The following is a 55081-nucleotide window of genomic DNA, read 5'->3' as shown; positions in this document are numbered from 1 at the left end:
TAAATGATTTAACAATTGCAATAGAACCGTTAGAAGGGTTAGCAGTTTATGAGCTGGATGGAAAATAATGATGTTGACTATTTAATGCTATCGGGTATTCAGCATTTTCAATTTTGTCAAAGACAATGGGCGTTAATTCATATTGAACAACAGTGGGCAGAAAATGTTTTAACTATTGAGGGGCAACATGTCCATGAGAAAGCAGATCAGCCTTTTTTACGTGAGAAGCGTGGAAATAAATTAATTGTGCGAGCGATGCCTATTCGCTCGCATTCTTTAAAAGCAAATGGCATATGTGATGTGGTGGAATTTCACGAACATCAAGATGGAGTCCCTATCCAAGGTGAGGAAGGCTTCTATTTGCCTATCCCTATTGAATATAAACGCGGTAAACCAAAAAAAGGACAGGAAGATATTGTTCAACTTGTAGCACAAGTTATTTGTTTAGAGGAAATGTTAGTTTGTGAGATTCCATATGCCTATTTATTTTATAATGAAATAAAACGTCGTGTAAAAGTCGAAATTACAAATGAGATGAAAGAAGAAGTTATGACGAAGTTTCAAGACATGCACCGCTATTTCGAAAGAAAATATACACCAAAAGTTAAAACGGGTAAACATTGTATGAATTGTTCTCTTCAGAATCTATGTCTACCAGAGCTAATGACATCAACGACAGTGCGTCGTTATATGGAGAGGTATTTATAATGAGAAAATTATTAAATACGTTATTTATTACGACTCCTGATATTTATTTATCCTTAAAAGGAGAAAATGTAATCATCACACATGAAGAACAGCAGCTAGGAAGATTTCCTTTACACAATTTTGAAGCCATCTGTACATTTGGATACGCAGGTGCAAGTCCAAAACTAATGCATGCGTGTGCAGAAAGGAATATTAATTTAACTTTTTTATCAAGGTCTGGAAAATTTTTAGCTCGAATCGTTGGAGAAAGCAAAGGGAATGTTATCCTACGTAAAACGCAATATCGGTTGTCAGAAAGTGAAATGGAAAGTGCTAAAATTGCCCGAAATTTTATTTTTGCTAAAATATCTAACCAAAAATGGATATTAGAGCGTATGGCGCGTGATTATCCACTTCGATTAGATGTTCCTGTTTTTAAACAGGTTTCTATAGATTTAACTGCTACGATGAAGGATGTGTTGCGGACAGAAGATTTAGAGAGATTACGTGGACTGGAAGGACAAGCCGCGACAGCTTACTTTAAGCTTTTTGATCAAATGATATTACAACAAAAAGAAACATTTGTCTTTAAAAATCGTAACCGACGTCCTCCAACAGACCATGTTAATGCATTATTATCACTAGCCTATACATTACTTACTTCAGATGTAGCTGCAGCTTTAGAAACGGTAGGCTTAGATGCATATGTAGGGTATTTACATCGTGATCGTCCAGGTCGTGCTTCACTTGCCCTTGATGTGATAGAGGAATTACGGGGTGTTATGGCAGATCGCTTTGTACTAAAACTTATCAATAAGAAAATTATACAGCCGATTGATTTTGTGCAAAAAGAAAATGGTGCTGTCTTGTTAACCGATGAAGGTCGCAAAAAATTCATTAAAGCTTGGCAAGAACGAAAGCAAGAAAGTTTAACACATCCCTACCTAAATGAAAAAATAAATTGGGGTCTTGTACCACATGCTCAAGCAATCTTACTTGCTCGATATCTACGAGGTGATTTAGAAGAATATCCACCTTTTTTATGGAAGTGAGGTTTTGATATGCTAGTATTAGTCACGTACGATGTCGTCACGAAAACGGCTGCTGGTCAAAAGCGACTACGAAAAGTAGCAAAAATCTGTGAAAATTATGGGCTACGTGTCCAAAATTCCGTTTTTGAATGTGTTGTCGATGCTACGCAATTTAAACAACTTCAACTTGCTCTTCAAGATAGTATTGATGAAAAAGAGGATAGCTTGAGGTTTTATCAGCTAGGCAACAACTATAAATCCAAAGTCATCCACGTCGGTGCTAAAGAAACATTCAATGTAGAAGATACGATAATTTTATAAACAACATTCGGTGCGGATGCAAAGCACACATAAAATCCCTAAAAGATTCGCACCGATTATTGCCAAGATTTCATTGGGGAAATATAGTTAATTGGGTAAAAAGTAAAGATAAAAATAAATTAATTGGTAAAATTATATTGAAAATGATCTCTATTAGTATAATTTTGCAGTCACTCTCTGTATAGAGAGTGTGGATTGAAATATACGGACGCTGCATACAACAACGTTAAATCAAGTCACTCTCTGTATAGAGAGTGTGGATTGAAATTGACGCAGAATTAGCGGATTGGATATAGACGTCCGTCACTCTCTGTATAGAGAGTGTGGATTGAAATTACGAATCTGAATTAGATGGTATTCAAGTCGACTGTCACTCTCTGTATAGAGAGTGTGGATTGAAATCATGTCGGGTATACACGTACAGCACCAACACCCGCGTCACTCTCTGTATAGAGAGTGTGGATTGAAATGACTTTATCCGGAGTATCTACGCCCATAATACCGTCACTCTCTGTATAGAGAGTGTGGATTGAAATTTTTACAACCGTCTTTGTTGTATCTCAATACCCGTCACTCTCTGTATAGAGAGTGTGGATTGAAATCGATATGATGATGATATATTTACGCTTACGATAGTCACTCTCTGTATAGAGAGTGTGGATTGAAATCGCAAGCTGCAGAATGTAAACGTAAATCTGACGAGAGTCACTCTCTGTATAGAGAGTGTGGATTGAAATCGGAATCTCACCGTTGTATACTAATTCGGCTTGCCGCGCGTCACTCTCTGTATAGAGAGTGTGGATTGAAATGCAAATCCTACGTCGCCTACTACTATTCTGCCTAGTCACTCTCTGTATAGAGAGTGTGGATTGAAATTTTTGTGAATGGAGAAGCTGAAACTGAAAATACGTCACTCTCTGTATAGAGAGTGTGGATTGAAATTAAAACTGTTGAATCTGTAGCAGATTGAGCCATACGGTCACTCTCTGTATAGAGAGTGTGGATTGAAATTATTCTCGATTATCTTTAATGTAGTTGAATACAGTCACTCTCTGTATAGAGAGTGTGGATTGAAATAGTAGTTGAATCTTTTTCATCAGCTGCATAGGTGTCACTCTCTGTATAGAGAGTGTGGATTGAAATAGAAAGGTCACATATGTATTTGACAAATCGAATCGTCACTCTCTGTATAGAGAGTGTGGATTGAAATTTTTTGGTTTGTATCTTTTAGACTCATGGGGTACGGTCACTCTCTGTATAGAGAGTGTGGATTGAAATTGGGGCAATGAATTTAATGAGTTTGTAAAAGCTGGTCACTCTCTGTATAGAGAGTGTGGATTGAAATAAACTGTATTAGACTACGAAATGTTGTTTGGGATGCTGAGTCACTCTCTGTATAGAGAGTGTGGATTGAAATAAACTCTATATTTCGTTGACAGTTACAGACAAGGTCACTCTCTGTATAGAGAGTGTGGATTGAAATAGCGTAATGTTGAAATTAATCACATAGCGATTGTGTCACTCTCTGTATAGAGAGTGTGGATTGAAATTCCCTCACCATCTTCACCATCTTCGCCGGGAACAGGTCACTCTCTGTATAGAGAGTGTGGATTGAAATCTAAAACAAAATATCGTGTTTTTGTACAGCGAAGTCACTCTCTGTATAGAGAGTGTGGATTGAAATATAGCTTCTTGAGCTTTAGCATGACGTGTTGTATGTCACTCTCTGTATAGAGAGTGTGGATTGAAATGTGAACGTGATCGTTTCAAAATAATGAAGCGAGTGTCACTCTCTGTATAGAGAGTGTGGATTGAAATGATCATGTCCATGATATTTTTTCGCTCATAATGCGTCACTCTCTGTATAGAGAGTGTGGATTGAAATACAAGTATCACTATTTTTACAAACTATGTCGGCTGTGGTCACTCTCTGTATAGAGAGTGTGGATTGAAATCGAAACGCAAAAAGAGGAAGGTATCCCCTTCCCGTCACTCTCTGTATAGAGAGTGTGGATTGAAATATTGCCCTGGGATTTTGTTGCTATGGTCAAACTCGTCACTCTCTGTATAGAGAGTGTGGATTGAAATATATCGATTATTGCATTTTAAACATCTGAAACGCGTCACTCTCTGCATAGAGATTATGCTTAAAAAAGGCAGTTCATTAAAATCTAAAACCCCGATACCAACCAAAAAAACGAACAGCGTACCCTTAACCGCTGTTCATTTTTATTGCCTAAAACCATGCCACTTTCATGAAACCGTCAAACATTCCAAATAAACGTCTGCATATTCCAGCAATTTTACACAAAATTGAATAAGCACAAGCATGTTCGGTATATAAATAGGGTACGAACATTTTTTGGTTAGGAGTGTGTAAATGGCTGTACTTGTGGTGAAGAGGAGTATTATGCATCGTTATCAAAGTATTGGGCAGGCGATTGAAGAGGCGGCGCCTGGGGATATGATTGAAATTCGGGATGGGATTTATGAGGAAAGCTTGGATATTGCCAAGAGGCTGACGTTGTATGGGGTTGGCAATGTGACCATCAAGGGTGGCGTTTTTATTCGTTATCAAACACATGTGGCGATGCGTAATTTACGGTTTCGGCAAGGTCAGGGGCTGTATGTGAAAGGTGATTTACAGCTAGAGAATTGTGTCATTGAGGAGCAATTGATTCGAACGCAGATGATGGTGAGCTATGGTAGTTTGCTGATGAAAAATTGTGCAGTGCTTGCGACACCGTTGAATCATTTTGGTTTGCGAGTGGCGAATGGGTCCAGTGTTATTCTAGTCGATACAACATTTGAGCATCATGTGAAGGCGCAGATTATTGCTCAAAACTGTGAGCTGAGCTTGACGAATTGTATGCTGCTGGAAGGGAAGAAGCATGGTGTTTTTGCGATTCGTCATGTCAAGCTGACAATGGAGGACTGTGAAATTCATGGGCATGACAAGGCACAAGTAATAGCTGCGTCAAGTGAGATTGCGATGACCAATTGTTTAGTTCATCAAGGGCAAGGGGTAGGTATTCAATTGTTTGACAGCACGACTTTCAGAATGGATGGCTGTGAAATAAAAGAGCATCTCGATACAAATATGGTGGTTCATCGCAGTGAGCTAATGGTAGCTGATTCTATTTTTTCAGATGGTCAAAGTCATGGGTTGTATCTTGGCGAAAAAACGATAGCCAAGTTCTATGATTGCCAAGTTTCTCGGCATGTCAAGGCACAGGTGTTGATAGAAAATAGCAAGGTGGAGCTTCATACATGTCATGTTCGAAATGGTATGGCCGTAGGGCTTACTATTGTAGATGAAGCAGATGTTTCGGTGAACCAATGTAAAATTCAAAACCACCAGCAATTTCATATTATTGTCGATGCTAGTGGCTTAAAGCTACATCAATCAATTATTCAATTTGGGCAATCAGGTGGTGTTTATGGTAACGACCATGCCAAAATCATGATGCATCAGACAACGATTCGAGAGCTGCAAAGCCATCATGTCTATATCAACAATGCCCGATTATTTACACAGTATTGCACGTTTGAACAAATGGAAGGAAACGGAATTACTTGCATTGATGCGATTTTTGAAGTAGCTAATAGCTATTTTAAAGATGGGCAAGAAAGCTCTTATGCCATGATCTGGTCAGATCAATCAATGGGCCGTATTGAAAATTGTAGGGTGGATGAGGCAGCTAGACCGTTTGTAGCACTGTCCAATAAATCCTTATTGGAAATGCGCCATACGGATATAGCTGCAGTAAAGGCTCCAGCGGTGATACAGGAAAACAGCCAATTATTTGTGCAAGGGCATGTGCAGTCAGCGACATGGCAGAAGGATACAGCATCAAAGGTTTCTCAAATAGAGGACATGCAAATAGAAATAGTGAAACATGATATTAAAAAAATAATATAAAAGCCGATTATACAAATAAGACAAGTAGTTTCAATTTTGAAATTACTTTTTTTATGGATTCGTATATTGAGGTTTTATGCATGTGGAAAATGGGAAAAAGGAAATGTTTGGGCTATAAATTCATTTTAATTTGTATAAAAAAACTCTATAATTCGACAAAATGCAAGAATATTTTTATAATGGTATAGATGTCTTGTTGCAATTACTGAAATATTTTGAAATATTCCACAGGAAAACTTATACAATCTTTGTATAAGTTATAACAATCATAATAAAGTTTTTTCTTAATGTAAAAAAAATATTAAATAAATGTGGATAATAGATTGATTATTTTCCATGTTTTAACCTATAATTAGTAAAAATGGTTCATTAAACACGATAAATATTCGATAATTATGAAATGGGAATAATGATTTTACAATAATAAATAGAGAGAGTATTGGGGTGATATGAGTATGTTTGGGCTGACAAAAGAAGAAATTATGTTAATGCTAGAGGAGATTGAATTAGCAGAGAAGCAAAAGAATTTGATTGCTGATATCATTCATCTAAACAATATGCGAATCGAACAACAACTCGCATTAATGATCCATTTAATCATAGATGAGCGCGAACGAAATATTTCCAACAATACATATCTAAACTAAAAAAATGTTGAAAAATCACAGGTGCTATTGTTTGCAACGCCTGTGATTTTTTTGTTAGCCATTTTTATAATTTTTTTGTGAAGCAAATGATGCGATTGGCTTCTGTAAAACCGAGCTGAAGATGAACCCTTAGACTTTCTTCATTGTCCCATTCACAGTCACTAGCAAACTCTAGACAGCCCCTAAGCTTTGCCCATTGTTCACATTGCTCCACAAGTTGTCTTGCACAGCCCTGCTGGCGATATTCCTCCATCACGAAAAGGCCTTCTAAATAGCCGACTGGACTCGAGTCGGTGCCTTCTACATAATCCGTTCGCAACTGACATTGGGCAAATCCAACTGCTCTGTCATCGTCATAGGCAAGGAAAATAGCTGCGTTTTCTTCCTTTAGCAGCTGTGTCATCTCTTCTGTAAATTCCTCTAGTGTATGATTGGGCCAGAGCAGTAAGGCTAATGAGGCTGCAGCATGAGCATCCTTCTGTGTTGCTTGTTGAATCATAAAATCTTCCTCCTTTGTAAAAAATGAAACAAATCGTTTTGAAGCACGTACAAACTAGTAAGCGTTTTAAGTTTAAAGATCTATTTTCTATTTTAACATTCGTACTTGAAGGGGGGAATCCAATCATGTCACTCTTACAAACATTAATTGAACAAGCGAAAAAGCCAAATGGATGGATTGGCTCAACGATGCTACGGATCATGAATTTCGCCCATCGTGGTATGAATGCATGGTTCATCAGGCAAGGAGCTATCAATGATGGTGATCGTGTGTTAGACATCGGTTGTGGTGGTGGGAAAACGCTCCAAATTTTATCCAAATTGAATCCAAATGGTATAATCTATGGGATAGATTTTTCCGCACAGGCAGTGAAGGAATCGATCAAATTGAATGAAGCAAGTGTTACCAGTGGTAGTGTCATTGTGAAAGAGGCAAGCGTTTCAAATATTCCATACGATGATCAGTTTTTTGATGCAATTACAGCCTTTCAAACGCATTATTTTTGGCCATCCTTGGAGCAAGATGTAGCGGAGGTTTGGCGAGTTCTGAAAAACGGGGGGAAATTTATTATCATAGCAGAGCTCTACAAAATGAACTATCATATGAAAGCCTATCAAACACCTGAGGCGACGAAGCAATTATTGGAACAAATTGGATTTCAAACCGTGTATGTCACGGAAAAGTCAAGTAAAGGTTGGCTTTGCATTACAGCTATTAAGTAAGGGATACATAAAATGGAGGGTTTAGAAATGAAAAGATGTGATTGGGTTAAGCTAGATGAGCCTTTGTATGTGGAATACCATGACAAGGAGTGGGGTGTACCGGTCTATGATGATCAGCATTTATTCGAGATGCTTTGCTTGGAGGGGGCACAGGCTGGCTTGAGCTGGTGGACGATTCTCCAAAAGCGTGAAGGCTATCGTGAGGCATTTGATCAATTCGATGTGGAAAAAATTATCCATTATACAGCGGACAAGCTAGAGGAATTAAAGCAAGACACACGGATTGTACGCAATAAATTAAAAATAGCTAGCGTGGTGACAAATGCTAAAGCATATCTCCAAATACAGGAAAAGCATGGCTCATTCTCACATTATCTTTGGAGCTTTGTAGATCATAAACCACTTATTAATGAGTGGGCTTCCATTAAAGAGGTGCCTGTGACGACGGAAATTAGTGATCGTATGAGCAAGCAATTGAAGAAGGATGGCTTTAAATTTATTGGTAGTACCATTTGCTATTCCTTTATGCAGGCAGTGGGGATGGTAAACGATCATACAACGGATTGCTGCTGTCGCCAGAAGGAGCTAGCAGATGGCAATTGAACAAATACGGGCTCAACTAACTAAGCAGGCCACAATTTTTCAAACAGGTGGTATTCGACCCACACATGATTTATTGGAAAGCTGGATTGGCTATGTCGGCTGGTCCTTACCAGAGGAGCAGCCACCGTCTGGCTATCAGCCGCTCGCTACGTTCTTTCTTCAAGGCCTATCCTATGTACCGATGGCATTACAGCCTTTTCAATTAATCACAGTCTTTGTCGATGAACGTCTATTGGATCACCTCATGGAGGATGATCTTAGTTCTTATTTTGAGATTAGAACGTACACCACTTTGGAAGGCTTAGTAAAGCGTGAATGGCAGCATGAGCAAATGCGCGCGTTTCCACTCATACCCCAGCATATCTCGAATGACTATCCAACATGGGATGGGGGCGGTATTCCAGCTCAATTGGAGGAAGAGATTTTGATGCTGGAGCATGAAGAGCAAATCGAATATTTTGAGGATATCGTTGAAGACCTTTTTCCGCTCCATAAAATCGGTGGCTATCCAAGCTTTTGTCAAAGTGGCGTTGATTTTGGGGACGATGCACCATTTGTCTTCCAAATTGCCTCGGATGCAAAAGCGCGTTTGAACATTGTAGATCATGGCAATTTTTATTTTTTCTACAATCTAACAACACAGACGTGGCACGTTTATTGTGATTTCTACTAAAGGTAGGAGGGCTTGTCTCTATCATCAATTGTTTGAATAATTAAGCGGTAAATCAAATATAAGCCGAGATATGCCCCTGTAATCAGAAATATAGGGTTTAAGAAAACGGCATGAATCGTTGTCATAAAGACCGCATCCTCAAGAATAATGTTCGTTATAGATGTAGCGGCAATCGTGCTAAACAGGATCGCAGCAATGACGCCTAGTATGTTGAAAAGAAGGCGAAAGCTAGCCCATTTGTGCTGAAGATACACCATAAGGCTGGGGATGCCGATCGTGGCAGCCAGCATGAAAACTGTCATAACATCACATCCTTTCTTTCAGATTGCCCTTGTCCGTACATGAATAAACATAGAAAACGATAGGAGGGAAACCTATTGCGATGGCAAGAAGGAGCGTTAAAAAGAACAAGGAAGGTGAAAAAAGTGGAGCATAAAACGGTAGTCAAAAATGGCATTGGTTTTGGATCGGTTTTAGCGATTACGATTTCATGGAGTGTGCATCACTCCATCATTTGGGCAATCATCCATGGCTGTTTTAGCTGGCTGTATGTTATTTACTACGCCATCATGCGCTAAGCTTGTAGGTCAGTCTATCAACTAAGATGTTGTTTGAATAAAAATAACATTGGGTACATAAAAACAAAGCGTTCATAATTTTTAATGAGCAAGCATAAATAACAAAGTGCTCTTTTTTCAAAGTACGAATTGTATGAACGTAGAAGAAAGGTTGATAGAATGACACATCAAGTAACGGCTTTAAGTAATGTAAATGGTAATGCTACAGGAGTGGAAAGTATATTACAAAATGTAGCATTTATTTTATCGACGTTTACGATTCCTTGTCCGCTTCGAGAATATGTGACAAGGTCTGATATTCGTAAACCCTTCCAACGTATGAAGAAAATAAACACAAAACGCCTCATTGAATGTATCCAACGTTTTGAGCCACGAGCTGTCGTAGTGGATGTTGATTATCTTGGCGATGTGAATATAGGGAAATTAGAGCCCATTGTCAAAGTCATTGTCAATGAATAATGGAAAAAATATAAATTCTGCCAGGGATATTCACAAACCTGGCAGAAGATCAAATGTGCTTATAATGGTAGGTTTTATGGTATATGAATTGGTGTCAAATAGGATAGTGGAACATTTACGCCCTTCTAATGGCAATAATTTGCTGGCAATCAATGATAAGTGGTGTTGCTGCTGCATCTACCTCTAAGAATGTAGCACAGCAAGTTTTAGGATCTAAGCTGATGAAGAAAATTCCTGCAAAGCTACCGCCACCTGCTAAAATAACATCTACCAAAGTGCCAGGAGATAAGCATCTTAATAGATGACAAATACAGCCTTTACACTTGTGATCCTTGGAATAATCCATCTCGTAGTGGCACTCTTCCTCCTCTTTTTTGCAAGAGCAAGAATCCTCCTTTTCCCATTTACAATGGTCATCCTTATGCTTGCATTTACATTGCTCATGTTTATGTTCCCATTGACAATGTTCATGCTCATGCTCATGCTTGTGTTTGCATTTGCAACCCTCTTGTTTGTGCTCACATTTTTTTTCTAAATGACAATAGCATTTTACATATTGTTCACAGCACTTTTCTTTTTTATGATTCCAATTCATATATTGACTAAATCTACTATCTTGCATCTTTTAATCTCCCTTTTTGTTAGTTTTTTAGTAATGGTAGCGCTAACCTTTACATTTCTAATCTATGAAGCCACAAACAAAACTTCTTGGTAATTTGCCCTCTGTACAAGAAGAAAATTATTTTTTTAAAATTAAATAGAGAAATAGCCATACATAGCTGTGAGAATAATAACAGTTTCAGGGCAATAGATTGCTAGACTTCCGCCTGTAAATTTCATGGAGAAATGGAGCGAGTGTATGAAAAGCGTCCTGCAATTCTTCTTTTTATTCATGTGCTTACTGGTTGTGATTTCATTGTGGATGGTACAAAGGGAGCCTTCAGCTATAGCCCCGAGCACCGAAAGAGCGACGCCCTATGCAGAGGAGCTTGGCGAAAAATTACAAGCTACGAATTTTACAAAACAAGTGTTACAGGCCATACGGGCGGCAGGCTACTCGCCTGATAGTACAGTCGGTTATCTAATAGACTCTCCAGCGCACCAGGTCATCACTATTCAATTACACGATGGGGAAGAAATTGATGTAAGTACAGAAAGTGAAATTCAATCGATTATCGATGAGCTAGCCGAAAAGAATAATTTGCATTTATTTATGGTCAATGTTCAGCTACTAGAGCATGAATAGTGAAGGAGAGGCACCGTGATCGGTGTCTTTTTTTCATATAAAGGGAATTGTAATATAATGATAAAAGAGGTGAGAGAAATGAAAATATTAATATTAGGCGCAAGTGGACGTGTCGGCAGCCATTTGGTAGAACGAGCAATAAAGGATCAGCATGAGGTCACGCTATTGGTCCGTAATCCTGATAAATTACCGCAACAGCATCAACAGCTGTGTGTAATGAAAGGCGATGTGTTAAACAAGCAAGATGTCGAGCAAGCAATGCATCATGTGGATGTGGTGGTGAGTGCATTAAATACAGATGGAGGCACTACATTATCGGCTAGCTTACCATTGATTCTTGAAGCGATGACAAAGCATCAGGTGACAAGAATCATTACGATTGGAACAGCAGGGATCTTACAAAGTCGTGTAACACCGACTCTTCTTCGCTACCAATCGACTGAATCGAAACGAAAATCGACCTTTGCTGCACAGGAGCACCAACGTGTATTCGAACAATTACAGCAATCTGCTATGGATTGGACGATTGTTTGTCCTACCTATTTACCAGACGGGGCTTGGACAGGAAACTACCGCGTTGAACGCAACTTCTTGCCAGAGGGAGGCAGCCAAATTTCCGTAGCGGATACAGCAGATTTTGCCTACCAACAAATCTTCAGTGAGGAATTTTTGAGAACACGCGTCGGACTTGCCTACTAGAAAAGGGGAGATACGGTGAAATATATTCATGCCATCATCGGGATGGTGATCATTGTCGTAGGATATGCCTTTCTCAGTACAACCATAGAGGAGGCGCCTGTTAGAAATGTGATGCTGAAAGTCTATGGAGGTATCATTGTTTTCATCGGATCATTCTACCTCAAAAAAATTGCGAAATTTGGTAAGCAATAATCACTTTTACACAAGGATAGTCTAAATGGACTTATCGTTTTAACCTTTTTTTACCCTAAATCGTCCAAATGATAGCTATTTTAGTGAAAAAATATACTGTTATTTTCCTTTTTATAGAAGGTTTGCTATACTTTATGTCGAATATATCTATTGAAGAGGTGATTGTATGGACAAGGAGATATCAAATAACTATCAATATCCTAAACACCTAACAAGCCTTGATGGAATCGAAACGACAGAATTATATGTCATCAAGATAACAAAGGAACAAGTGGATAGGTTGATTGAGGATATCGATCAAACATTAAAGACGTCGACATGACGTCTTTTTTCATGCCAAAAAAGGCCATCTTCCAAGGGAAAGTGGCCTCAAAACAGGAGAGCTGTGGAAAGGCTAGCTAACAACACTACTATTTATATGTAAAAGTAGTGTTGTTAGCTAGCCATTTGCCTGAAAGATAGATGAAATTTACTCGATCTTCTAGCATGACATTTACCGCAGGTCACCATCCATATATGTACTACCTCAGTTCTTCTGACATGAAAAGGAGTAATTCAAAGCCAAATAATCGCGTATGATAGTGGGCTGTCCGCCATTTTCGAGACATAGCTTACTGGCAATTTTAATTTCCTTCTGATTATAGTGAGATTGTGCCCCAATCAAAAATATGCCTGACAGTATCAATAATGTCCCGATGCCCAACACATATTTTATAACCCTTTTCACTTGTCTTACCTCCATTTCGATACATCTACCCTATTGTCTAACATATGTTGGAGCATGAAAGCATTATGTTTAATTGACAACTTGTATACGTTTGTATACAATGTATTTAAATTAATGTATACAAACGTATACAAAAGGAGTGTTTTTGAAATGAGAGGATCTGGATTTAGAGAGCATATGAGAGAGGGACACCACCGTGGAGGACGCCACAGAGGCATGGAAGGCGCACCACAGCGAGGAGCGAAAACGTTCCGCCGCGGCAAAGCGATTTCATTTTTAGAGATGCTGCATGTGAAGCGAGCTACCATTAAACAGCAATTAGAACAGCCAGAGTTTCAATCCATTCAGCAAATTTTAGTAGGTGAATTAAAAGCCATCGATATGGTTATTCAAGAATTTAGTCAGTTGTTTGATATTCAAGAAGATGAAACCAACGACAGTCTACAAGAGGAAGATAACGCACATGAAACAAATAAATAACTATATGGATGAGGTATTTTATCAGTATGATGCCACATTAGAGGATGTCCTGTCCTCTATTGCCGAAAATGGTATGCCTGCTATTTCTGTGTCTCGATCATCAGGAAAGCTGTTGACGATGCTTGCGTCGATGACTGGGGCTAAGGCTATTTTAGAAATTGGCGCTCTTGGCGGCTATAGTGGTATTTGTCTGGCGAGAGGAATGGAAAAGAAGGGCACATTGACGTCCCTGGAGTTAGAGGAAAAATATGCACAACTGGCTGCCAACAATCTTGCGAAGGCAGGCTTTGCCGAGCAAGTTACGTATATGACAGGTCCTGCATTGGAAAGCCTTGAAAAGCTTGTAGCAGAAGGACAGCGTTTTGATTTCTTCTTCATTGATGCAGATAAGGATAACTATGAAAATTATTTAGCCTATTGTATTCAGCTAGCAAGCCCTGGTGCATTCATTGTGACAGATAATGTCCTAGCGGGAGGCAGTGTAGCAGACCCCAAGGCAGCACCCAAGCGTTATACAGCCATCATGAAAAAATTCAATGTTACAGTGGCTAATCATCCCCAACTGGAATCGGTTCTTTTACCAATTGGGGATGGCATGACGGTTTCAAAAGTTAAAAAATAATGCATATCAGACAATAACGATTAATGGTAAAATATTGTTAGCAAACGATAAGGGAGAGATGCTTTTGAAGCAAGCACTAGTGATCATTGATGCACAGCAAGAATTAATCGAGGGGAATCAGGATGAACAAGCCGTCTATCGCAAGGATGAATTGCTTAAAACAATCAATGCCGTTATTCAAAAAGCTACTGAGGCAGAGGCACATATTATCTTTGTGCGTGATCGGGATGTAGCTGGTGGAGAAGGGAAAGGCTTTCAGGTACATCAAGCGATCCAAGGACCTACTACCGCTGTTTATTTTGATAAACTGGCTACGAACGCTTTTTATAAGACAGGCTTACTCGATTATTTACAGGCCAATGAGGTAGAGCATTTGGTGATGATGGGCTGCAAAACCGAGCATTGCGTGGATACAGCAGTTAGAGCAGCAACTATTCAGGGCTTTGATGTCACATTGGTGGGAGATGGCCATTCAACAAATGGTTCCCAATACTTATCACCAGAAGATACAGTTGCACACCATAACGACATCCTGCATGGCCATTATAATGTGGATCATTTCTCACTTGTGCGAAACGCCGATGAAGCATTATTTGAACCAACACATCATAGTTATCGCTAATTATAAAATGACCAAGAATCTAGGTTCTTGGTCATTTTTACATATAGAAATGATTGAGCATCCAACCTATAACCGTACTTACGATACCAACTCCTATCAAGACTAGCCCATGGGTTGGTGCTTGATAATCCTTTTTAAGTACGATGCCCATGCAGATCGCCATCAGCCCACAAAATGCTTGGAATAGGAGAAGGGCAGCTACCACATTGACCCAACCGATGATTAAAAGTAATCGCTTACTATTGACCATTTATTTTATTGTCCTCCTTCATCTTTTCTTTGAAAATAAAGTATCATACCTAACACGCCTAGTAGTAGGGTTGAAAAAATAATAGACATTATCGCTTGATAGACAATGGCAGTTATAGCCAAAAACAGTAAAATAATCAGTATGATGAGTCGCAGTAGGAATTTTGTTTTTTTACTAATAGCGAAAAAGTCCTGTAGAATAATGAGTAAAAAGCTCACCCCAAATAGGAGAGCATATTCAAGAATGATGAGAGGATGCACATTCTGTACACCCTCACCTTGTAAGTATTTTAAAATAATTATAGGAAGGAGTATGTATTTTAAATACTTGTACCACTGGAAAAGACGATCCATGTTGCTGCCTCCAGCTCAATAGACTATTTTTACAAATATTGTAACGGAAATTATGATGCGACACAATGATCTTTTATTTTCATAGGGCCACTGTGCGAGCAGTGACCCTAAGTATCAAGTCAGGAGGTGTAAGGCTAAAATTAGCTTTACACTATTATATGTATGTGAAAGTAGCTTCAAAAACTAGTTATCTGCCTGTTCGATAGATTATTTTTTGGAAGGCGACTAAATGGGGCACCAATTGTCGGATGGAGGGCTACTATTCCTGCTAAAGTAAAGATAAGGAAGGTGATAGAAGTGGATTCTTTAACAAGGTTGAATGAGGCGATTGCATATATCGAGGCCAATCTAACGGAGGAAATTGATGTGCAAGAGGCTGCGAGATTAGCTTATTGCTCGGAATATCATTTTAAACGTATGTTTTCCTTTCTAGCAGGCATCCCGCTGTCCGAGTATATTCGTCGCAGGCGTCTGACGCTTGCTGCACTGGAACTATCAGATTCATCTATGAGAATTCTCGATATCGCGATTCGTTATGGCTATCGCTCTGCAGATGCATTTACAAGAGCCTTTCAGCAAATGCATGGCATCACACCATCAGAGGCGAGGCAAAATGGTCAGCACCTAAAAGCTTTTCCACGAATGACCTTCCAACTTACCATACAAGGAGGTTGTGAAATGAATTACCGACTCGAACAAAAAGAAGCGTTTCACATCGTTGGTCTTATGAAAAGAGTACCCATCGTTTTTCAAGGAGAAAATCAAGCGATAACTGAAATGGCACGTTCATTAACAATGGAGGATATTGGGCACCTAAAAAAGCTATCGAATGTAGAACCAACAGGAATCATCCAAGCCTCCACTCACTTTTCCGAGGGCAGAATGGAGGAAAAGGGCGAGCTTGATCATTATATCGGCGTAGCCACAACCGAAACGTCTCCCCATTTTTCACAGCTGGATGTACCCGCTTGTACATGGGCTGTCTTTGAAGCTGTTGGACCATTCCCCCAAACACTGCAGGAAACATGGGCGCGCATTTATGCGGAGTGGTTCCCATCATCTGGCTATGAACAGGTTGCTGGTCCAGAAATTGTGCGCCATTCAAGCACGGATTTTTCCTCACCAACCTTTACAAGTGAAATCTGGATACCGCTTCAGAAAAAGAAGCCTCTTGCGTAATGCGAGAGGCTTTACTGTATTTTCGTTCCATTGGGTAGCTGCTGATCGGGCGTTAACAGAATTACATCGCCCTCCACAGGTACACCCCCAATGACTAGTACCTCTGACTTAAAACCCGCAACGCGACGTGGTGGGAAATTAACAATCGCCACTACTTGCTTCCCAATAATGACTTCGGGTGTATAACGCTTCGTAATTTGTGCGGAAGACTGTTTAATGCCCAGCTCTTCACCAAAATCAATTTTCATTTTAATCGCAGGAACCCGAGCCTTTGGTAGTTCCTCCGCCTCTAGTACCGTGCCGATTCGTATATCAAGTGCTATAAAATCTTCTATTGTCGCCATCACTGTACTCCTTAAGCTTTTATGACAATGTTAGCATTTAATAGAAAAAAATACAAAAAAAGAAGAGCACATTGCGTGCCCTTCTCTTGTTAACGACGATGCTCTACCAGGTCAATCGCGCCTAACACAATGTGCGCTAAGCCAAAGCCAAAAATCGTATTGGCCACCATTTTGTTAGAACCATGTTTTTGCTTCATTGCATAGCCTGCCGCCGTAACAGCTGACCCGAGTATAGTGGGGATTAAACCTTCACGAATTCCATTCATAAATTGATCCCTCCGTCGTATGATTCGGCGTGAGTTTCACACCATACTTACTATGAACGTTTGGCGAGGATACTATACTAGGCATCAACCGTATCAATCATAAAAGCGGTGATCTCTGTTTGATCTGCATTTGTATAGGCCTTACAAAAAAGAACCACAGCACTTTCTTCATCATCAAACCATAAATAGCGAATTTCTGTTATAAAGCAATTTTGGTCATCCATTTCATACACATCAATATCTACGGAAGCTTCATCCAGTGGCCATGTTAAGGTACCTTGCAAGGCGAAAACCTCCTGCAGAAAAATAGCAGTGTCCTCTGTTAATATCTTCTCTTGTTGAAGTTTCTCATATCTATTATGTACCAAATCATCTAAGGTCATTTTCGTTAATGCTCTTATCTTGTCTTTCATTTGCATAGCCTCCCTCCACCTAGTTATTTTACTGGAAAAGGAAAAATTTTGTATAGGTAAATAGGGGTTTATTGAAACGAAAAAGAGCCGTTAGCCGTATAATAAACTAAGGGGGGCTGAAAATGAAGTATATAGGCATTGGCACCATATTGTCCATTCTAGGTGTTATAGGCTCCATTCTCATATGGGGTAAAGAGGAAGCCCATTTGATTTCAGGGCTACTCGGTGGAATTTTCCTCATTTCTGCCATGTTAATGTCAGGAGCCATGGCAAGCGGCGATAGAATGCGCGCCAATTTCGCAACAGAAACAAATGAAGACAGAAACGAACGCAATCTCCTCATGAATAACGCGTTACTATTAGCAATACCAAATATTATTGTAGCAATCTTTGCGTATTATCTATGAAGCTAATAGCAGCCATCAATCAGAATAAGCGATGTATCCGTCAGGTATAGCATTCTATCCATCGATTTGAAAGAGCAATCCAATCTAAGCGTTTCTATCCATCAAAATGAGCGATGTATCCGCCAGATTAGACATTGTATCCGTCAAAATAAGCATTCTATCCATCGATTTGAAAGAGCAATCCGATCTAAGCGTTTCTAACCATCAAAATGAGCGATGTATCCGTCAGATTAGATATTTTATCCGTCAAAATAAGCATTCTATCCATCGATTTGAAAGAGCAATCCAATTTAAGCATTTCTATCCATCAAAAGAAGCGATGTATCCGTCAGATTAGACATTGTATCCGTCAAAATAAGCATTCTATCCATCGATTTGAAAGAGCAATCCGATCTAAGCGGTTCTATCCATCAAAAGAAGCGATGTATCCGTCAGATTAGATATTGTATCCGTCAAAATTAGCATTCTATCCATCGATTTGAAAGAGCAATCCAAGCTAAGCGTTTCTATCCATCAAAATAAGCAATGTATCCGTCAGATTAGATATTGTATCCGTCAAAATTAGCATTCTATCCATCGATTTGAAAGAGCAATCCAATCTAAGCGTTTCTATCCATCATCCACCACATTTTACAGGCTATCCACCAAGCGTTACATATAAAAATCATAAAATGTGTCACATCTACCCTAGGTGTGGCTTTTTTTGTTGCATTTAATAGAAGGGAGTACATTTGCAATAGAGAGGTGGTACTATGCAATTAACAGATGGTACACAGATATTTGACACGGATATCATTGATGAGGCTGCTAAAAAGAGGGAGCGTGATGAGCAGGAGCGGGAGATGCTCAACGCCTTTGCCCGCTATGCTTACCTACGATATAAGCAAATACGAGACAAAGTAAATCCACGGAAATGCAAATATATGTATATTCATCAGGTACGCCAGCAATTAGCATTGCCTGCTAGACTACAACGTGTTTGCAAGCTGTTAGCGATGACAGAAGAAGAAGTTCTCTACATTGTAGAATTTGTGCGGAAGTACTTGAAATACGTTAAATAAGCCTCATCTTCATAGATGGGGTTTTTTTACATAACTTCTAGGGAGAATTGTTTCTCAACACCCGCTCCATATAGTATGATGAACGTGTATAAAGGAGTGAGCATAGTTGAGATTGATTAAATTTTTAGTGGTAATTGTTATATTCGTTGGTGTAGTAGGGTATGGTGTGCTACATTTCGGCACAAAATTTGCCTCTGAAAAAATTGTAGATACCTTGTCGACAGAATTGGAAAATAGCGGACAAAAGGAAGAAATCAAAAATACCATTGAAAATGACCCACAATTAAAAGCCTATATGGAAGAGGCGAAAACGGTCGATAGCAGTACATTACCGTTTACGACAAAAGAAGAGGCAACGAAAGTCTTAATTCAAAAAGTGGGCATTACCGATTTGAACGACATGCGTGTGAAATTGCAGGATGGCTCGATGACGCAGGAAGAAGCTCTGCAAATGGTGGAGGGCAAATTATCTGATGAAGAGATTGCAGCTTTAAAAGTCATCGTCTATAAAGAGCTTTATAAATAAAACAGCAGAAGCAATTGTTCGCTTCTGCTTGCATTACCCATTACAGATCATGATTATATTTCCATCTAAATATTGTAGGAATTCGCTAAAAAATTCTTTTCACCTGCTGAAAAGGGCATGCTTCATGGCATGTTCTTTTTTTTCTTTTTATGTCCCTTTTTTAAAAATTTTCTTTATATAGTTAGAAAGGACATTAGATGGAAAGAGGGATCATCATGATTTATCGAGTAGCCAAAAAGGAGAATTTTGTTGTTTTGGATAAAGCATTTTTAAATGATGAGCAATTAAGCTGGAAAGCAAAGGGGCTGCTTGCCTATATGCTGTCTTTACCAGATGATTGGTCATTTAGTCTTGCAGATTTAGCAATACGTAGTAAATGTGGACGGGAAGCGACAGCCAAAATTTTGGACGAACTCATAGAGGCGGGCTATCTTCAAAAAGTGCAGGAACGAGGAAAAGACGGCAAATTCGGTAGGGTAGAATTTTTCGTCTATGAAGCATCAAAACGTGCTGCTATACCGTCAACGGGAAATTCGTCAACGGTCGTACCATCGACGGAAAAGCCCACACTACTAAATAATAATTTACTAAATAATCAATTACTAAAAGATAATGATGATAAGGAGTCTACTAGCACTGCCTACCACTTTTATGCACAACAAGGCTTTGGCACGCTAACAGCCTACATTGCTAGTAAAATTCGTCATTGGCTCACTATTTTCTCAGAGGACATGGTCATCTATGCGATGAAGCTAGCGGTGGAGCATAATGTTTTACGCTGGCGGTATGTAGAGAGCATCTTACAAAATTGGTGCGATCAGAACATAAAGAGTTTTGCAGATATTGCTATCGAGCAGCAGCGTTTTCAAGCCCGCAAGCAGCAAGCGTCACCACCTTCTAAAGCCAGACGACTGGAAATCATTCCGAAGTGGTTGCAGCAGCGTGGTGAGGAGGAACCAAAATCTCAGCCAACAATTGATTTTGCAGCAGAGCGGCAAAAAATATTAGCCCTCTTACGGAGTGAATAAATTCTTCGCATACCATGATGGTTTAATCGATGAAAAGTCATCATGATCCAGTAAAATCATGTGAATTCTTTCCAACGCATCGTCAAAGGAGCGTGGATCATAGTGACGAGTCCAAACAATGGTTGAAAAGACAGTCATGGCTGCATAGAGAGCATATAACCGCCAAAACAGATCGTCTGGTGCAGATGAAAAATAGCCATCAATCTGCCCAATACAAAAGGGGATACTTTGTCGTCTACTAAACAAGGCAAGATTATAAAAGTCATGATAAGGATCACCCACATCATAGCCATTAAAATCAATCACCCCATTGTAAGTATGTCCCTTACAAATAATGTGACCGAGATGGAAATCATCATGAAGCAGGGTGATGGGGCGTTGCTTTAACAGTGGTAAGTTTGCATGAATAAAGCGCAATAGTTTAGCCTCTTGTGGCAGTTGATAGGCATCTTGTTGGTATGCCTTCAAATAGGTAGAAAACTTTTTGAGCTGCGTTGTCTCCCAATGAATTTTTTGTGGAGGGCTCACTTGATGTATTTTTCTCAATTCCTTTCCCGCCGCAAGACCGAGGTGGTATTGCTCAGAGTCAGAATGTTCCTGAATGATTTCATCGGCAGGCGAGCCTTCTAAAAAGCTAACGACCATTGCGGAGACGTTGGCTTCCTGAAACAAGTTATAGTCAACTGCTTTATGTGTTCTTACACCCTGCTTTGCTAACTCTTGGAGCAAGGAAAACTCTACTGCACGTTTGTCATGATGTGCTAGATCTGACAGGCGCACCAAATAGCGCGTTTCACCAACTGTTACGACATACTTGCTATCAGGTGAATAGCCTTTGTTAATTTTCACTAGCTGTGTAAAGCCATGTAAGCTTGGTAATTGACGAATAATCTCTAGTGCCTGCACACTTTCTTTCCTCGCTTTCAATATTTTAGAAGATCTAAAATACTATAGGTAACAATACTTTGTCAATGCTTGGAATCGAGAAAAGAGGTTATAAAATCATAATGAAAAAATAGTAAAAGAGCACAACTAACTAGAAAACACTTTTGTGTGAGCATTTACTAATAGTAAGTGGATGTCTTTGTGACATTCACACTTCATAGCTTCGAGGAAAGAGAGGTGAAACGATCGCAGTAGCCTTAAGCACGAACAGAAGCTGATAAGCCTCGAAAGGAACCTCAAATCATCTGTTGTTTACCCTAAAAAAACCTAAAGAAGAAAAGAATAACATAGCGTCAATCGCTAAAAAATAATAGGAAAGGACGGTGCAACATGAGTTATGTTATTGAAAAACAGATCATGTCAGGGCTACCAAATCAGGAACTCACGGCAGTAAAATACGTTGTAGCGCATGAATCAGGTAATGGCAGCAATACAGGTCCAAATGCATTGGAAAACGAAATTGCCTACATGAATCGAAATAAAGCCAATGCCTTTGTCTCTCACTGGGTAGGCGGTGGCGGAAGAATCGTACAAGTAGCCCCAGTCAATCGCGTGCAATATGGCTGTGGACCAAAGGGAAATCCGTATAGCTATGCCCAGGTGGAATTGGCAAGGACGGCTGATAAGGAACAATTTAAAAAGGACTATGCGGCTTATATTTGGCTGTTACGTAAGCTTGCTCTAGAGGCAGGGATTCCCGCTGTTTTAGATGGTAGCGGCAACGGCATTAAGTCACATCGATGGATTGCGGAAAATCTAGGAGGCACTTCGCACAAAGATCCTTTTGACTATTTAAAAAGTATGGGGATTACAGAAGCACAGTTCCAGCAAGATATTAAAAATGCGCTTGAGGAGGGATTAACAGTGTCACAATATAATGAGCTAAAACAAGAAATAGAGACGTTGAAAAGCTTACTAGCTGAAAAAGCTAGTTTACAAACAAGCAGAGAAGTGGGAGCAGCCCATAAAGAGGCTTGGGAGTGGGCTATTAGCGAAGGCATTATCCGAGGCGATGGAAGTAAAAACATGAATCCAGCAGGCGCCTTAACAAGAGAGCAAATGGCGACTATGCTGAAACGCTATTACGACAAATTTATAGCCAACTAATTGTGCAGGATAAAGCTCCTATGTCATCATGAGCTTTATCCTTTTTCGTTGAATAAAGGTTTTTTCAAACTTTTGTCGAATGTAGTAGAAGAGAGGAGGGGTTTTTGATGTTGACCAAAATAAGAAAAGTAAAGTTTGAACAAGAAAGAAAAAATCCATTATACCAGGTGGTGATGGAATGTCCAGATGGTAAGCAACTCTATGTAAAATTTGATTATACGTATAAAACAAAAAATTTCTGGCCATTAGAAGTAAATTATAATAAAAAGAACTATGGCGCTAAACTAGCATGGTATACAAATGAAGTCGAGAATATGACCGTGGCTTTATTTCTAGAAACGATTGCTGGTAAAATCAACAAGAAGTATGATTTTAACTTTAAGTAACAATAAAAAAAGCAGCACCTTGTAGGAGCATACTGCTTAAGGCTTGTCCATTATTTAGTTGAGATATAAACAACAAGTGCTGCCTCATCAAATGTTACATTTGCGCCAAGTGCTTGACTGACAAAGCGTAAAGGCACCATTGTTGTACCTTGATATATTTCAGCAGGATGGCTGAGTGTGATCGTTGATGCAGAACCGTTTGTATCAACATAAGCCGTTTTATTCCCCACACCAATCACAATTTTTTTACTGTCCTTTGTTGCCGTTACTTTTTTCGTTGCATTATCATAGCTAACCGTTGCCCCTAGAGATTCAAAAATCGCCTTCATCGGCACTAAGGTTGTGCCATTTTTCATATAAGCGCCAGGCGTATAATTTTGCTTCACGTCATTTAAATAGACAGCAACCTTTGTTAATACAGGTGCTACAGTTGCTTTAGGTGTTGGCGCAGAATAACTTTGACCGCCTGAAGAAGACCCTGCATTATTGCCACCATTGCCATTATGATAATGATAGCCTGAACAAAGCCCTTTAGCCTTTGATTTGTCAGAACAATTGTGACCACCATTGCTATCTAAACGCCCTGGATGTGCGCTCGCAATAGAGGCTGTGGTGAAAAATAATGTAAGCATTGCCATTAATAAAACCAATTTCTTCATATAAATCCTCCTATTCATAAAATATGTAATTATTATACTGTTAAAAAGAGAATTATGACATGTTTTTATAGGAAATTAGTTTTAGCGGATATTTTTGAAACAAAAAAAGGCGCTAACCGTCCAGATTGGTTAGTGCCATTTTGTTATACGGTTAATTGATTTTCGCTTTGGAGATCAATGGCCTTTTGGAGCAGTCGATGCAGAACGGCTGCAAAGGTTGCAATCGTACTGGTTACAAAGATGCTGATGAGTGTCAGCGCAATAATTCCTGTAATATCTTCCTTGCCAGTAAACATCATCATAATTGTTGCAATGCCTAGCACAAGGCCGAGCAAAATAGTGAGAGCACAATTTTTGATCGTTCTCAAAGCCCGTACAGATGATTTAGAGAACGCTTTATGCTGGTCGATGTTCGTTAAGAGGCGATAAGCTTGATACAATGCAGCATAATAGGGAATGCATAAAACATACACATAGATTAAAAAAAGATAGGACAAATAGGACGATTCTGGATGTGCAGCAACATCCCGGCTGGCCATCTCAGGTAGCCAAAACAGACCTAAAGCTAAAACTGGTATACCAAGCAGAATAATGACGCTCTTTAGGAAAATGGTTGACCCCTTTTTATGTTTCATTTAAAAACACCTCACTGGTAGTAGTATATTGATTTTAAAATAAAATTTATCGTTTTTCAATAAAAATATATTATAATTCATTGTTTTTTCGAGTAAAAAAAAGACATCCATCCTTATAGGATCGATGCCTTTAAGTGCGATGATTAACATCTCACATATTTACGCTTAAAGCCAATTCTGCCTCGTTCTACTTCCTTTTGAATCATTTCATACGCATTGAGCTGCGTGCTTTTTTTGTTGTCTCGTTTCATTTCCACAGGACCTATCGCCTGTGCGGTTGCCACTGCTTGTTCGTGGAGCAGCACATAGGAAATAGCTACCGTGTATAAAAAATTATTCATGGCCGATTTTGTGCGTTCGGGTGCATCGTGAATGGTATTTTTCACGATTTCCAGCATTTGAGCTAGCTTACTCTCGGAAAATTCGCTATCCTTGCGATTCCCTAATAGCCAGCAATAGCAGCTCCAGCCCGCAGACATTTTCAATTCCTCACCACTGGCAATCCACGCATCCGCCACTTCCTGAGCAATCGGTGCCTCCGCTAAAGTGACCGCTACTACATAATCCGACAGCATATAAAAATAAGCTGCCTCGATCCATCGATTAAAATCTTCCACAGTCATGGCTTTTGGATCTGCTATGACGCCAGCAAAGTACATGGCATCATAGTTACCGGTAGCATAAAGCTCTTCTGCTAGAGCCTGATCGATTTTAATTTTCTTCGCAATAGGCTTCATTGCACCTGTTGCCACACCGAACAACGGCTCGTGAGCGCCATTTGACATATACATTTTTTTCGTTCGTTCCTTGCCCAGAGCCTCTAGCTCCTGCATCACCAATTCAGCATTCATAGTAGCACTTCCTTTTCTTTAATCAATTGCCTTGAGACAGCTAGTATTATTTACGCCATATAGTGTTTTCGTTCCTTCTAAGTGGTCACTTAAGAACCGATCCACCATTTGAATAAGCTCTTCGACGGAAAAATCAAGTTCTCCCTGTAGCCAGCTAATGGTCACAGCCGTAATGGATACGGTGAAAAAATGCGTCACAAAACTCAAATATTTTTTCTCCATCTCTTGACACATTTCCGCAATTTGTTTCACGAAATCTTCAATAATGCTATATATTTCTTGATGGAAAAAGCGGTTAAAATGCTCATGGCCCATGGAGTTAATAGCATTAAGCGCAAACGCTCGATTTTTCTCTAAGTATAATATTATATCTCGATAGCCTTCTTGCCAAAGGCTTTCATCCTTATAATCATCCAATAACTCAATTGCCTCTCGCTCTAATGTCCACTTCAATAAATCATATATATCCTCAAAGTGATAGTAAAACGTCTGTCGATTCAATTGTGCTTTCTCCATGACTTCCTGGATGGATATCTTTTCTAATGGCTTGAGCACCATTAAGTCTTTTAAGACACTGGCTAATTGCCTTTTTGTTTTTTCACTTTTTTTCATACGGATCACCTTTTTTACAATTTTGCATTTTTGTCTGAATTTTTACAGATCACATCATCTGTCTATATCTTGCTCTTCCTTTCTTGATATACAGTATAGTCAGTTCAAATTGGAAAGGAAGAAAAGCATGAAAAAGTCATGGATATTGAGTCCTGTTTTTTGGGTGATAACAGTTATCGTGATGCTGATGGTAATGCCTAATCTTGAAAAACTTGTACTAGATAAAGGGCAAATCACATTGCCTAGTGATTTAGAGAGCGTCATTGGCACAGAGCTGTTAAATGATATTCAAAACGAAGGGAAGGATACCTATTCGTTTGTCTATGTATTTCATCAAGAAAAGGGTTTAACAGCTGCTGATTATTCGGCAATCGAAGGGGTCCTTCATCATTTAAACACAAAAAAGCTTCAGATAACAAATGCGCTCTTCCATACAGACAGTGAGCAGGCGGCGAATCAATTGGTTAGTAAAGACCATACAACCGTCATGGCACAATTGTCAATCGATAGAAAGATCGGTACAGCGAGTGAAGCGGCAACGCTATTAAAGGCGGAAGTAAAAGATTTACCAATGGATACATATGTAACAGGTGCCGATATTGTGATGGATGATTTCTCTTCCACAACACAAGAGGGTGTGAAAAAGACTGAAATTATTGCAGTTGTCTTTATCATTGCCATATTAGTGATGATTTTCCGTTCACCGATTATTCCATTGATCTCGCTTTTAACAGTAGGGGTGGCTTATGCTGTATCATTATCCATCATCGCCTTACTTGCTAATTACTGGAATTTTCCGTTTTCTAATTTTACACAAGTATTTTTAGTCGTCATATTATTTGGGATTGGTACAGACTACAATATTCTTTTGTTTACTCGCTTTAAAGAGGAATTGGCTAAAACGAATCATGTCTTAAAGGCGATACAAAACACCTACAGAACCGCAGGCAAAACCGTATTACTGAGCAGTTCATCTGTGTTAATAGGCTTTACGGTGCTGTATTTTTCAAAATTCACCTTATATCAAAGTGTTAGTGGAATCGCGATTGGCATTTGCGTCTTATTAGGGGTTTTGATGACATTAAACCCATTCTTTATGGCATTGCTTGGCTTTAAGCTGTTTTGGCCAAGTAAGGCTATATCAGGGCATACGGAAAATAAGCTGTGGGGTTTTTTAGCGAAAAACGCCTTTGCAAGGCCTATCGTTGGCATTATCTTTGCCTGTATTCTCACTGTGCCATTTATTTATCACTATTCAGGAGAGCTTAATTATAATGATTTAGTAGAAATCGATGACAAATATGAATCGAAGCAGGCAATTAGCTTGATTGAAAAACATTATGAGCCTGGTATGAGTGCACCTGCAACACTTGTTATCCAACAAAAGGAATCGCTCGCAAGCACTGATTATTTACGTGCATTAGATGAATTAACAGGCATTATTGCGAATACACCTGGTGTAGCAAAAGTCTATTCTCCGACCCGTCCAGAGGGGGAGCGTATTGCTGATCTTTATGTGAATGAACAAGCAAATACTCTAAAGGGGGGCTTAGGAGAAGCACAGGAGGGTGTCGGTTCCATTCAAAAAGGACTACAGGATGCCACCAAGCAATTATCGGAAGAACAAGATGTCAGTGGTGTCCAAAATTTAATTAATGGCACTATACAATTACAGGATGGGGCTAGTGATTTAACCAACGCGCTACAAGGATTAACGAATGGCTTAGACAATGCAGCAAACGGCTCTACAGATTTAATAAGCGGGACAGCAGCCTTAGAAGCGGGACTTGGGGAGCTTCAGCAAGGGCTCAATCAATTACAAACCTCCTATCAACAAATTGATACGGGCTTTCAACAATATCGTTCCGTTTTTTCTCAAATCGAGCAGCTAATCACGTCCTCTAAACAAGCGTTCGAAGGTATTTTAGGGGCCATGCATGCGTATGTCCAAGCAAACTCTGAAGCAGCAGAAGATGACAACATCCAAGCAACTATAAAGACTGCCCAGCAGGGACTAAGTTCGTTAAATGCATTAGATGTTGTATCACTTTCAGCCCAATTTAATCAATTAACACAGGCTTTTGGGCAAGCCAATACTTCCTTAGGTAATGCCCAATCAGCCATTGTGACTTTAAAAGCAGGCGCTCGTACCCTAAAAAGTGGTGTCAGTGATTTATCGCAAGGAATTGGGACAGCAGCACAGGGGGCCAATCAAATAACGACTGGTTCTCACAATTTAACCGAAGGATTAGCTGAGGTAAAAGCAGGTCAACAGCAATTACAACAACAATTAATCAGCCTACAGGATAGCATGGTGGAACTGCGCAATGGATTAGGCGAAGGAGCAGAGGGGCTAGAAGACATTTACGCAGGCTTAGATGATGCAAATGGCTATTTACATGAACTGTCAGACAAAGAAACAGGGACATTCTTTGTACCAACAGAGGTGTTACAGGGTGAGTTCCAAGAAAGCTTAAATGCCTATATGACCGATGATCGTCATGCCACGACATTGATGATTATTTTGGATGTCAATCCCTATAAGGAAGAAGCCATGACGATTATGCGCGACATCAGGCATCGTGTAAACAGCTATGTGGAAAGTTCGCTGTTGCAAAATGCAGAGGTCTATTTAACAGGCAAAACAATGAGTAATATCGATTTACAAGAAATTTCTTCAGCTGACTTTATACGTAGTGCAGTACTGATGCTTGCTGGCATTAGCGTGATTTTATGGTTGATCACACGGTCATTTTTACAAACGCTTATTATTAATGCCAGCTTATTAATCGCGACATTTGCCAGCCTTGGTTTAACGGAAATGATAGCGAAGCAGCTGTTAGATTATGACATGCTTAGCTGGAATGTACCGTTCTTTACGTACATTATGATTGTCTCACTTGGTGTGGACTACTCCATTTTCTTGATGATGCGCTATAACGAAACAGCACAAGGAGGACTGAAGGAAATTATTCCGACAAGCCTACAGATGGGAAGCGTTATTTTAGCTGCGGCTGTTATTTTAGGTGGCACATTTGCTGCATTAATGCCATCTGGCGTTATTACGCTGATTCAGGTAGCAATGGCAGTGATTATTGGATTAGTAATCTTGACGTTTATGATGATGTCGATCTTTATTCCAGCTTGGTTTGGGTTTGCTGACAAAATAAAGCTTCTCCTAGCAAACAGGAAAGAAAAAAATCAGTAACGTTCATTTATTTTTTAAGAATAGAAAAAATACTATTATAGGAATTGAAAATGTGGATTTGGTATTTTCCAAATCCACATTTTTAGCTAGAGTCTATTCCAAATAAACATAAATTGAGCTGCATCCGATTCGAGGGCAATTTGATGATAGTCCGTTGAATCATCATCTGTAATCAAGCGACCTTTTTGCACGTTTAAAATGGCATGTTGAACAGAGTCTGGATGTTCAATCGTATAGTGGGAGTCTTTTAGAAGTGTGAGGGCAGATCGACATTTATGTTTATCGATGCGCTCATTTTTTCCTTTAAAATACAGCTTGATTAGATAGGGTACATCGTCAATGATTAAACCAAGCTCAGGATTGGACCGAACAATTAAATCGTCACAGTACCAATTCGCCTTACCTGGATCAAACCACTGAACGTTTTTATTTTTTAAGAATTTTATATAGGCTTTAACAGCTTCCTGGTAATTTTTCTGGCGTGCAGGAAGGGCATTATCCACGATATCGAGTAAATAGGTATCATTCAAACGATGCTCATGGTATTTTTTTAACCCATCACGCAAGGCTTTCCAATAATCTTTTATTGGATGATAATCTCCCTGATATTTTATATCCTTCACAAACTTTGTTTTAGCTGCACTTCCCTTCATTGTGAAGTCTGTAAATTGTGTTAAACCAATAGATGGCTTTGTGAGAGTCGTCATTTTTCCATCACCCTTCTTTCATCCTCGATGACATACTATAGATTAGTATTATATTGGAAAGGGTACATGTATATGATTGATGGGCTTGTTAGCAATCTGCTCCTCTCAGTGTTCTATTACAATAAGAAAATCAATTTTTTAAAAAAATATGTTTAGATGTGTTTTGACTGGGAATATAAATAGCGAGCTAGTAAAAAGCTCAAAAAAATATTTAGGAGGAATAGAAATGGCTAACAAGCAAAACAATCGCAACAGAAACAACAATGAAAACATGACTGTCGAAGAAGCGGGACGTAAAGGCGGAGAAGCTACCTCCAGAAATCATGACCGTGATTTTTATGAAGAAATTGGACGTAAAGGCGGCGAGGCTACGTCTAAAAATCATGGACATGAATTTTATCAAGAAATCGGGCGAAAAGGTGGAGAAGCTACGGCTGAAAACCACGGCGAAGAATTTTATGAAGAAATTGGTCGCAAAGGCGGAGAAGCTACCGCTGAAAAGCACGATGACGATTTTTATGAAGAAATAGGACGTAAAGGTGGAGAAGCACGCAGTAAACAGCGTAGTAACAACTCCAACGGCAACCAAAATCGTCGAAATAACAATAATAACTAATCACTTTTAAATAGGTCGAAACCCTTCACACACAGGGCGTTTGTAGTTTTAAACTACAAGCGCCTTTTTTGTTGTTAAGTTCCTCTCAATCCACAGGATAAATTTGTTGAATTTCTCCTAATTGTAGTATATATTTAATCCGCTTCTATTTGTTTTTAGAGGAAATGAGGATCGAGAGAATGACGCAAATTAAAGAAAAAGAACTATTTCAGGTAATTCAATCCGTCGTGCAGGCTGTGAACATGACGGTCAAGATAAAACAAGATGATTCAGGTATTAATATGAGTTATAACTTTATTGGGGACTATGTAGGATTTGATGCGAAACGATTAGTAGAGGCAAGAAATGAACTAATGCTTCCAACTTCACTTGAAATTTATGTAAAAACAATGACCCTACATGAGCTAGGTCATGCAGTAGATCGAGAAGCATTACAGGCATCACTTCCACGTACAATTGAAATCTTTACGATGAAAAAGCAACATACCTTAAAAGAAATATATCATCAGGAACAACTCTTAGCCATGCTGATTGAAGAACATGAAATGAATATTCAATTTGAGCAAACGGCTTGGGAAAATGCATGGATGCTTAACCGTACACATCCCCTAGTTCCTGAAGAGGACTTTGACTATATCAAACAGCATAGCCTAGCGACCTATCAGAAATTATATGAGCAAGATTTACAAGCATATCACCATCTTTTGAACCAGCAGATGGTGCAATTAGTTTAGCTAGAAATAATCATTTCATACTGTTGCAGGAATAGATCAAACCAAATAGGGCAATGTAATACTACTTGGAGGTGATCATTTTGACAAAGGGCAAGCAATATAAACGTCAGTCAGAGTTGGCGGAATTAGCGACAGATTTAAGTCCAGATGATTTAGATGTGCGCGAAGAAAATGCTTTAACACAAGAGCAAAAGAAAAACTCGAACGAAGGAAATCGTTCAAAAAAATCTGCCACACGCAAATCGCAATCATAATGTGAACACCACAATCATTTTCGATTGTGGTGTTATTTTATCTATTGCCATTTTACATAGAACTGTACTACCGAGCGTTGATTTAATGTTACAATTTATAGAATGACTGAAAGGAGCTGGAATAAATGATTATATTTATCGTGTTTGTTGGGGTTGTCGTTGTCATAGGCATCATCAGTAATGCAAATAAAATTCACAGCAAATCAAACGAGCATAACCACCATATCCATTCCACAAACGATTTTTCAACAAATGATGCCCATCTTTCCTCCCAAGACAGCCAACAGTGTGCTGATACTAGTGCTACTTCGAGTGACTCATCCTGTGGCTCCGGCGGGGAATGAAGGTCAACCTTCTAATTATGGAGAACTTGCTAGGAAATTTGGTTGAGGTGATCCAAACTAAGGAGAAGCCGCTCCATAGTAAGCTCCAAGCGATACACCTGTAGATGAACCTCCCCTAAAGAGACTTCAAAGTAATCGAACTGAGAGGAAATTTTTATAGCGTTATTAAAGAATAGGAGATCAGCTTCTCTCTGATCTCTTCCGTTGTAGAGAAAACCGAACAGCTTTAATAAAGCATCCTCGACTAAACTATGATGCCTCTTACTTTTGAAGAACAATTTCAGCATATTGTATGAGGAGAGATGAACTGTTATTTTAGATAAAAGGCAATGACAGTATTTTTAGATAAACAAATAGCGTAAAAGGGACAAAATACCGTAATATATGAATACAAGAAATTAAGAAATGGATAATTGGGGAGGAGAAAGATGGGTTATATAATGGATTTACGACAAAAAATTGGAACTCAGCCCCTCATTATGGTGGGTGCGAGTATACTTATAATCAATGAAAACAATGAGCTACTCCTTCAGCTACGAAAGGATAATAAATGTTGGGGGCTGATCGGTGGTTCGATGGAATTAGGCGAGTCTCTGGAAGAGGTGGCCTTGCGTGAAATGTATGAGGAAAGTGGATTGATGCCTGAATCCTTAATGTTTCTAAAAATGTTTTCTGGTCAAGAATTTTATTATCAATATCCTCATGGGGATGAGGTATTTAATGTTATTGCTGCCTATGAATGTCGTAGTTTTACAGGTTTGATAAACTATGATCAAGACGAGGCAACTGCTATAAAATTCTTTCCACTGCACCATTTACCTGAGAAAATGAGTCCACCAGACCAACAAATCATAAAATATTATGTTAATAAGGTTGTAAATGAAAATGAGGAATAGATAGAGAGAATTTGGAGGTAGCAGTAGATATGATTCGATTCGAAAATGATTATGCAGAAGGTGCCCATCCACAAATTTTGCAGCGGTTAGTAGCAACAAATGAAGAACAATCTCCAGGGTATGGTATGGATGAGCATTCCGAAAAAGCAAGAGCCTATATAAAAAAAGCGATTGCAGCGGAGCAGGCAGACATTCACTTTTTAGTTGGAGGTACACAAACGAATACAACCGTGATAGCATCTATTTTGCGTCCTCATCAGGGCGTCATTGCAGCGAGTACAGGGCATATTGCGGTGCATGAAACAGGAGCTATTGAGGCAACGGGTCATAAGGTGCTGACATTATCTAGCGATGATGGCAAACTAACTGCGGCACAGGTGAAAGCCTGCTATGATGCACACTGGCAGGATAGCACACATGAGCATATGGTGCAGCCAGGCTTAGTGTACATATCTCATCCTACAGAAAATGGTACGACCTATAGTAAGGCAGAATTAACCGCCTTACGTGAAGTTTGCCGAGACTGTGACTTACCACTGTTTATCGATGGTGCTCGTTTAGGCTATGGTCTCGTGGCACAGGACAGTGATTTATCACTTGCTGACATCGCTAAGCTTTGTGATGTATTTTATATTGGTGGCACTAAAATGGGGGCATTATTTGGGGAAGCAGTTGTGATCGTGAATCCTGCGTACCAAAAGGATTTCCGCTACATGATCAAGCAAAGAGGAGGGCTGCTTGCCAAAGGCCGATTATTAGGCATTCAGTTCGAAACGCTATTTGAAGATACGCTCTATATGGATATTTCCCATCACGCGGTAGATATGGCGATGCTGATACGACAGGCATTTCTCGATAAAGGCTTTGCAATGCGCTATGATTCGAAAACGAATCAGCAATTTCCGATTTTACCAAACCATCTACTTCGGTCGCTGGAAGAAAAATATTCCTTCTCCATTTGGGAAGCATACGATGATACTCATACGGTTGTGCGCTTTTGCACAAGCTGGGCTACGACCAAAGAAAATGTGGATCGTTTAATAGACGACATCCACCAATTAGTATAGCTAATCAAGCTGCGCCCTGCATGAAAGGGTGCAGTTTTTTCCTATTATTCCCTAATTATTGCTATACTATAGATAAAAGGAAAGGTGGAATTCAATGACTAAATACGTAGCACTTTTAAGAGGGATTAATGTAGGTGGGCACAATAAATTAAAAATGGCTGAATTGAGAGACGCGCTGCAACCACTAGGTCTCCAAAACATTCGGACCTATATACAAAGTGGCAATATCCTGTTTGAATCGAGTGAATCAGAAGCACTTTTGCAACAGCAAATTCAAGAGACCATTCAAACTACTTTCACTATCACGAGTACAGTAATCATCCGTACAGCTGAAGAATTCCGTTCTATTGTGAACAATTGTCCTTTCTCAGAACAAGACTTAGCAGATGCACGGGCTACAGCTACAGGGGAAAGTCTCCATGTTGCACTACTTTCAACTGTTCCAATTGAAGAGAACGGTGCTAAGTTATTACAATATGTAAGTGAAAAAGAGCGCTGCATTATCAAGGGGAGAGATGTCTATCTTTTATTTTACGATAGCATTCGCAATGCCAAGCTTAGTCAACAACTGCCTAAGCTAGAGGTGCCTGCTACAGTTCGCAATTGGAAAACGATGATGAAGCTTGCGACAATGATTGATGAATAGGGAAAATCATCTTTTCTAAAAGGGGGGCGTTCTTAGATGCGACGGGATCAAGTAGGTTATTTTATTTATCCTTTACTGTACTTCATTGTTAGAACGATGAATCAATGGAGGAAGCATGAGCCGATTGCATGGGGAGAAAATGTGACAATGATGGTCATCACAATGGTCATCATCTATTTCTTTGTTTGGATGTGGAATTGGTCCAAAAAGCCGTATCAATGGGGAAAGAAGAATAAGAAAGAAACATAAAGCAAGAGAGCAAATTTCATTATTGAAATGATGCTCTCTTGTTTTTTACTTAAACTTTTCAGGTTTTGTGGCTTTAATAGAGGCAATTTCTCCACATTGCGTACAGACAGTGAAAATAAGGGGTGAGCCTGAGGAAAAGCTGGTATTCACGGGTCTTAAAGCAGCATAGCCATCTAATTTTCCTTCAGAAAAAGGTTGACCGCCACAGGCTTTACAACGATATGTATTTGTTTCCATATTCTCACATCATAATGTAAGTTTAAGGAAATGATAGCATAGAAAAAACTACAGCGATATGCATCACTGTAGCTCAGAATTGGTTGATACCCTTTGAGGTTTTCTAAAGTATTATAGCATAACAACTTATTCATTGTATAGATGAAGGAACATAACTAGATGTTGCGACTCCATTTGACTTGATCGAATTGGCTATTTGAACGAAAAGATTGGATGTTTCCTGATTGGTGATATCTTTATTCCTGAAATTAACTGCGTTATAAACATAGAGAATGTTTAGTGAATCATTTATGCCATCTTCATGATCTTGGTAAAATCAACAAGTTCACAGTGGAGCTATAAAATGCTAAAGGTTATTAGTTTAAAATTAAATAGTTTAATGTTAAACTATTTTACGTTAGGAGAGCTAATTTGCTCTTTTTCGTGTGATTTGAAGGAGGAATTGAAAATGGATCGAGTAAAAAATAAAGTGGCATTAGTAACAGGTGGGGCTTCTGGTATTGGTTTATCGGCAGCTAGCTTGTTAGCAAAAGAGGGTGCAAAAGTAGTCATTGCTGATTTTAATGTAGAGGGTGCGAAAGAAGCAGCAGCAACTTTAGTCAATGATGGGTATGAGGCGGCAGCGGTTTTCCTTGATGCAGGGGATGCTTCCTCCATTGAAGCGGCCGTGAACTTCACTGTAGAACAATACGGCTCATTAACGGTGCTCTTTAATAATGTTGGTCTAACTAACCTGAAGAAAGATTTAGATGTATTAAATATTGATTTAGATGAATGGGACCGTTTAGTCAATGTGAATTTAAAATCGATTCTACTGGGTAGTCGTTTTGCCATTCCACATATGCAAAAAGCGGGCGGGGGCTCAATTATTAATACGGCTTCTATGGCTGCATTCGCCAGTGACCAAATTCGTACAGCCTATGGGGCAACAAAAGCAGGTGTGGTGAATATGACAAGAAATATTGCCACACAATTTGGGAAGGATCATATTCGTTGTAATGCGGTTGCACCAGGTCTTATTTTAACACCAGCCGCGAAAAACAATATGCCAGAAGAAATGCTGGCCATTTATGCGAAATTTAATGCGCTACCCTATCATGGGGAAGCGGATGATATTGGCCATGCAGTTGTATTTTTAGCCTCTGACGAATCAAAATTTATGACGGGCCAAACACTGCAAATTGAAGGCGGACATTATCTCGCTAACCCAACCATCGCTGATACTAATAACTGGCTAGCATCTTTATAGTCAATAAATAAAAGAGGTTGTCTTAAAATGGACAGCCTCTTTATATTTGGTACAGGCTTAGCTACATTTGAGGAGCTTCCAACCCAAACTGAGCCCATTCCTCTTTCGCTGGACCATAAATACCTGGAACACTTAAACCAGCCTGACGCATCAGAACCGTCATTTGACCGCGATGATGACTTTGATGCTGTAGCAAAAATAATAACAGGGAACCATTCGGCATTTGTTGACCAATAAATTCAATTGTTTCAGTCATTGTCTTGTCAGTCCATTGCGATTGTATCGCTTCCACAAAGGCTTCACTCGCTTGGTGATAGCCGTCTGCAATGAACCGAGCAGAAGTAGGAACTGGAAAATCCTTTGCTGGGGCTTCAAACGCTAAATTCGTATTCGAGGTAATAATTCGAATTGCAGTAACCGTGTGCCAAGCAACGCGTCCTAAAGTCCAGTTCTCGGGAGTGATTGCCTGATGTAGCGATTCATCTGTAAGGTGATTAAGTAATTTTTGCGTAGCAGCAGCTTCATATGCCCAAGACTGTAAAAAATGATCGATTGTTTGAAACATGAAATCCCTCCAAAAATAGCCTATGATGTCTTATTTTCCTATGCTCCTAAAAGAAAAGCAAGATAAAGCACTGCATAAAGGGGAAGGGCAATAGAGAGCAGGATGTACATGCTCCATTCACCAATCGATAATCTTCGTTGCCACCTCGTTAATTTTAGCTGTCGACAATAGACCATACTAGCAAGTAAAAAAATTAATAAAGTAAAATCCTTTAAGTTCACTAAAAAGATGTTCAGAATATCAGCTCCTTTAGGCATTTGCAATATATGTGCAAACATGACGTTCAATGACCATAAGCTGAGCCAACATAAAAAGTGCGTCTCTATCTAACATAGAAACGCACTTCGATTTATTCGTCTCGAATGACAATAAAAACGCCGCTAAAAATTAATAGGGAGCCTATCCAAAAGGAAAGTCCAATCGTCTCTCCCAATAAGAGCCAGCCTAAAAATGTGCCAACAATCGGTTGAAAGAAGAAAAACAAGCCGCCACTAGACGCATTCATTAGTTGAAGTCCTTTATTCCACAATAAAAAACCACCAGCTGTTGAGATAATGCCTAAGTAAAGCAAGCCCCCTGAAATAGTCGGTTGTAAAACACTTGCCAGATCTAAATTCTTTAGCCTTGGAAGGACAAAAGGGGTCAATAACATCACGGCAATCAGAGATGTATAGGTTGTGACAACAATTTGTGAGTAATGGCTTGGTACCTTTTTGACTAATACCGACATCAATGCCCACGTTAAGGCAGCAAGCAGTAAATAGAGTCCGCCTAATTGCTGTGTCACGTCGATTTTTCCGTTGCCTACAATGATCCCCACGCCAATCGTGGCAAGAGCGATAGACAAGCACTTTTTCAGCGTAATGCTTTCTTTTAAAATCAAACGGGCGAAGACAACCATAAAAGCAGGGGTTGTCGCCGTAATAATTGCCCCCATCTGCGCGGTGGATAGCATTGTGCCCATTTCCTGTGTCACAATGGAAATCGTGTTCCCAATAAGGCCAACAAGAAAAAGGATCAGCCAATCTTTTTTTGCTATTTTCCAGGATTGCCTCATCATGATCCCAATGATCCCGAGTGCAATCACCGCAATCAAATAGCGCATCCAAACAAGCTCTAATGGTGGCACAACCTCCACCACTACTTTAACGACTACATACATGGCACCCCAAATGCTCGCAGCAAGCGATAAAAAGATGGCGCCGATTACTAGATTTCTCATGTTTTTTCCTCCGTTTTCATAGATACCTATGCCCTTAACGGAGAAAAAGCGCTTCTACCGTTAAGGAAGAAGAAGTGCTGGTACGTCCTGTTCAAATAATGGAGCAAACATCATCATAATCCCACCATTCTCAAGTCATTTTTTATAAGTATAATAAAATACACATCGTTTTCATAGGGAGTTTTCATGAAAGCAAAAAGAAGGGGAGGCAAATGCTAGTACTTCACAATAGTAAAGGAGATTTTTCAATCTGTTGGGTGGATGAAACATGATGAACAGATGATCAAACAAGTTTTCAATGCAAGCACACATCAAGTATTCGCCGTGGTAGATGGAAAAATAGTGGATTTGTCAGAGCTTTGTCAGATGGCGTATTTAATGCCGCCATTTATGATGTGGTTGTGCATCAACCCTATCAAGGCACAGGGATTGCTCGTTTACTCCTGGAGGATATGATCGCACAGTTAAGGGAGGTATCCTGCATTCAGCTAATCGCCACAACAGGGAATGAACCGTTTTATGCAAAAATGGGCTTTAGAAAATTGAAAACGGGTATGGCCATCTATAAAAATCAGCAACTAGCTCAAGAATATATTTGGATTAAAGGGAATGGTCGGAAACCAACCAATGGTTTCCGACCCTACAATTTTACTCCATTATTTTTAGACTGGATGAAATAGCTGTTAGTTGATACTCGCTTATAGTGCCCTACATTCCACTCATTCAGGTTGATTAAATCCTTAAGGAATTTAGGGACAGGGCAATTCCAATCTACATTTACTATTGTTAGTGGGAAATTATCCTCAGCTGGGTTAGGCGAATGGATAGTAACTGAATCCAAACTAGCATCCTCCTCTACAAACTCCATCCATAATTGATAAGGTTTTCCGAATGTCGAGAGCTTTTCTGATAAACGATTATATAAGGCTATATGTGCTTTTATGTGCTCTCTTCGTATCTTCAACCCATCATTGCCATACCCATAAAAATCAAGGTGAGTGTGCCATAAATTAAACCATCCTTCTTTATCAAAGTCTAAATTATATGGCTCAGCCGTTGTTTCTCGCCATAGGTTACGGAAATAGCGCCTTTTCCCACGAAATTTCTTCAAATTACTGTTCCTCCATTTAAAAAACTATTCCTTTCATTGCTTTGCCTTATATTAAAATAATGGCTTTGGCAATCCATTAAGATGCGCGATAACGGCGATTTGCCCAACATGGTAAGCTTCATGTGCGTAAACATGATGAAACAACCAGTTTAGTGTAGGTACGGAAGGTGGCGTCCAACCATCAGAAAACTTCGGCACCTCGACTATTTCATTGAGCTGCGATTCGTCTAATGTATGTAGAATGTCATCCGTATAATTTCTAATTTGAATATAGCTATCTAGTATTTCCTTAGGCGAACAATTATCGTGCAGGTTTAATAGACAAGGTTTTTTAAGGCCAATTTCATTCACCCAATAGTCCTCGCTACTTGATAAATGAGATATAATCCACGCTACATTATTTGGATAAAAATCAGATGTCTTAAACCAAAATGCCTCATCAAGTGTGCTTAGATAAGGTATTAACGTTTTCCTAAGATCATTACGATATGGAAATAGCACATCTATACATCCTTTCATTTATGAATAGATTTATTGTAAAGGAACAAGCACAGGATAGGAAATGAATCCTTTATTTCTCAGGTTGAAGGAGGTCTGAAATATTAAAAAAATCACCTTGAGGAAGGTGATTAAATCGGATTGACTTTAAGTTCTCTTAGAATTAAAAGAACGCCCATTCCATACACGATAGAAATGGCTAAAGGTACAAGTGTGAAGGCTTGTTCCACAAAGAAGCCACCTAAAATCAGAGCGGAAAAGCAGACACCTAACGTCACAAATAAATAAGCCTTACTTTTATAAATCCATATGTATGGCAGAAAATGAGAGCCTGCAAGTAAACCAATTGTAAAGGGGAGGTATTCAGGTATGTTCATATACACAATGATAAATACAGGTATGTAAAAAGCTTGAGGAGCGGCAACGATCCCTCCTAACGTCCCTAAAGGGTTGCCAGTAGCGTTTAAATTAATCCCAAGAATTTTACTAATGCCTAAACCGATAGGGAAAATGGCACCTAAGCCAAATATCCAACTTAAACGAACCGCTTCTATTGGCAAAACTAAGGGCATGAGAGTAAAAAGTAAAAAGACAACAGCACCAGAAAGTAAAATCGGAAATCCCTTCTTTACTTCAACGATTATTTCCTTTTGTAAATCTACCAGTGTTTTATCCATCAACGCACCATCTTTCATGAAATAAATAGGATATAACCTATAATATACCAGTTATATTCTATTTTTACCATAGATGATTTGAAATGGAATTATTGAAAAGATTGAACATAAAAAGTCGATTAGCATGTCCAATCAGCTTCTGTTTTTTAGTTTTTTCTCTGTCTCTATACCAACACTGAAAACCGCGAATATCATACTAAAGAAAAATAGGAGTTGAACGAAACTGTCTGCTGTCCAATGACTGACCGCAAAAATTCATGAAGACAAAGAAACAAAATGTTCAGCAAGGCAGGGGGAACCTTGCTGAACATTACCTGAAGGATGGATTTTTATTAATTAATGAAATCTTGAGGAACACATTCATGAACACCAGAATTTCTTAATGAGTTAAATAAAGCAGCACTAATTCTTAATAAAACATTATTATCAGTGCCATTTTCTAAATCATAGATGACAAAGTAAGAATTATTGACTGAAAAAATACATTTTCGTTCTAACTTAAATCCAGGTGGTACAGGAGGAAGGTTAAAACGTGGTACAACTACAGGTGTATCTCCTTCATCTCTGATAAAATTGAAAGTTTGCTGGTCAATCTCATAGATGTTAACTGGATCAATCTCTACACCTTTTTCTGGAATAGTAATTTCATCTTCAACTAATAGGAAAAAGCGTTCGTTGCGAAAATTGAAAAGACTTCTTGCTCCAATTTCAAATGATGCCATTTAATATTCACCTCCTTTTCTATAAATATTTTATTCATATCAAATGCAGTTGTTTGGACAATAGGGAGGGGTGAATAAAGAATAGTTTCTGGTCTAAAGTCATTAGAGACTAATAATAGGGTGAGATTGATTTATAAATATCGGATAGGCATGGAGATTTACTGAACAATCCTTCATGTAGAGAAATCTTACACACCTAGCTAGCAATCCATTGCCATTCTCGTTCTTTTACTAACGCGTGATTTTTATGGAAATCTATTACCTGTTTATGCTGTTCTTCTTGCCATAGGTGTAAAGGAATATGTTTCATTTTCTAGCCTCCTATTTTTTAACTTGAGTACATGATTGAGTTAGATATAAAAGTAAGCGCTATCATTTAGTTAAAAAAATAGTTGGTTTATAGGAATCAAACTTAAAAAGGGGATGGAAATAATGGGATTTGAAGAATTATATAAGAAAGCAAAGGGTGCCTTAAATCCAAAACAAATTTCAAAGAATTCTTATGCAGGATCCGTTACTGCTGCCATTTTATGTGAGAATGTCAGATATATAAAGGGGTGTGTATTGATACGCCTTGCTCTATGGGATTTTGTGCAGAACACGCAGCAATAGCAGCTATGATTACTGATGACTAAAGTAAAAAGAATCATTGCAGTTGATAAAGATGGTACAATCATACCACCGTGCGGAAGATGTAGAGAGTTTATTTGTCAAATTATGATGATCACTATCGATGGGAAGTAATGGTAAGAGAGAATACGATCTTGACGATAAGCGATTTACTTCCTATTCGTTGGGCATGACTATGCTAATACAAAGGAAGGAATGATAGAGAGCGGAAATTGGAAATGGATTAAAAAAAGCTACCTTTATATTGAATAGGCCATTTTCAATATAAAGGTAGGATAAAAAATTAATATTTGACTTTAGTAATCATAGGGGTTTCAACTCTACTATTCAATTTTTGGAATAGCAGGATGGCAAGGAATAAAGCCATGCTTACAGTACCAAAACCAACCCAATTCAAATTTAGGACAGAGGTATGACCGATGACAAACCCGCCTAATGCAGACCCTTGTGCAAAACCGAATTGGATAAAGGAGGTATTTATGCTTAGGGCAATATCTGGATTACGAGGTACCAGCGTGACAAGAAGGAGCTGCTGGGCAGGAGAAATACTCCAAGTTGCTACCATAAAAATCATTAAAACCAAGATCAATACAAAGAGATTGATACCAGCTAGTGCGAATAGGAGGAGCGTTACTGCTTGTAACAGCAATCCAAAACAAATGGTGAATCGAGAACCCTTTGCATCAGCCAATTGCCCGCCCACTCTTGAGCCAAGAAAGCTACAGATGCCAGCTAAAAATAGAATACCACTAATTTCGGTCATAGAAAGAGTGGATGTGGCTTGTAAGAAAGGCGTAATATAAGTAAATAGGGTAGCGTAACCACCGACATAAAATAAAGTAATAGCCAGGGCAGTTAGAATTTTTGAATCTTTTAAAATCGAAAGCTGCGATCTGAGTGTAACAGCTTCTTCCTCCTTGATAACTGGAATTTTTTTATAGATGATAAGCAGTGGAAGAATGGTCAATAAACCGATTAACATAAATAAAACTCTCCATCCAAATATTTCGCTAAAAAATGTGCCAATTGGAACACCCAGCACGAGCGAACTGCTTAAGCCCATCAAAATTATGCCGATAGCACGGCCTCTTCGTTCTTTTTCAACTAGTCGAGTAGCTACTGCCATGGCTACCACTGTAGTAATTCCTCCGCTAACCCCTTGAATAATTCGTATCCCTAGTGCGTATTCAAAAGAAGAGCTGATAAACATTAATCCGTTGCTAATAATGAACACACTAACGGTAGCCATAAGCAACTTTTTGCGATCCATATTGATCGTGAGTGCAATGAGAATTGGAGCGAAAATGGCTGCTGCTAGGGCAAATAAAGTCACTAATAACCCAGCTTCTGAAATCGTTACTCCAAAGTCTACGGCAATCATTTCAATAACGCCTGTAATAATGTACTCAACGGTTCCGATTAGAAAAACAATGAGTGATAAAACATAGATAATCAGCTTATTTTTCAACTCAATTCACGCTTCCTTCAGCAATTTATAATAGGTATTTGTATCTCCATTAATTGGACGTTTTGGGTTGTAGATAATGGTAAATATATTTCTCTACCTGGTTCGTTTTCCTTGAATTGATAGTTATTTTCTACAATCCATTTAGCTAAATCAACACAGGCTGTACAAGCAAAGTTAGAATCCGAACGAAAGGTCATTGTGGCCATCATTGGCTCAGGAGGAAGAGTCCGTAGTTGAAATGTATCAGGGAATGATGAAAGCTCCTTGGTTAAAAAATAACCGACTTCAAATTCAAACTCGTCTTCTTTCTCCTCTATTTCTTTCCATAAAACGACCTGAGGACTTTGAGCTAATTGGCGCATTTCCTTTGTGAGTAATTGATTAAATGTACAAAACAGGTCTGGAATATCTTCTTCTCTCCCGCGTGCTTTTAAAGAAAGGAATTGCTGAGCATCCACTGCCTTGATGCGGATTTCTTGATCTGATTCCACCTGACCCTCTCGTTCTAAAAGTTGCATACGTTCTTCAATTCGTGCAAGCTTGGCCTGCTCCGTCTGGATAATATGTTGAATCTCACTTTTTTTCAGCTTAAACATCCCTTGTATATCTTTTAACGAAATATCTTCGTGGAGCAAACGTATAATTTGTGGCAAGGTAAACCCCAATTCCTTATAGAGAAAGATCCGATTGAGCTCTAGTAGCTGGTCTGCTGAATAGTATCGGTAGCAAGTATCATGGTCCACCTTTCTCGGCTTTAATATGCCAATCTGATCATAATAGCGCAATGTTTTCAAGGATACTTTGCTTAGCCTAGAAAATTCACTGATTTTAAACAAACGATCACCTCCAATCTAATAACTTAATGCAAGTATACAGTTTCCTGTGCAGGGGAAGGTCAAGTGCTTTTTAAAGAACTTCCTTACTACAATCTAATGTAGTAAGGCGCTTGTGATTATTTCAATGAATGTCAAATATATAAATAACAATAATAATATAGTTAAAAACAATTATTATTTATTGTTAATCGATAAATTTTGTGTTAGATTTATAGTGTCATTAATTAAGTGAGGTGCTTTCTATGAATGGTAAACGAGGTTTAACAACTTTCTTAAAGGGAATGATTCTTCTGGCTGGCATTGCCATTCTTGCCCTATGTATATTTTTTGTACCTCCTATGGCTCATTTCGCATCGAGTTTGTATCCGAATTTTTACCCAATGAATTCTCTGATTTTCATTGTGATGTATGGATCGGCTGTACCTTTTTACATTGCTCTCTATCAGGCTTTTAAACTTTTAAGGTACATTGATGCGAATACAGCGTTCTCGGAATTATCTGTAAAAGCGTTAAAGTACATAAAGTGGTGTGCAATAATAATCAGTGGCTTGCATGTATTAGGTGCACCCCTTTTTCATTTTATAACAAACAAAATGGATCCTCCTTTTGGAATAGTGGGACTCCTCATTATTTTTGTTTCACTGGTTATCGCCATTTTTGCTGCTGTCCTCCAGCGGCTTCTACAAGAAGTGACGAATATAAAATTAGAAAATGATTTGACGGTCTGAGATGGATAACATGGTGATCCTAGCCAAACGAAAACTGATCATAGAAGAAATGAGAATTCGGAATCCTATGGAAGTTTAATAGTGACGCAAGTAAATTTCTAGATTGTTATGTAGTTTAATTTTTTACATTAAAAGGAGCTGATCCACTTTTATTCTACTTTTGCTATACTTTATTAAATTGAATAGTATAAGGAGGCTATAAAAGTGGATTGGAAGATAAAAAAATTTGATGAGTTAACCGTAAAAGAACTATATGAGATACTGAAGGTTCGTGCGGAAGTTTTTGTGGTAGAGCAAGAATGTGTCTATCAGGATCTAGATTCAAAAGACGAAAATGCTTATCATTTATTTGGTGAAGACCAAGGAGAGGTAGTTGGGTATTTAAGGATCCTACCCAAAGGAATAGCATATCAAGAAGCAGCAATCGGAAGAGTGTTAACAAAGCAAGCATACAGAAGAAGGGGATTGTCTCTGGAAATGGTTAAAAGAGCAATTGATTTTATTCAAGATGATATTGGAGAAGACGCAATCCGCATTTCTGCGCAGGCATATTTGCTAAAATTCTATGAGGGCTTTGGATTCAAAACGACATCAGCTGTTTATTTAGAAGATGGAATAGAACATATAGAAATGCTGTATAAAAGGAGGGATAGAGCTGAAAAAGTGGCGGATAGAACGCTCAAAGTGGAGGATAAGCCTCGAATAGAAGGATAGAATTCTAAAAGTTGCGGATAGAACGCTTAAAGTAGCGGATACCCCTCAAATAGAAGGATAGAATGCTAAAAGTGGAGGATAAAACTGAAAAAGTAGCGGATAGAACGCTCAAAGTGGAGGATAAAACTGAAAAAGTAGCGAATAGAACGCTCAAAGTGGAGGATAAGCCTCAAATAGAAGGATAGAATGCTAAAAGTGCAGGATAAGCCTGAAAAAGTAGCGGATAGAACGCTCAAAGTAGAGGATAGCCCTCAAATAGAAGGATAGAATGCTAAAAGTGCAGGATAGAACTGAAAAAGTAGCGGATAGAACGTTCAAAGTGGAGGATAAGCCTCAAATAGCAGGATAGAATTCTAAAAGTGGAGGATAAAACTGAAAAAGTAGCGGATAGAACGCTCAAAGTGGAGGATACCCCTCAAATAGCAGGATAGAATGCTAAAAGTGCAGGATAAAACTGAAAAAGTGGCGGATAGAACGCTCAAAGTGGAGGATACCCCTCAAATAGGAGGATAGAATGCTAAAAGTGCAGGATAGAACTGAAAAAGTAGCGGATAGAACGCTCAAAGTGGAGGATACCCCTCAAATAGAAGGATAGAATGCTAAAAGTGGAGGATAGAACTGAAAAAGTAGCGGATAGAACGCTCAAAGTGGAGGATAGCCCTCAAATAGAAGGATAGAATGCTAAAAGTGCAGGATAAAACTGAAAAAGTAGCGGATAGAACGCTCAAAGTAGCGGATAAGCCTCAAATAGGAGGATAGAATTCTAAAAGACGATATAATAGAAGATTTATAAATTGCAACAATTGAGCGCTATCCGTGAATATGGATAAGCGCTTCATATTTTTCTTGAACTTTTAAACCTTAAACTAGTATTTAACCTTCAATCCTAGTAATGAAGCAAAACCTATGGCTTGTTCAGTAGAGACTTCACACCCATTTAAACTTTCTGGGGTTACTTGAAGTCTTTTAAATTTACATGTACTGATGTCTATTCCTTTTAAGGAGGTTTGGGAGAAATCCACATCATTTAGATCGCTTTCCTGAAACGCCACCTTATTAAGTAAACAATCATAAAAATTCGCACCTTGCAGGGAGGTGCTATCAAATAGCACTTGTTTAAAGCGCACTTCCGGGAAATTGCATAAGTTTGCAAGACAATGTTCAAATGAAACATTACCGAGGTTTGCTTCAGTTAAATTCAACCCTAATAATTTACAATTTTTAAAGGCCACTCGATGAATGATCCCTTCTCTTAAGTTAGCGTTAGATAAATCGCAGTTTTCAAAAATAACGTCCGTTAAATCAATTTTTGGAAAGGTACAATCGATGAATGTGACATTTTTAAAGATAACATTCGAAACGATTAATCGTTCAATATCCTCGTGAGCAATGACCGTATCCGTAATCATGCAATTTGTTAAATAGGGTTCCTCCTCATAAAAAATATCCTGAAAATTTGCCTTGTCAAGATTTGGAGGTATTTTTGGTGAGGTAAGTTGGAAATTGTATGACATATTAGCACACCCTTCAAATATAAATAAAAGCTTCTCCTATTTAGTATAAGTGCAAACCTAAAATAAGAACACCGTCTATACGGTGCTCTTATCTGGTTTATACAACGGATTCACCATCTTACTAAAAACGGAGGCTAGTACCTGTTGAAACAGCATACCGAACACAACAGGCATGGCGACTTTACCTGGAAAGTACGTTGTGGCCACGATGACACCGACAGCAATATTTCTCATGCCACCAGTAAAAACAAAGGTTGCCATTTGTGGACCGTCTTTTAACAGATATCGACCAATGAGGTAAGCAAATAGATAGCCTGAGACTGCAAGTAAGAACACTAAAAGCACCACGAAGAAGAGATGCATGTTGATATCCTTTAAGTAGGGAGCAATGGCACTACTATTAATCAATATGACCGCAAATAAACATAGCTTTGAAAAAGGAGCAAGTTTTTTACCGATTTTTTGGGGGAGGGCTCCTTTCGAAAGTTCATTCACTAAGATACCTAAAATCGTGGGTAAGACAATCATCCATAGTAAATTCAGAATCAGGGATGCCACATCCAACTCAATTTTTTCACCCGAAACGATATAGAGGATGAAGGGGAGGATGATGGGAGAAAGGAGCGTATCAATTAAAATAATCGATAAGCCTAATGGTAAGTTCCCTTTGCAAATATTGATCCAAATAACACTCGTTACGCCTGTTGGAAGTGCAACCGCTAAGACAAAACCAATAGTCAACAAATGGTCATCGAACAAAACGGTGGATAAGAAATAAGCCCATAAAGGCATCAAAAGATGAAGAAAAAGGATGGAGAATAAAATGAGAACTGGATGCTTCATGAAAATTTTTACATCTTTAAATTTCATATTTAAGCTTCCTGAGAATGTCATGAAGGCAAATAGCCAGGAGACAAGGAATAATAAATGATGTCCAATGCTTTCTAAGAATACACCTACAATTAAACTTAATGGTGTCAGGATTGCAATGTATTTTTGGAGAAATACATTCAGTTTTTCTAACATACAAAGACCTTCTTTTTTTATCTGATTTTATCACTTTTATTATAATCGTAGGTAAATCTACCGCAAAAAAAAGCAGAAGATTTACTCCTGCTAAGAATTTACATGTTTTTTATCGGTTTCTTTAGTAAACGGAATCCCTACAATGCCTACGATCAATAAAATATTACCTGTCCACCTAATCCATAAATAATAAGGATGGTCTTTTAAAAAGTACAACGAAGCTAGGATAATAACCATCCCAATAGCAATCATCAACTTTAAATAAATCGGAGTTTTTGCCACTCTCCTGCCTCCTTTCTATCTTTTCATGAACATGTAGCTATATCACTCTTTTTCCTAGCCAATGCGCAGTAAAGACAATGGGGAAAAATAGTATGCCAAAAGGGAGGCTTATCAACACGATATGCCAAGTAAGGATGCCACTAGAAAACAAAGATTTAAATAAAATAATACTATAAGGGATAATGATGATGGCTGATGTGATAGCACCTGGTGTGATAGAACGAAATAATAGCGATTGTCCAATATGGGTAAAAGCATGGATAAAGAAAACAAGTGTGACAGATGTGAAAAAATAGAGAGTAAAAGCGACTCCGTTTAGGAAATAGTAGTTAGCCAGAATGGTAGAGAGACTGACAAACAAAAAGATAAATAATACGGCAACAGCAAATTGGGCTGTGGTCATTGAAAATTGTTTTACCACTTTATCAGCTATTTTTTGGGGTAATCTTTCATACAGCTTATGACGATTATGATGTAACCATTTCTCTATCATAATAATTTCTTCAAAATCATGGATAATAAATAAAATAGGAAACAACCAAATAAGTGTTTGAACATTCAACCATTCCATATGAATACCTCTCTCCTTATCACTATGCTGGAAGTGTTACTAAAAATACCATATTTATATAATATATGTTAATAATAACATATTGAATAAAGGTAAAAAAGATTTATTAAGATAATAATTATGCAAATCTAGTAACGACATACTGGATCTATTTTTCCTTTTTAAGGCAGAATTCAAGGGGGTGTTACAATTATTTACTGTTTGATTCTCTTTTATAAAAATACAAATACTTGCTATGTCCAATGAGAAGGCTGGATAAATTAATGAACAATTATGGGGTTTGAATTTTTTGTTAATTATTAGTTCATTTTACCATTTTGTCGATAGTCTATGTTATTCTATATTAGAATAATAAATCAGGAGGCGGTAATATGTATTACAGCAATGGTAACTATGAAGCTTTTGCACGTCCGAAAAAACCTGAGGGAGTCGATGGAAAATCTGCTTATCTGATTGGCTCGGGTCTAGCCTCGCTTTCAGCAGCATGTTTTTTAATTCGTGATGGCCAAATGAAAGGTGAGAACATTCATATTCTTGAAGAGCTAGATATTTCAGGAGGAAGTCTTGATGGCATACTTAATCCGACGAGAGGGTTTATTATTCGCGGCGGACGAGAAATGGAAGATCATTTTGAATGCTTATGGGATTTATTCCGTTCCATTCCTTCATTAGAAGTAGACAATGCATCGGTTTTAGATGAATTTTACTGGCTCAATAAAGAGGATCCTAATTATTCAAAATGTCGATTAATGAAGGATAGAGGCCAAAGACTAGAGGATGATGGCAAGTTTACCTTATCAGATCAATCCTCAGAAGAAATGATTAAATTATTCTTTACGCCTGAGGAAAAATTAGAGGATAAAAAAATCACAGATGTTTTCTCAGATGAATTTTTTGAATCGAACTTTTGGCTCTATTGGTCCACGATGTTTGCGTTTGAAAAATGGCATTCTGCGATGGAAATGCGTCGTTATATTATGCGCTTCATTCATCATATTGGCGGATTACCAGATTTATCGGCCTTGAAATTTACAAAGTATAATCAGTATGAATCGCTCGTGCTGCCAATGATTAAATACTTAGAAGGTCATGATGTTGATTTCCAATATAATACGGTTGTCGAAAATGTTTTAGTTGATAGGGTAGGAGACAAAAAAGTAGCTCATACATTGGTGTTACGAAAAGATGGTGTGAAAAAGAATATTGAACTAACAGAAAATGAGTTAGTGTTTGTGACAAATGGTAGTATTACAGAAAGTACAACATACGGGGATAATAATACGCCAGCCCCTATCAATAAAGATTTAGGTGGCAGCTGGTCCCTGTGGAAAAATATCGCTGCCCAAGGTGAAGAGTTTGGTCGACCAGAAAAGTTCTGCGATAATCTGCCAGAGGAAAGCTGGTTTGTTTCAGCTACCCTTACAACATTAGATGATCGAGTGGCTCCATATATTGAAAAAATCAGTAAAAGGGACCCATACGCTGGTAAGGTCGTAACAGGAGGGATTGTCACAGCTACCGATTCTAATTGGATGCTAAGCTATACATTGAACCGACAACCTCACTTTAAAAATCAACCAAAGGACCAATTAGTTGTTTGGATTTATGGCTTACTATCAAACAAGCCAGGTGATTTTATTAAGAAAAGTATTACGGAATGTACAGGCATTGAGATTGCCCAAGAGTGGTTATACCATATGGGTGTACCAGTGGATGAAATTCCAGACATTGCCCAAAATTCTTGCAATACGATTCCATGCTATATGCCATACATCACCTCTTATTTCATGCCAAGAGCAATAGGGGATCGTCCACTTGTTGTGCCAGAAGGGTCTACTAATTTAGCCTTTATTGGCAACTTCAGTGAAACAGCAAGAGATACTGTCTTTACTACGGAATATTCCGTAAGAACGGCGATGGAGGCAGTCTATCAACTATTAAATATTGACCGAGGCGTGCCAGAGGTATTTGCATCTGCCTTTGATGTTCGCACATTATTAGCATCAACGGCTCGTTTACTGGATGGTAAAAAACTAACAGATATTGATGCACCATTTATTTTAAAGCAAATCGGTAAATTGGGTATTCATAAAACAAAGGATACAATCATTTATGATTTACTGAAAGAAAGTAAATTAATATAGTGTTGAAAAATAGACAAAGCAGTTTGAGGGGCTTTGTCTACTTTTCTTTATAGCCAATCTTTTACATAGGCAAGTAATCCAATAAACGCACCTAATCCCATGCCAATAAAGACAGGCACTACGAGGTTTGCTTTCTTTTGTACGGTTTTCATTTCTTCCATTGAAATCCCTTCTTTCTCATCACATACTTAAAATTCTAAGCGCATTGTCTGGTTCGTATCCTTGAACCCGTGTTTTTCATATAAGGATTTAGCACCTTTATTTTCAGTCAATACATTTAACTCCAAATAGTCCAAGTGACGATAGGCTGCCCATTTTTTCGCTTCATCTAATAAAGCAGAACCAATTCCTTTATTTTGATAATGTTTACCAACGATTACATCCACAATAAAAGCATATTTGTGCTCAACCAAGCAAGTATAGGGTGGGGTCGTCGTTTCTTTAATAAGCAAAAAGCCTACTACTTCGTTCTCGAATGTTGCGATTAAAATATCTGAATCCTCTTCAATAATCGTAAACCTGATAAAGTTGGCATCTTGTTTGGCAGGTTTGATATATTTAGGTTGAAGAATCGACATCTCTAAAAAAAGCTCTTGGTATAAACGCTCAATTTGTGGAATTTCATCGAGCGTTGCAGTTTTGATTTCCATACTATCCCTCCGTCAGTTATAGCATCATAGTAAGTAATATTTTACATTAATGGTTGATGAATAGAAAGGGGAAGGCACATGAGGTTATGGCACATAGATGTAATAGCGTATCTACCAAAAGGACAACTACTGTCACAGTGGAGAGAGCTAAATAGCATATTTGCGAAAGAGGATCAGCATATTTTGATTAATTATATATACGAATACCCGAAAGAAGACTTATATTTGTATACAGAAAAAGTCATGGCTGAAATGAAGAAGCGGGGCTATCAAATTCGAACCTACGAAAAAAAGAATCACTACTTTAAGGATTTAGGTCCAGTAAAGGATAGGAAACCCTTTCAACAGCATCATAATCAGGAATATCTTGAAATATGTTTTTATAATTTAAAGGAGAAATTTATAAGAGGCCAGAAGGATTATGAAGAGGAAATGTATCAGCAATTATGCACATATGTAAATAACGTGCTTTAACTAGGAGGGTATACATGTTAAAAGCGATTATATTTGATGTAGATGGAACGATTTTGGATACGGAGAAAGCGATTTTACAGTCTTTGCAAAGAACCTTACGAGAAGAAACAAAAATAGACTATCCGTTTGAGACGCTACGATTTGCTTTAGGCATCCCAGGAAAAGATGCGTTGCAGAGGCTCAACGTGGATGACATAGAGGCTGTGCATCAGAAATGGTCTGCGGCTGTGCTGGATTTTTCACATGAAGTGGCTGTTTTCGAAAGTCTAGAGGAAGTTATTCAGCACCTTGCAGCAAAGCCGCTACAATTAGGTATTGTCACTTCTAAAACAGCGCAAGAGGTAGTGGATGAGTTTGAGCCGTTTGGGTTAAGTGAGTATTTCCACCATATTGTAAGTGCCAGTGATACGGCAAAGCATAAACCACATCCAGAGCCACTGTTAAAATGTCTGGACGCATTACAGATAGCACCAGAAGAGGCCATCTATATTGGTGATTCTATCTATGATTTCCAATGCGCAAAGCAAGCAGGCACCAAATTTGCCCTTGCCCATTGGGGAGCCAAATCCACCATTGGCTTTGAGGAGGCAGATTACGTTTTCTATGAGCCAAAGGATATTTTAACAATTGTTAAGTAGCATGAAAAACAGAAGATGGTGTCCTAGATTTCACACCATCTTTGCCTATGAGAAGGTAAATAGTTAAAAAGGTTAAGACAGTCAAATTCCTTAAATCTACACTCACATGGGATAGGATATTGAACGTAAATAAATGGCTCACCTGATATGGATAAGTACAGTCGCTTCATAAGAATGTGAAAACTTAATGAAAGAACATGGAGTTGCATAAGCAGCTCTTTTTTCTTTCTTGAATAGTGGCATCAAAAAATTTATAAGAAAGTAATTGACACCCTAACTACTCGGTGTTACTATATAGTTGTAATAAGTAATACTTAATAGCTTCTCGAAAGCGAAAAAATTTTACCTAAGTACTAAGTTGTACAGAATAGTAAAGCAAATAGAGGTGGTTCTGCATATGGAAAATTTAACAGAGATGCTGAAGGGGTCCCTGGAAGGCTGCGTAATGGAAATCATTAGCCGTCATGAAACCTATGGATACGAAATTACCCGACGCCTGAACGAGTTAGGGTTCACTGAGGTCGTGGAAGGGACGGTCTACACCATCCTCGTGCGTTTAGAGAAAAAAAAACTGGTGAATATTCAAAAGAAACCATCAGATATGGGACCGCCCCGCAAGTTTTACTCACTTAATGAGGCTGGACGTGACGAACTAAAATTATTTTGGGAAAAGTGGGATTTTATCTCGTCAAAAATCAATGCTCTAAAGTCTTTTTAGTTTCATATGATAATGCGTCTGATCTTTAGCTTGATAATACAAAGGAGGAAAATAACGTGATCGAATTGTTCAAAAAAATGATGGGTGATAAAAAAGAGTACAAGATGATGATGGCACGGGTCGAACAACTACCAGAGGATTACCAATTTGTGTTTAAAAAAATTCAAAACTACATGTGGAATTTCACAGTGGGTAATGGGATGGATATGCTGCATATGCAATATGAATTGATCGAGTTGTTCGAGGCTGGGGCAGCAGAAGGCAGGAAAGTGCTGGAAATCACTGGCGAAGATGTAGCGTCTTTTGCTGATGAGCTAGTGGCAAACGCAAAAACCTATATCGCCAAGTATCGTGAAGATTTAAACCAAAGCATTTTGAATCGATTAGGAAAAAAATAAATGGGTCAGTAATACCGACTGAATAGCTACTTGTTCATTGTTGCCTTCGCTATTCAGTTTTAATTTCAAATGGTACTAAGTTATACAGATTATCAGTCAGACTGAGTAGTTAAGGAAGGGCAATCTACTCTGCGAAAAAAGGGAGGAAATAGGATGAGCAAAGATACGATTTCTGTAAAAGGGTTAAAAAAATCTTTTAAAGAAAAGGAAGTTTTAAAGGGCGTGGATTTTGAGGTGCGGCGTGGTGAAATTTTCGGTTTGTTAGGCTCAAATGGAGCAGGGAAAACGACGATAATCAATATTCTCTCCACATTGATGAAATCTGATGGTGGCAAAGTAGGGATTTGCGGTTTTGATGTCCAGCACCAACCAGATTATGTTCGTCAGAGCATCAGCCTAACAGGGCAGTTCGCCACTTTAGACGGTATGCTCACAGGGCGGGAAAATCTGATCATGATTGCTAAATTGCGAGGAGTTTCCAATCCCGCTCAAACCGCAGACAATCTACTCGCAAGATTCAGCCTGACAGATGCAGGCAATCGTCGGGCAGACAATTTTTCTGGCGGGATGCGGCGCCGACTTGACATTGCCATGAGCATGATTGGGTCGCCAGCGGTTATTTTTCTAGACGAACCAACGACAGGGCTTGATCCTGAAGCACGAATGGAAGTCTGGGAAACAGTCAAGGAGCTTGCGGATGGTGGCACGACCATCTTGCTAACGACCCAGTACCTGGAGGAAGCCGAACAACTGGCGGATCGTATTGCCATCCTACATGAAGGAAAAATTATAACGACTGGCACCCTTCTAGAACTTAAAGAGATGTTTCCACCAGCGAAAGTAGAGTACATCGAGAAGCAGCCAACACTTGAGGACATTTTCCTCGCCATCATTGGCAAAAAGGAGGAGATATAAATGAAGAGTCAAACATGGGTATTGCTAGGTCGTTTAATGCGTAACATTATGCGCAGCCCAGATACAATAATCACGGTGGCGATTACACCAATTATGATGATGCTTCTATTTGTCTACGTATTTGGTGGTGCAATAGAGACAGGCACAGACAACTACGTCAATTATTTATTGCCAGGAATCTTATTGATGGCCATTGCATCGGGCTGCGCTTACACTTCCGCGCGGCTGTTTACAGATAGAAAGAGTGGGCTGATGGCGCGTTTTATCACCATGCCCATCAAGCGTTCGTCTGTATTGTGGGCTCATGTGTTGGCCTCGCTTATTTCCAACGCGCTTACTGTTGTAGTCGTTATCCTTGTTGCGTTCTTGATGGGTTTCCGTTCTAGCACGGATCTCTTGGATTGGTTCGCGGTAGCTGGCATACTAGGGCTGTTTACGCTAGCATTGACATGGTTGGCAGTCATTCCTGGATTGGCAGCAGGCACGATGGAGGGGGCAACAGCCTACTCATACCCACTGATTTTTTTACCTTTTATCAGTTCAGCCTTTGTTCCCACGGAAACCATGCCTAAAATTATTCGAGCGTTTGCTGAGAACCAGCCCGTTACCTCAATCGTCAAT

At 38.8% G+C, this 55081-nt stretch carries 73 protein-coding genes, 1 pseudogene and 1 CRISPR repeat array (2 of these 75 cut by a window edge); of the genes and pseudogenes, 46 read left to right on the top strand and 28 right to left on the bottom strand.

Annotation, left to right across the window (positions count from 1 at the left end):
* The 6 genes from cas7c to CD31_RS21390 all read left to right on the top strand — a co-directional run.
* Positions 1 to 68: the final stretch of a type I-C CRISPR-associated protein Cas7/Csd2 gene (gene cas7c / locus CD31_RS21415; protein ID WP_036081046.1), read on the top strand. It extends 769 nt beyond the left edge of the window; only the last 68 of its 837 coding nucleotides appear in the window; its start codon lies off the left edge, out of view; its stop codon occupies positions 66 to 68.
* Positions 58 to 708: a CRISPR-associated protein Cas4 gene (gene cas4 / locus CD31_RS21410; protein ID WP_036081586.1), complete on the top strand. Its 651-nt coding sequence runs from the start codon at positions 58 to 60 to the stop codon at positions 706 to 708. The genes cas7c and cas4 overlap by 11 nt, the downstream gene beginning before the upstream one ends.
* Positions 708 to 1739, top strand: coding sequence for a type I-C CRISPR-associated endonuclease Cas1c (cas1c, locus tag CD31_RS21405; protein ID WP_036081043.1), 1032 nt, complete (start codon positions 708 to 710; stop codon positions 1737 to 1739). The genes cas4 and cas1c overlap by 1 nt, the downstream gene beginning before the upstream one ends.
* 9 nt (positions 1740 to 1748) lie before the next feature.
* Positions 1749 to 2039: a CRISPR-associated endonuclease Cas2 gene (gene cas2 / locus CD31_RS21400; RefSeq protein ID WP_036081040.1), complete on the top strand. Its 291-nt coding sequence runs from the start codon at positions 1749 to 1751 to the stop codon at positions 2037 to 2039.
* Between the two features lie 169 nt (positions 2040 to 2208).
* A CRISPR array of direct repeats spans positions 2209 to 4127; the repeat unit is 33 nt; unit sequence GTCACTCTCTGTATAGAGAGTGTGGATTGAAAT.
* A 292-nt stretch (positions 4128 to 4419) separates the two neighbouring features.
* On the top strand, positions 4420 to 5961 hold the full coding sequence (locus CD31_RS21395; RefSeq protein ID WP_036081037.1) for a right-handed parallel beta-helix repeat-containing protein: 1542 nt from the start codon (positions 4420 to 4422) through the stop codon (positions 5959 to 5961).
* Between the two features lie 455 nt (positions 5962 to 6416).
* Positions 6417 to 6608 carry a hypothetical protein gene (locus tag CD31_RS21390; RefSeq protein WP_016993998.1) on the top strand — a complete coding sequence of 64 codons (192 nt, stop codon included), beginning with the start codon at positions 6417 to 6419 and terminating at the stop codon, positions 6606 to 6608.
* A 64-nt stretch (positions 6609 to 6672) separates the two neighbouring features.
* On the opposite strand, the gene aac(6') is transcribed toward CD31_RS21390, so the two are convergent.
* Positions 6673 to 7107: an aminoglycoside 6'-N-acetyltransferase gene (gene aac(6') / locus CD31_RS21385; RefSeq protein ID WP_036081034.1), complete on the bottom strand. Its 435-nt coding sequence runs from the start codon at positions 7105 to 7107 to the stop codon at positions 6673 to 6675.
* 125 nt (positions 7108 to 7232) lie between these two features.
* On the opposite strand from aac(6'), the gene CD31_RS21380 reads away from it, so the two are divergent.
* Genes CD31_RS21380 through CD31_RS21370 form a run of 3 tightly spaced genes read left to right on the top strand, consistent with a single transcriptional unit; the run spans position 7233 to position 9105 of the window.
* Positions 7233 to 7829, top strand: coding sequence for a class I SAM-dependent methyltransferase (locus CD31_RS21380; protein WP_016993996.1), 597 nt, complete (start codon positions 7233 to 7235; stop codon positions 7827 to 7829).
* Positions 7830 to 7856: 27 nt separating this feature from the next.
* Entirely contained in the window at positions 7857 to 8432 is a 576-nt protein-coding gene (locus CD31_RS21375) for a DNA-3-methyladenine glycosylase I (protein WP_036081030.1), read from the top strand.
* Positions 8422 to 9105: a YwqG family protein gene (locus CD31_RS21370; protein ID WP_036081028.1), complete on the top strand. Its 684-nt coding sequence runs from the start codon at positions 8422 to 8424 to the stop codon at positions 9103 to 9105. Before CD31_RS21375 ends, CD31_RS21370 begins: the two co-directional genes overlap by 11 nt.
* Here the strand turns inward: CD31_RS21370 and CD31_RS21365 are convergent.
* Positions 9102 to 9407 carry a hypothetical protein gene (locus tag CD31_RS21365; protein ID WP_036081025.1) on the bottom strand — a complete coding sequence of 102 codons (306 nt, stop codon included), beginning with the start codon at positions 9405 to 9407 and terminating at the stop codon, positions 9102 to 9104. The genes CD31_RS21370 and CD31_RS21365 overlap by 4 nt on opposite strands.
* A gap of 75 nt (positions 9408 to 9482) precedes the next feature.
* Here CD31_RS21365 and CD31_RS21360 point away from each other — a divergent pair, with 75 nt between their 5' ends.
* Together CD31_RS21360 and CD31_RS21355 are read left to right on the top strand one after the other, a co-directional pair.
* Positions 9483 to 9683, top strand: coding sequence for a hypothetical protein (locus CD31_RS21360; RefSeq protein WP_036081021.1), 201 nt, complete (start codon positions 9483 to 9485; stop codon positions 9681 to 9683).
* Between the two features lie 159 nt (positions 9684 to 9842).
* On the top strand, positions 9843 to 10142 hold the full coding sequence (locus CD31_RS21355) for a GPW/gp25 family protein (RefSeq protein WP_016993993.1): 300 nt from the start codon (positions 9843 to 9845) through the stop codon (positions 10140 to 10142).
* Positions 10143 to 10257: 115 nt separating this feature from the next.
* Here the strand turns inward: CD31_RS21355 and CD31_RS23910 are convergent, their stop codons facing one another.
* Positions 10258 to 10488 carry a hypothetical protein gene (locus CD31_RS23910; RefSeq protein WP_016993992.1) on the bottom strand — a complete coding sequence of 77 codons (231 nt, stop codon included), beginning with the start codon at positions 10486 to 10488 and terminating at the stop codon, positions 10258 to 10260.
* A gap of 513 nt (positions 10489 to 11001) precedes the next feature.
* On the opposite strand from CD31_RS23910, the gene CD31_RS21345 reads away from it, so the two are divergent.
* From CD31_RS21345 to CD31_RS21320, 7 genes are all read left to right on the top strand, one after another.
* Complete coding sequence (locus tag CD31_RS21345; protein ID WP_016993991.1) at positions 11002 to 11388, top strand: hypothetical protein; 387 nt, start codon at positions 11002 to 11004, stop codon at positions 11386 to 11388.
* A 78-nt stretch (positions 11389 to 11466) separates the two neighbouring features.
* A complete protein-coding gene (locus tag CD31_RS21340) occupies positions 11467 to 12087 on the top strand; it encodes an NAD(P)-dependent oxidoreductase (protein ID WP_036081015.1) in 621 nt (206 codons plus the stop codon).
* 15 nt (positions 12088 to 12102) lie between these two features.
* A complete protein-coding gene (locus tag CD31_RS23640; protein ID WP_167334375.1) occupies positions 12103 to 12279 on the top strand; it encodes a hypothetical protein in 177 nt (58 codons plus the stop codon).
* Positions 12280 to 12445: 166 nt separating this feature from the next.
* Positions 12446 to 12601 (top strand): hypothetical protein, encoded by a 156-nt coding sequence (locus tag CD31_RS23635; protein ID WP_016993988.1) that lies wholly within the window; start codon positions 12446 to 12448, stop codon positions 12599 to 12601.
* Between the two features lie 555 nt (positions 12602 to 13156).
* The gene (locus tag CD31_RS21330; RefSeq protein WP_026023463.1) at positions 13157 to 13486 is read left to right on the top strand and encodes a hypothetical protein; all 330 of its coding nucleotides are present in this window, start codon (positions 13157 to 13159) and stop codon (positions 13484 to 13486) included.
* Positions 13470 to 14108: an O-methyltransferase gene (locus CD31_RS21325; RefSeq protein ID WP_036081012.1), complete on the top strand. Its 639-nt coding sequence runs from the start codon at positions 13470 to 13472 to the stop codon at positions 14106 to 14108. Before CD31_RS21330 ends, CD31_RS21325 begins: the two co-directional genes overlap by 17 nt.
* A gap of 64 nt (positions 14109 to 14172) precedes the next feature.
* Positions 14173 to 14730, top strand: coding sequence for an isochorismatase family protein (locus CD31_RS21320; protein ID WP_036081009.1), 558 nt, complete (start codon positions 14173 to 14175; stop codon positions 14728 to 14730).
* A gap of 37 nt (positions 14731 to 14767) precedes the next feature.
* On the opposite strand, the gene CD31_RS21315 is transcribed toward CD31_RS21320, so the two are convergent.
* Entirely contained in the window at positions 14768 to 14980 is a 213-nt protein-coding gene (locus tag CD31_RS21315) for a hypothetical protein (protein ID WP_016993983.1), read from the bottom strand.
* Positions 14981 to 14985: 5 nt separating this feature from the next.
* Positions 14986 to 15333: a hypothetical protein gene (locus CD31_RS21310; RefSeq protein WP_052125419.1), complete on the bottom strand. Its 348-nt coding sequence runs from the start codon at positions 15331 to 15333 to the stop codon at positions 14986 to 14988.
* Between the two features lie 297 nt (positions 15334 to 15630).
* Between CD31_RS21310 and CD31_RS21305 the strand changes: the two genes are divergently transcribed.
* A complete protein-coding gene (locus CD31_RS21305; protein ID WP_036081006.1) occupies positions 15631 to 16512 on the top strand; it encodes an AraC family transcriptional regulator in 882 nt (293 codons plus the stop codon).
* An 11-nt stretch (positions 16513 to 16523) separates the two neighbouring features.
* Here the strand turns inward: CD31_RS21305 and csaA are convergent, their stop codons facing one another.
* The 3 genes from csaA to CD31_RS21290 form a co-directional block, all read right to left on the bottom strand.
* On the bottom strand, positions 16524 to 16856 hold the full coding sequence (gene csaA / locus CD31_RS21300) for a chaperone CsaA (protein ID WP_004228641.1): 333 nt from the start codon (positions 16854 to 16856) through the stop codon (positions 16524 to 16526).
* A gap of 89 nt (positions 16857 to 16945) precedes the next feature.
* Positions 16946 to 17122 carry a hypothetical protein gene (locus CD31_RS21295; RefSeq protein ID WP_004228639.1) on the bottom strand — a complete coding sequence of 59 codons (177 nt, stop codon included), beginning with the start codon at positions 17120 to 17122 and terminating at the stop codon, positions 16946 to 16948.
* A 77-nt stretch (positions 17123 to 17199) separates the two neighbouring features.
* Positions 17200 to 17535, bottom strand: a complete 336-nt coding sequence (locus CD31_RS21290; RefSeq protein WP_244904998.1) for a DUF7668 domain-containing protein — start codon at positions 17533 to 17535, stop codon at positions 17200 to 17202.
* A 122-nt stretch (positions 17536 to 17657) separates the two neighbouring features.
* Between CD31_RS21290 and CD31_RS21285 the strand changes: the two genes are divergently transcribed.
* The 4 genes from CD31_RS21285 to CD31_RS21270 all read left to right on the top strand — a co-directional run bounded on the left by CD31_RS21285 (position 17658) and on the right by CD31_RS21270 (position 20557).
* The gene (locus CD31_RS21285) at positions 17658 to 17942 is read left to right on the top strand and encodes a DUF5316 family protein (RefSeq protein WP_036080998.1); all 285 of its coding nucleotides are present in this window, start codon (positions 17658 to 17660) and stop codon (positions 17940 to 17942) included.
* Between the two features lie 752 nt (positions 17943 to 18694).
* The gene (locus CD31_RS21280) at positions 18695 to 19003 is read left to right on the top strand and encodes a hypothetical protein (protein WP_036080995.1); all 309 of its coding nucleotides are present in this window, start codon (positions 18695 to 18697) and stop codon (positions 19001 to 19003) included.
* Positions 19004 to 19109: 106 nt separating this feature from the next.
* Complete coding sequence (locus CD31_RS21275; protein ID WP_036080989.1) at positions 19110 to 19529, top strand: hypothetical protein; 420 nt, start codon at positions 19110 to 19112, stop codon at positions 19527 to 19529.
* A gap of 215 nt (positions 19530 to 19744) precedes the next feature.
* Positions 19745 to 20557: a DnaD domain protein gene (locus CD31_RS21270; RefSeq protein ID WP_036080987.1), complete on the top strand. Its 813-nt coding sequence runs from the start codon at positions 19745 to 19747 to the stop codon at positions 20555 to 20557.
* Here CD31_RS21270 and CD31_RS21265 read toward each other — a convergent pair.
* Entirely contained in the window at positions 20543 to 21463 is a 921-nt protein-coding gene (locus tag CD31_RS21265) for a phosphotransferase family protein (RefSeq protein WP_036080985.1), read from the bottom strand. The two genes, CD31_RS21270 and CD31_RS21265, sit on opposite strands and share 15 nt — an antisense overlap.
* A 369-nt stretch (positions 21464 to 21832) precedes the next feature.
* On the opposite strand from CD31_RS21265, the gene CD31_RS21260 reads away from it, so the two are divergent.
* A complete protein-coding gene (locus tag CD31_RS21260; protein WP_036080984.1) occupies positions 21833 to 22609 on the top strand; it encodes an N-acetylmuramoyl-L-alanine amidase in 777 nt (258 codons plus the stop codon).
* A 107-nt stretch (positions 22610 to 22716) separates the two neighbouring features.
* A complete protein-coding gene (locus tag CD31_RS21255) occupies positions 22717 to 22995 on the top strand; it encodes a hypothetical protein (protein ID WP_036080983.1) in 279 nt (92 codons plus the stop codon).
* Positions 22996 to 23045: 50 nt separating this feature from the next.
* On the opposite strand, the gene CD31_RS21250 is transcribed toward CD31_RS21255, so the two are convergent.
* The 4 genes from CD31_RS21250 to CD31_RS21235 all read right to left on the bottom strand — a co-directional run bounded on the left by CD31_RS21250 (position 23046) and on the right by CD31_RS21235 (position 25752).
* On the bottom strand, positions 23046 to 23654 hold the full coding sequence (locus CD31_RS21250; protein ID WP_036080981.1) for a copper amine oxidase N-terminal domain-containing protein: 609 nt from the start codon (positions 23652 to 23654) through the stop codon (positions 23046 to 23048).
* 143 nt (positions 23655 to 23797) lie between these two features.
* Complete coding sequence (locus CD31_RS21245; protein ID WP_036080978.1) at positions 23798 to 24289, bottom strand: DUF2975 domain-containing protein; 492 nt, start codon at positions 24287 to 24289, stop codon at positions 23798 to 23800.
* 143 nt (positions 24290 to 24432) lie between these two features.
* On the bottom strand, positions 24433 to 25140 hold the full coding sequence (locus tag CD31_RS21240; RefSeq protein ID WP_036080975.1) for a DNA alkylation repair protein: 708 nt from the start codon (positions 25138 to 25140) through the stop codon (positions 24433 to 24435).
* Between the two features lie 18 nt (positions 25141 to 25158).
* Positions 25159 to 25752, bottom strand: coding sequence for a TetR/AcrR family transcriptional regulator C-terminal domain-containing protein (locus tag CD31_RS21235; protein ID WP_036080971.1), 594 nt, complete (start codon positions 25750 to 25752; stop codon positions 25159 to 25161).
* 127 nt (positions 25753 to 25879) lie between these two features.
* Here CD31_RS21235 and CD31_RS21230 point away from each other — a divergent pair, with 127 nt between their 5' ends.
* The gene (locus CD31_RS21230; RefSeq protein ID WP_036080968.1) at positions 25880 to 28960 is read left to right on the top strand and encodes an MMPL family transporter; all 3081 of its coding nucleotides are present in this window, start codon (positions 25880 to 25882) and stop codon (positions 28958 to 28960) included.
* 86 nt (positions 28961 to 29046) lie between these two features.
* Here the strand turns inward: CD31_RS21230 and CD31_RS21225 are convergent, their stop codons facing one another.
* Positions 29047 to 29667, bottom strand: coding sequence for a hypothetical protein (locus tag CD31_RS21225; protein ID WP_036080965.1), 621 nt, complete (start codon positions 29665 to 29667; stop codon positions 29047 to 29049).
* Positions 29668 to 29893: 226 nt separating this feature from the next.
* On the opposite strand from CD31_RS21225, the gene CD31_RS21220 reads away from it, so the two are divergent.
* The 7 genes from CD31_RS21220 to CD31_RS21190 all read left to right on the top strand — a co-directional run bounded on the left by CD31_RS21220 (position 29894) and on the right by CD31_RS21190 (position 34473).
* Entirely contained in the window at positions 29894 to 30283 is a 390-nt protein-coding gene (locus tag CD31_RS21220) for a KGG domain-containing protein (protein WP_016995470.1), read from the top strand.
* A 179-nt stretch (positions 30284 to 30462) separates the two neighbouring features.
* Complete coding sequence (locus CD31_RS21215; protein WP_036080962.1) at positions 30463 to 31017, top strand: hypothetical protein; 555 nt, start codon at positions 30463 to 30465, stop codon at positions 31015 to 31017.
* Between the two features lie 71 nt (positions 31018 to 31088).
* A complete protein-coding gene (locus CD31_RS23630) occupies positions 31089 to 31271 on the top strand; it encodes a hypothetical protein (protein WP_243456430.1) in 183 nt (60 codons plus the stop codon).
* A 772-nt stretch (positions 31272 to 32043) separates the two neighbouring features.
* Entirely contained in the window at positions 32044 to 32511 is a 468-nt protein-coding gene (locus CD31_RS21205; protein ID WP_036080957.1) for an NUDIX hydrolase, read from the top strand.
* Between the two features lie 29 nt (positions 32512 to 32540).
* Positions 32541 to 33578 (top strand): threonine aldolase family protein, encoded by a 1038-nt coding sequence (locus CD31_RS21200; RefSeq protein WP_036080954.1) that lies wholly within the window; start codon positions 32541 to 32543, stop codon positions 33576 to 33578.
* A 94-nt stretch (positions 33579 to 33672) separates the two neighbouring features.
* A complete protein-coding gene (locus CD31_RS21195; protein ID WP_036080950.1) occupies positions 33673 to 34224 on the top strand; it encodes a DUF1697 domain-containing protein in 552 nt (183 codons plus the stop codon).
* Between the two features lie 36 nt (positions 34225 to 34260).
* Positions 34261 to 34473, top strand: a complete 213-nt coding sequence (locus CD31_RS21190) for a hypothetical protein (protein WP_016991485.1) — start codon at positions 34261 to 34263, stop codon at positions 34471 to 34473.
* 45 nt (positions 34474 to 34518) lie between these two features.
* Here CD31_RS21190 and CD31_RS21185 read toward each other — a convergent pair whose 3' ends face one another.
* Positions 34519 to 34710, bottom strand: a complete 192-nt coding sequence (locus CD31_RS21185; protein ID WP_036080947.1) for a hypothetical protein — start codon at positions 34708 to 34710, stop codon at positions 34519 to 34521.
* Positions 34711 to 35158: 448 nt separating this feature from the next.
* Here CD31_RS21185 and CD31_RS21180 point away from each other — a divergent pair, with 448 nt between their 5' ends.
* The gene (locus CD31_RS21180; protein ID WP_016991487.1) at positions 35159 to 35959 is read left to right on the top strand and encodes an SDR family NAD(P)-dependent oxidoreductase; all 801 of its coding nucleotides are present in this window, start codon (positions 35159 to 35161) and stop codon (positions 35957 to 35959) included.
* Between the two features lie 61 nt (positions 35960 to 36020).
* Here CD31_RS21180 and CD31_RS21175 read toward each other — a convergent pair whose 3' ends face one another.
* Both CD31_RS21175 and CD31_RS21170 read right to left on the bottom strand, forming a co-directional pair.
* On the bottom strand, positions 36021 to 36524 hold the full coding sequence (locus CD31_RS21175) for a DinB family protein (protein ID WP_036080944.1): 504 nt from the start codon (positions 36522 to 36524) through the stop codon (positions 36021 to 36023).
* Between the two features lie 349 nt (positions 36525 to 36873).
* Positions 36874 to 37746, bottom strand: a complete 873-nt coding sequence (locus CD31_RS21170) for a DMT family transporter (RefSeq protein WP_036080941.1) — start codon at positions 37744 to 37746, stop codon at positions 36874 to 36876.
* Positions 37747 to 37974: 228 nt separating this feature from the next.
* Here CD31_RS21170 and CD31_RS21165 point away from each other — a divergent pair.
* Positions 37975 to 38342 (top strand): annotated as a pseudogene (locus CD31_RS21165) (GNAT family N-acetyltransferase); the annotation flags it as partial.
* A 44-nt stretch (positions 38343 to 38386) separates the two neighbouring features.
* Here CD31_RS21165 and CD31_RS21160 read toward each other — a convergent pair.
* The 4 genes from CD31_RS21160 to CD31_RS21145 all read right to left on the bottom strand — a co-directional run bounded on the left by CD31_RS21160 (position 38387) and on the right by CD31_RS21145 (position 40754).
* Positions 38387 to 38857, bottom strand: coding sequence for a hypothetical protein (locus CD31_RS21160; protein WP_036080938.1), 471 nt, complete (start codon positions 38855 to 38857; stop codon positions 38387 to 38389).
* A gap of 51 nt (positions 38858 to 38908) precedes the next feature.
* Positions 38909 to 39358: a DinB family protein gene (locus CD31_RS21155; RefSeq protein WP_081977531.1), complete on the bottom strand. Its 450-nt coding sequence runs from the start codon at positions 39356 to 39358 to the stop codon at positions 38909 to 38911.
* A gap of 128 nt (positions 39359 to 39486) precedes the next feature.
* Entirely contained in the window at positions 39487 to 40032 is a 546-nt protein-coding gene (locus CD31_RS21150) for a DUF7010 family protein (RefSeq protein WP_036080932.1), read from the bottom strand.
* Between the two features lie 332 nt (positions 40033 to 40364).
* Positions 40365 to 40754, bottom strand: a complete 390-nt coding sequence (locus CD31_RS21145) for a hypothetical protein (RefSeq protein WP_036080929.1) — start codon at positions 40752 to 40754, stop codon at positions 40365 to 40367.
* A 432-nt stretch (positions 40755 to 41186) separates the two neighbouring features.
* On the opposite strand from CD31_RS21145, the gene CD31_RS23905 reads away from it, so the two are divergent.
* Positions 41187 to 41366, top strand: a complete 180-nt coding sequence (locus CD31_RS23905; protein WP_244904997.1) for a hypothetical protein — start codon at positions 41187 to 41189, stop codon at positions 41364 to 41366.
* A 301-nt stretch (positions 41367 to 41667) separates the two neighbouring features.
* Here CD31_RS23905 and CD31_RS21135 read toward each other — a convergent pair whose 3' ends face one another.
* Both CD31_RS21135 and CD31_RS21130 read right to left on the bottom strand, forming a co-directional pair.
* The gene (locus CD31_RS21135; protein WP_036080926.1) at positions 41668 to 42852 is read right to left on the bottom strand and encodes an MFS transporter; all 1185 of its coding nucleotides are present in this window, start codon (positions 42850 to 42852) and stop codon (positions 41668 to 41670) included.
* Positions 42853 to 42869: 17 nt separating this feature from the next.
* Positions 42870 to 43688, bottom strand: coding sequence for a MerR family transcriptional regulator (locus CD31_RS21130; RefSeq protein WP_036080923.1), 819 nt, complete (start codon positions 43686 to 43688; stop codon positions 42870 to 42872).
* A gap of 242 nt (positions 43689 to 43930) precedes the next feature.
* On the opposite strand from CD31_RS21130, the gene CD31_RS21125 reads away from it, so the two are divergent.
* From CD31_RS21125 to CD31_RS24095, 3 genes are all read left to right on the top strand, one after another.
* Positions 43931 to 44416, top strand: a complete 486-nt coding sequence (locus CD31_RS21125; protein WP_036080920.1) for a DUF2975 domain-containing protein — start codon at positions 43931 to 43933, stop codon at positions 44414 to 44416.
* 204 nt (positions 44417 to 44620) lie between these two features.
* Positions 44621 to 45130 (top strand): GNAT family N-acetyltransferase, encoded by a 510-nt coding sequence (locus tag CD31_RS21120; protein ID WP_244904996.1) that lies wholly within the window; start codon positions 44621 to 44623, stop codon positions 45128 to 45130.
* A gap of 62 nt (positions 45131 to 45192) precedes the next feature.
* Positions 45193 to 45315, top strand: a complete 123-nt coding sequence (locus tag CD31_RS24095; protein ID WP_280522754.1) for a hypothetical protein — start codon at positions 45193 to 45195, stop codon at positions 45313 to 45315.
* Positions 45316 to 45996: 681 nt separating this feature from the next.
* Here the strand turns inward: CD31_RS24095 and CD31_RS21115 are convergent.
* The 4 genes from CD31_RS21115 to CD31_RS21100 form a co-directional block, all read right to left on the bottom strand.
* A complete protein-coding gene (locus CD31_RS21115; protein ID WP_036080917.1) occupies positions 45997 to 46644 on the bottom strand; it encodes a pentapeptide repeat-containing protein in 648 nt (215 codons plus the stop codon).
* 75 nt (positions 46645 to 46719) lie between these two features.
* Positions 46720 to 47670: a bile acid:sodium symporter family protein gene (locus tag CD31_RS21110; RefSeq protein ID WP_036080914.1), complete on the bottom strand. Its 951-nt coding sequence runs from the start codon at positions 47668 to 47670 to the stop codon at positions 46720 to 46722.
* A gap of 90 nt (positions 47671 to 47760) precedes the next feature.
* The gene (locus tag CD31_RS21105; protein WP_036080911.1) at positions 47761 to 47952 is read right to left on the bottom strand and encodes a hypothetical protein; all 192 of its coding nucleotides are present in this window, start codon (positions 47950 to 47952) and stop codon (positions 47761 to 47763) included.
* Positions 47953 to 47989: 37 nt separating this feature from the next.
* Positions 47990 to 48523 (bottom strand): HXXEE domain-containing protein, encoded by a 534-nt coding sequence (locus CD31_RS21100; RefSeq protein WP_036080908.1) that lies wholly within the window; start codon positions 48521 to 48523, stop codon positions 47990 to 47992.
* Positions 48524 to 48894: 371 nt separating this feature from the next.
* On the opposite strand from CD31_RS21100, the gene CD31_RS21095 reads away from it, so the two are divergent.
* Positions 48895 to 50667: an oleate hydratase gene (locus CD31_RS21095; protein ID WP_036080904.1), complete on the top strand. Its 1773-nt coding sequence runs from the start codon at positions 48895 to 48897 to the stop codon at positions 50665 to 50667.
* Between the two features lie 188 nt (positions 50668 to 50855).
* Here the strand turns inward: CD31_RS21095 and CD31_RS21090 are convergent, their stop codons facing one another.
* Positions 50856 to 51317: a GNAT family N-acetyltransferase gene (locus tag CD31_RS21090; RefSeq protein ID WP_036080901.1), complete on the bottom strand. Its 462-nt coding sequence runs from the start codon at positions 51315 to 51317 to the stop codon at positions 50856 to 50858.
* Positions 51318 to 51395: 78 nt separating this feature from the next.
* On the opposite strand from CD31_RS21090, the gene CD31_RS21085 reads away from it, so the two are divergent.
* The 6 genes from CD31_RS21085 to CD31_RS21060 all read left to right on the top strand — a co-directional run.
* Positions 51396 to 51791 (top strand): pyrimidine dimer DNA glycosylase/endonuclease V, encoded by a 396-nt coding sequence (locus CD31_RS21085; protein WP_036080897.1) that lies wholly within the window; start codon positions 51396 to 51398, stop codon positions 51789 to 51791.
* Between the two features lie 14 nt (positions 51792 to 51805).
* Positions 51806 to 52429 carry an HAD family hydrolase gene (locus CD31_RS21080; RefSeq protein ID WP_036080894.1) on the top strand — a complete coding sequence of 208 codons (624 nt, stop codon included), beginning with the start codon at positions 51806 to 51808 and terminating at the stop codon, positions 52427 to 52429.
* 397 nt (positions 52430 to 52826) lie between these two features.
* Entirely contained in the window at positions 52827 to 53147 is a 321-nt protein-coding gene (locus tag CD31_RS21075; protein WP_036080891.1) for a PadR family transcriptional regulator, read from the top strand.
* Between the two features lie 56 nt (positions 53148 to 53203).
* The gene (locus CD31_RS21070; RefSeq protein ID WP_036080890.1) at positions 53204 to 53545 is read left to right on the top strand and encodes a DUF1048 domain-containing protein; all 342 of its coding nucleotides are present in this window, start codon (positions 53204 to 53206) and stop codon (positions 53543 to 53545) included.
* 153 nt (positions 53546 to 53698) lie between these two features.
* Positions 53699 to 54460 carry an ABC transporter ATP-binding protein gene (locus CD31_RS21065; RefSeq protein WP_036080887.1) on the top strand — a complete coding sequence of 254 codons (762 nt, stop codon included), beginning with the start codon at positions 53699 to 53701 and terminating at the stop codon, positions 54458 to 54460.
* Positions 54461 to 55081, top strand: the 5' portion of a protein-coding gene (locus tag CD31_RS21060; protein WP_036080884.1) for an ABC transporter permease. 129 nt of this gene lie beyond the right edge of the window; the window shows 621 of its 750 coding nt (coding positions 1-621); it begins with the start codon at positions 54461 to 54463; the stop codon falls past the right edge of the window.

The sequence above is a fragment of the Lysinibacillus boronitolerans JCM 21713 = 10a = NBRC 103108 genome, from assembly GCF_000772935.1.
Taxonomy (GTDB): Bacteria; Bacillota; Bacilli; order Bacillales_A; family Planococcaceae; genus Lysinibacillus; species Lysinibacillus boronitolerans.
Note: the sequence above shows the minus strand (reverse complement) of the source record. Positions and strands in the feature narration are given on the sequence as shown.

Excerpts from the sequence above, each read along its gene's own strand:
- cas4 (WP_036081586.1), top strand. The coding sequence starts at position 58 with ATGGAAAATAATGATGTTGACTATTTAATGCTATCGGGTATTCAGCAT.
- cas1c (WP_036081043.1), top strand. The coding sequence starts at position 708 with ATGAGAAAATTATTAAATACGTTATTTATTACGACTCCTGATATTTAT.
- cas2 (WP_036081040.1), top strand. The coding sequence starts at position 1,749 with ATGCTAGTATTAGTCACGTACGATGTCGTCACGAAAACGGCTGCTGGT.
- CD31_RS21395 (WP_036081037.1), top strand. The coding sequence starts at position 4,420 with ATGGCTGTACTTGTGGTGAAGAGGAGTATTATGCATCGTTATCAAAGT.
- CD31_RS21390 (WP_016993998.1), top strand. The coding sequence starts at position 6,417 with ATGTTTGGGCTGACAAAAGAAGAAATTATGTTAATGCTAGAGGAGATT.
- CD31_RS21380 (WP_016993996.1), top strand. The coding sequence starts at position 7,233 with ATGTCACTCTTACAAACATTAATTGAACAAGCGAAAAAGCCAAATGGA.
- CD31_RS21375 (WP_036081030.1), top strand. The coding sequence starts at position 7,857 with ATGAAAAGATGTGATTGGGTTAAGCTAGATGAGCCTTTGTATGTGGAA.
- CD31_RS21370 (WP_036081028.1), top strand. The coding sequence starts at position 8,422 with ATGGCAATTGAACAAATACGGGCTCAACTAACTAAGCAGGCCACAATT.
- CD31_RS21365 (WP_036081025.1), bottom strand. The coding sequence starts at position 9,407 with ATGACAGTTTTCATGCTGGCTGCCACGATCGGCATCCCCAGCCTTATG.
- CD31_RS21355 (WP_016993993.1), top strand. The coding sequence starts at position 9,843 with ATGACACATCAAGTAACGGCTTTAAGTAATGTAAATGGTAATGCTACA.
- CD31_RS23910 (WP_016993992.1), bottom strand. The coding sequence starts at position 10,488 with ATGGATTATTCCAAGGATCACAAGTGTAAAGGCTGTATTTGTCATCTA.
- CD31_RS21345 (WP_016993991.1), top strand. The coding sequence starts at position 11,002 with ATGAAAAGCGTCCTGCAATTCTTCTTTTTATTCATGTGCTTACTGGTT.
- CD31_RS21340 (WP_036081015.1), top strand. The coding sequence starts at position 11,467 with ATGAAAATATTAATATTAGGCGCAAGTGGACGTGTCGGCAGCCATTTG.
- CD31_RS23635 (WP_016993988.1), top strand. The coding sequence starts at position 12,446 with ATGGACAAGGAGATATCAAATAACTATCAATATCCTAAACACCTAACA.
- CD31_RS21330 (WP_026023463.1), top strand. The coding sequence starts at position 13,157 with ATGAGAGGATCTGGATTTAGAGAGCATATGAGAGAGGGACACCACCGT.
- CD31_RS21325 (WP_036081012.1), top strand. The coding sequence starts at position 13,470 with ATGAAACAAATAAATAACTATATGGATGAGGTATTTTATCAGTATGAT.
- CD31_RS21315 (WP_016993983.1), bottom strand. The coding sequence starts at position 14,980 with ATGGTCAATAGTAAGCGATTACTTTTAATCATCGGTTGGGTCAATGTG.
- CD31_RS21310 (WP_052125419.1), bottom strand. The coding sequence starts at position 15,333 with ATGGATCGTCTTTTCCAGTGGTACAAGTATTTAAAATACATACTCCTT.
- csaA (WP_004228641.1), bottom strand. The coding sequence starts at position 16,856 with ATGGCGACAATAGAAGATTTTATAGCACTTGATATACGAATCGGCACG.
- CD31_RS21295 (WP_004228639.1), bottom strand. The coding sequence starts at position 17,122 with ATGAATGGAATTCGTGAAGGTTTAATCCCCACTATACTCGGGTCAGCT.
- CD31_RS21290 (WP_244904998.1), bottom strand. The coding sequence starts at position 17,535 with ATGAAAGACAAGATAAGAGCATTAACGAAAATGACCTTAGATGATTTG.
- CD31_RS21285 (WP_036080998.1), top strand. The coding sequence starts at position 17,658 with ATGAAGTATATAGGCATTGGCACCATATTGTCCATTCTAGGTGTTATA.
- CD31_RS21280 (WP_036080995.1), top strand. The coding sequence starts at position 18,695 with ATGCAATTAACAGATGGTACACAGATATTTGACACGGATATCATTGAT.
- CD31_RS21270 (WP_036080987.1), top strand. The coding sequence starts at position 19,745 with ATGATTTATCGAGTAGCCAAAAAGGAGAATTTTGTTGTTTTGGATAAA.
- CD31_RS21260 (WP_036080984.1), top strand. The coding sequence starts at position 21,833 with ATGAGTTATGTTATTGAAAAACAGATCATGTCAGGGCTACCAAATCAG.
- CD31_RS21255 (WP_036080983.1), top strand. The coding sequence starts at position 22,717 with ATGTTGACCAAAATAAGAAAAGTAAAGTTTGAACAAGAAAGAAAAAAT.
- CD31_RS21250 (WP_036080981.1), bottom strand. The coding sequence starts at position 23,654 with ATGAAGAAATTGGTTTTATTAATGGCAATGCTTACATTATTTTTCACC.
- CD31_RS21245 (WP_036080978.1), bottom strand. The coding sequence starts at position 24,289 with ATGAAACATAAAAAGGGGTCAACCATTTTCCTAAAGAGCGTCATTATT.
- CD31_RS21240 (WP_036080975.1), bottom strand. The coding sequence starts at position 25,140 with ATGAATGCTGAATTGGTGATGCAGGAGCTAGAGGCTCTGGGCAAGGAA.
- CD31_RS21235 (WP_036080971.1), bottom strand. The coding sequence starts at position 25,752 with ATGAAAAAAAGTGAAAAAACAAAAAGGCAATTAGCCAGTGTCTTAAAA.
- CD31_RS21230 (WP_036080968.1), top strand. The coding sequence starts at position 25,880 with ATGAAAAAGTCATGGATATTGAGTCCTGTTTTTTGGGTGATAACAGTT.
- CD31_RS21225 (WP_036080965.1), bottom strand. The coding sequence starts at position 29,667 with ATGACGACTCTCACAAAGCCATCTATTGGTTTAACACAATTTACAGAC.
- CD31_RS21220 (WP_016995470.1), top strand. The coding sequence starts at position 29,894 with ATGGCTAACAAGCAAAACAATCGCAACAGAAACAACAATGAAAACATG.
- CD31_RS21215 (WP_036080962.1), top strand. The coding sequence starts at position 30,463 with ATGACGCAAATTAAAGAAAAAGAACTATTTCAGGTAATTCAATCCGTC.
- CD31_RS21205 (WP_036080957.1), top strand. The coding sequence starts at position 32,044 with ATGGGTTATATAATGGATTTACGACAAAAAATTGGAACTCAGCCCCTC.
- CD31_RS21200 (WP_036080954.1), top strand. The coding sequence starts at position 32,541 with ATGATTCGATTCGAAAATGATTATGCAGAAGGTGCCCATCCACAAATT.
- CD31_RS21195 (WP_036080950.1), top strand. The coding sequence starts at position 33,673 with ATGACTAAATACGTAGCACTTTTAAGAGGGATTAATGTAGGTGGGCAC.
- CD31_RS21190 (WP_016991485.1), top strand. The coding sequence starts at position 34,261 with ATGCGACGGGATCAAGTAGGTTATTTTATTTATCCTTTACTGTACTTC.
- CD31_RS21185 (WP_036080947.1), bottom strand. The coding sequence starts at position 34,710 with ATGGAAACAAATACATATCGTTGTAAAGCCTGTGGCGGTCAACCTTTT.
- CD31_RS21180 (WP_016991487.1), top strand. The coding sequence starts at position 35,159 with ATGGATCGAGTAAAAAATAAAGTGGCATTAGTAACAGGTGGGGCTTCT.
- CD31_RS21175 (WP_036080944.1), bottom strand. The coding sequence starts at position 36,524 with ATGTTTCAAACAATCGATCATTTTTTACAGTCTTGGGCATATGAAGCT.
- CD31_RS21170 (WP_036080941.1), bottom strand. The coding sequence starts at position 37,746 with ATGAGAAATCTAGTAATCGGCGCCATCTTTTTATCGCTTGCTGCGAGC.
- CD31_RS21150 (WP_036080932.1), bottom strand. The coding sequence starts at position 40,032 with ATGGATAAAACACTGGTAGATTTACAAAAGGAAATAATCGTTGAAGTA.
- CD31_RS21145 (WP_036080929.1), bottom strand. The coding sequence starts at position 40,754 with ATGGCATCATTTGAAATTGGAGCAAGAAGTCTTTTCAATTTTCGCAAC.
- CD31_RS23905 (WP_244904997.1), top strand. The coding sequence starts at position 41,187 with ATGGGATTTGAAGAATTATATAAGAAAGCAAAGGGTGCCTTAAATCCA.
- CD31_RS21125 (WP_036080920.1), top strand. The coding sequence starts at position 43,931 with ATGAATGGTAAACGAGGTTTAACAACTTTCTTAAAGGGAATGATTCTT.
- CD31_RS24095 (WP_280522754.1), top strand. The coding sequence starts at position 45,193 with ATGCTAAAAGTGGAGGATAAAACTGAAAAAGTAGCGGATAGAACGCTC.
- CD31_RS21115 (WP_036080917.1), bottom strand. The coding sequence starts at position 46,644 with ATGTCATACAATTTCCAACTTACCTCACCAAAAATACCTCCAAATCTT.
- CD31_RS21110 (WP_036080914.1), bottom strand. The coding sequence starts at position 47,670 with ATGTTAGAAAAACTGAATGTATTTCTCCAAAAATACATTGCAATCCTG.
- CD31_RS21100 (WP_036080908.1), bottom strand. The coding sequence starts at position 48,523 with ATGGAATGGTTGAATGTTCAAACACTTATTTGGTTGTTTCCTATTTTA.
- CD31_RS21095 (WP_036080904.1), top strand. The coding sequence starts at position 48,895 with ATGTATTACAGCAATGGTAACTATGAAGCTTTTGCACGTCCGAAAAAA.
- CD31_RS21090 (WP_036080901.1), bottom strand. The coding sequence starts at position 51,317 with ATGGAAATCAAAACTGCAACGCTCGATGAAATTCCACAAATTGAGCGT.
- CD31_RS21085 (WP_036080897.1), top strand. The coding sequence starts at position 51,396 with ATGAGGTTATGGCACATAGATGTAATAGCGTATCTACCAAAAGGACAA.
- CD31_RS21080 (WP_036080894.1), top strand. The coding sequence starts at position 51,806 with ATGTTAAAAGCGATTATATTTGATGTAGATGGAACGATTTTGGATACG.
- CD31_RS21075 (WP_036080891.1), top strand. The coding sequence starts at position 52,827 with ATGGAAAATTTAACAGAGATGCTGAAGGGGTCCCTGGAAGGCTGCGTA.
- CD31_RS21065 (WP_036080887.1), top strand. The coding sequence starts at position 53,699 with ATGAGCAAAGATACGATTTCTGTAAAAGGGTTAAAAAAATCTTTTAAA.